Source organism: Cohaesibacter celericrescens (assembly GCF_002866925.1).
Taxonomy (GTDB): Bacteria; Pseudomonadota; Alphaproteobacteria; order Rhizobiales; family Cohaesibacteraceae; genus Cohaesibacter; species Cohaesibacter celericrescens.
The window spans coordinates 1-57,424 of record NZ_PKUQ01000001.1 but is presented as its reverse complement, the minus strand read 5'-3'; the positions used below and the strand labels follow the sequence as shown (position 1 = coordinate 57,424).

General features: G+C 50.8%; 54 protein-coding genes, 5 tRNA genes and 1 riboswitch (1 of these 60 cut by a window edge). Of the genes, 37 read left to right on the top strand and 22 right to left on the bottom strand.

The annotated features are described in order from the left end of the window. Both cysE and C0081_RS00285 read left to right on the top strand, forming a co-directional pair. Positions 1-516: the 3' portion of a serine O-acetyltransferase gene (gene cysE, locus C0081_RS00290; protein WP_101531809.1), read on the top strand. It extends 312 nt beyond the left edge of the window; the window shows 516 of its 828 coding nt (coding positions 313-828); the start codon falls outside the window, past its left edge; it ends in the stop codon at positions 514-516. 201 nt (positions 517-717) lie between these two features. After that, complete coding sequence (locus C0081_RS00285) at positions 718-933, top strand: DUF3126 family protein (RefSeq protein WP_101531808.1); 216 nt, start codon at positions 718-720, stop codon at positions 931-933. A gap of 113 nt (positions 934-1,046) precedes the next feature. Here C0081_RS00285 and C0081_RS00280 read toward each other — a convergent pair whose 3' ends face one another. Beyond that, complete coding sequence (locus C0081_RS00280) at positions 1,047-1,748, bottom strand: hypothetical protein (RefSeq protein ID WP_101531807.1); 702 nt, start codon at positions 1,746-1,748, stop codon at positions 1,047-1,049. 244 nt (positions 1,749-1,992) lie between these two features. Here C0081_RS00280 and C0081_RS00275 point away from each other — a divergent pair, with 244 nt between their 5' ends. Next, complete coding sequence (locus C0081_RS00275; RefSeq protein WP_101531806.1) at positions 1,993-2,322, top strand: DUF6949 family protein; 330 nt, start codon at positions 1,993-1,995, stop codon at positions 2,320-2,322. A gap of 137 nt (positions 2,323-2,459) precedes the next feature. Continuing rightward, entirely contained in the window at positions 2,460-2,987 is a 528-nt protein-coding gene (locus tag C0081_RS00270) for a gamma carbonic anhydrase family protein (RefSeq protein ID WP_101531805.1), read from the top strand. Positions 2,988-3,146: 159 nt separating this feature from the next. Here C0081_RS00270 and C0081_RS00265 read toward each other — a convergent pair whose 3' ends face one another. Next, on the bottom strand, positions 3,147-3,728 hold the full coding sequence (locus C0081_RS00265) for a transglutaminase-like cysteine peptidase (RefSeq protein WP_245417817.1): 582 nt from the start codon (positions 3,726-3,728) through the stop codon (positions 3,147-3,149). Between the two features lie 288 nt (positions 3,729-4,016). Here C0081_RS00265 and C0081_RS23635 point away from each other — a divergent pair, with 288 nt between their 5' ends. Beyond that, positions 4,017-4,151 carry a hypothetical protein gene (locus C0081_RS23635; RefSeq protein WP_280952852.1) on the top strand — a complete coding sequence of 45 codons (135 nt, stop codon included), beginning with the start codon at positions 4,017-4,019 and terminating at the stop codon, positions 4,149-4,151. Positions 4,152-4,321: 170 nt separating this feature from the next. On the opposite strand, the gene C0081_RS00260 is transcribed toward C0081_RS23635, so the two are convergent. Both C0081_RS00260 and C0081_RS00255 read right to left on the bottom strand, forming a co-directional pair. After that, the gene (locus C0081_RS00260; RefSeq protein WP_101531804.1) at positions 4,322-4,930 is read right to left on the bottom strand and encodes a PilZ domain-containing protein; all 609 of its coding nucleotides are present in this window, start codon (positions 4,928-4,930) and stop codon (positions 4,322-4,324) included. Positions 4,931-5,091: 161 nt separating this feature from the next. Next, a complete protein-coding gene (locus C0081_RS00255) occupies positions 5,092-5,751 on the bottom strand; it encodes a PAS domain-containing protein (RefSeq protein ID WP_210200350.1) in 660 nt (219 codons plus the stop codon). Between the two features lie 501 nt (positions 5,752-6,252). Here C0081_RS00255 and C0081_RS00250 point away from each other — a divergent pair. Together C0081_RS00250 and C0081_RS00245 are read left to right on the top strand one after the other, a co-directional pair. Beyond that, positions 6,253-7,056 (top strand): rhomboid family intramembrane serine protease, encoded by an 804-nt coding sequence (locus C0081_RS00250; RefSeq protein WP_101531802.1) that lies wholly within the window; start codon positions 6,253-6,255, stop codon positions 7,054-7,056. A 278-nt stretch (positions 7,057-7,334) separates the two neighbouring features. Next, positions 7,335-7,763, top strand: coding sequence for a CBS domain-containing protein (locus C0081_RS00245; RefSeq protein ID WP_101531801.1), 429 nt, complete (start codon positions 7,335-7,337; stop codon positions 7,761-7,763). A gap of 78 nt (positions 7,764-7,841) precedes the next feature. Here the strand turns inward: C0081_RS00245 and C0081_RS00240 are convergent, their stop codons facing one another. The 3 genes from C0081_RS00240 to folE form a co-directional block, all read right to left on the bottom strand. After that, the gene (locus C0081_RS00240) at positions 7,842-8,840 is read right to left on the bottom strand and encodes a patatin-like phospholipase family protein (protein WP_245417816.1); all 999 of its coding nucleotides are present in this window, start codon (positions 8,838-8,840) and stop codon (positions 7,842-7,844) included. Between the two features lie 136 nt (positions 8,841-8,976). Beyond that, positions 8,977-9,426, bottom strand: a complete 450-nt coding sequence (gene hisI / locus C0081_RS00235) for a phosphoribosyl-AMP cyclohydrolase (RefSeq protein WP_101531800.1) — start codon at positions 9,424-9,426, stop codon at positions 8,977-8,979. Between the two features lie 133 nt (positions 9,427-9,559). Beyond that, complete coding sequence (folE, locus tag C0081_RS00230; RefSeq protein ID WP_210200349.1) at positions 9,560-10,267, bottom strand: GTP cyclohydrolase I FolE; 708 nt, start codon at positions 10,265-10,267, stop codon at positions 9,560-9,562. A 304-nt stretch (positions 10,268-10,571) separates the two neighbouring features. On the opposite strand from folE, the gene C0081_RS00225 reads away from it, so the two are divergent. The 3 genes from C0081_RS00225 (at position 10,572) to thrS (ending at position 13,420) form a co-directional block, all read left to right on the top strand. Next, complete coding sequence (locus C0081_RS00225; RefSeq protein WP_101531799.1) at positions 10,572-11,018, top strand: iron-sulfur cluster assembly scaffold protein; 447 nt, start codon at positions 10,572-10,574, stop codon at positions 11,016-11,018. A gap of 24 nt (positions 11,019-11,042) precedes the next feature. Beyond that, complete coding sequence (gene yidD / locus C0081_RS00220; protein WP_101531798.1) at positions 11,043-11,351, top strand: membrane protein insertion efficiency factor YidD; 309 nt, start codon at positions 11,043-11,045, stop codon at positions 11,349-11,351. A gap of 113 nt (positions 11,352-11,464) precedes the next feature. Continuing rightward, complete coding sequence (gene thrS / locus C0081_RS00215; RefSeq protein WP_101531797.1) at positions 11,465-13,420, top strand: threonine--tRNA ligase; 1,956 nt, start codon at positions 11,465-11,467, stop codon at positions 13,418-13,420. Between the two features lie 131 nt (positions 13,421-13,551). On the opposite strand, the gene C0081_RS00210 is transcribed toward thrS, so the two are convergent. Then, positions 13,552-14,796 (bottom strand): hypothetical protein, encoded by a 1,245-nt coding sequence (locus C0081_RS00210; RefSeq protein WP_146006374.1) that lies wholly within the window; start codon positions 14,794-14,796, stop codon positions 13,552-13,554. A gap of 248 nt (positions 14,797-15,044) precedes the next feature. Here C0081_RS00210 and C0081_RS00205 point away from each other — a divergent pair, with 248 nt between their 5' ends. Continuing rightward, complete coding sequence (locus C0081_RS00205; RefSeq protein ID WP_101531795.1) at positions 15,045-15,614, top strand: nitroreductase family protein; 570 nt, start codon at positions 15,045-15,047, stop codon at positions 15,612-15,614. Then, positions 15,614-16,216, top strand: a complete 603-nt coding sequence (locus C0081_RS00200) for a flavin reductase family protein (protein WP_101531794.1) — start codon at positions 15,614-15,616, stop codon at positions 16,214-16,216. The genes C0081_RS00205 and C0081_RS00200 overlap by 1 nt, the downstream gene beginning before the upstream one ends. A gap of 134 nt (positions 16,217-16,350) precedes the next feature. Here C0081_RS00200 and C0081_RS00195 read toward each other — a convergent pair whose 3' ends face one another. Next, positions 16,351-17,223, bottom strand: coding sequence for an HpcH/HpaI aldolase/citrate lyase family protein (locus C0081_RS00195; protein ID WP_101531793.1), 873 nt, complete (start codon positions 17,221-17,223; stop codon positions 16,351-16,353). A gap of 50 nt (positions 17,224-17,273) precedes the next feature. After that, positions 17,274-17,732: a MaoC family dehydratase gene (locus C0081_RS00190; protein ID WP_101531792.1), complete on the bottom strand. Its 459-nt coding sequence runs from the start codon at positions 17,730-17,732 to the stop codon at positions 17,274-17,276. 192 nt (positions 17,733-17,924) lie between these two features. Here C0081_RS00190 and C0081_RS00185 point away from each other — a divergent pair, with 192 nt between their 5' ends. Beyond that, entirely contained in the window at positions 17,925-19,127 is a 1,203-nt protein-coding gene (locus C0081_RS00185) for a hypothetical protein (RefSeq protein ID WP_101531791.1), read from the top strand. A 215-nt stretch (positions 19,128-19,342) separates the two neighbouring features. Then, entirely contained in the window at positions 19,343-20,503 is a 1,161-nt protein-coding gene (locus C0081_RS00180) for a DUF2336 domain-containing protein (protein WP_101531790.1), read from the top strand. Between the two features lie 77 nt (positions 20,504-20,580). Here C0081_RS00180 and C0081_RS00175 read toward each other — a convergent pair whose 3' ends face one another. The 3 genes from C0081_RS00175 to C0081_RS00165 all read right to left on the bottom strand — a co-directional run bounded on the left by C0081_RS00175 (position 20,581) and on the right by C0081_RS00165 (position 22,598). Continuing rightward, the gene (locus C0081_RS00175; RefSeq protein WP_101531789.1) at positions 20,581-21,075 is read right to left on the bottom strand and encodes an Hpt domain-containing protein; all 495 of its coding nucleotides are present in this window, start codon (positions 21,073-21,075) and stop codon (positions 20,581-20,583) included. Positions 21,076-21,162: 87 nt separating this feature from the next. After that, positions 21,163-21,666, bottom strand: coding sequence for a response regulator transcription factor (locus tag C0081_RS00170; RefSeq protein ID WP_101532316.1), 504 nt, complete (start codon positions 21,664-21,666; stop codon positions 21,163-21,165). A gap of 158 nt (positions 21,667-21,824) precedes the next feature. Next, positions 21,825-22,598, bottom strand: a complete 774-nt coding sequence (locus tag C0081_RS00165) for an NAD kinase (RefSeq protein WP_101531788.1) — start codon at positions 22,596-22,598, stop codon at positions 21,825-21,827. A gap of 328 nt (positions 22,599-22,926) precedes the next feature. On the opposite strand from C0081_RS00165, the gene C0081_RS00160 reads away from it, so the two are divergent. From C0081_RS00160 to C0081_RS00110, 11 genes are all read left to right on the top strand, one after another. Continuing rightward, positions 22,927-23,496 carry an NUDIX domain-containing protein gene (locus C0081_RS00160; RefSeq protein WP_101531787.1) on the top strand — a complete coding sequence of 190 codons (570 nt, stop codon included), beginning with the start codon at positions 22,927-22,929 and terminating at the stop codon, positions 23,494-23,496. Between the two features lie 71 nt (positions 23,497-23,567). Beyond that, complete coding sequence (locus C0081_RS00155) at positions 23,568-24,146, top strand: DJ-1/PfpI family protein (RefSeq protein ID WP_101531786.1); 579 nt, start codon at positions 23,568-23,570, stop codon at positions 24,144-24,146. Between the two features lie 113 nt (positions 24,147-24,259). Further along, positions 24,260-24,634 (top strand): ribbon-helix-helix domain-containing protein, encoded by a 375-nt coding sequence (locus C0081_RS00150; protein ID WP_101531785.1) that lies wholly within the window; start codon positions 24,260-24,262, stop codon positions 24,632-24,634. Positions 24,635-24,888: 254 nt separating this feature from the next. Then, positions 24,889-26,331: an aldehyde dehydrogenase family protein gene (locus C0081_RS00145; RefSeq protein ID WP_101531784.1), complete on the top strand. Its 1,443-nt coding sequence runs from the start codon at positions 24,889-24,891 to the stop codon at positions 26,329-26,331. 108 nt (positions 26,332-26,439) lie between these two features. Continuing rightward, entirely contained in the window at positions 26,440-28,254 is a 1,815-nt protein-coding gene (locus tag C0081_RS00140; protein WP_101531783.1) for an aminopeptidase P family protein, read from the top strand. 291 nt (positions 28,255-28,545) lie between these two features. Next, a complete protein-coding gene (locus C0081_RS00135) occupies positions 28,546-30,135 on the top strand; it encodes an ABC transporter substrate-binding protein (protein WP_101531782.1) in 1,590 nt (529 codons plus the stop codon). Between the two features lie 222 nt (positions 30,136-30,357). Further along, positions 30,358-31,365, top strand: a complete 1,008-nt coding sequence (locus tag C0081_RS00130) for an ABC transporter permease subunit (RefSeq protein ID WP_101531781.1) — start codon at positions 30,358-30,360, stop codon at positions 31,363-31,365. Between the two features lie 13 nt (positions 31,366-31,378). Continuing rightward, entirely contained in the window at positions 31,379-32,278 is a 900-nt protein-coding gene (locus C0081_RS00125; protein ID WP_101531780.1) for an ABC transporter permease subunit, read from the top strand. Between the two features lie 13 nt (positions 32,279-32,291). Further along, positions 32,292-33,146 carry an ABC transporter ATP-binding protein gene (locus tag C0081_RS00120; protein WP_101531779.1) on the top strand — a complete coding sequence of 285 codons (855 nt, stop codon included), beginning with the start codon at positions 32,292-32,294 and terminating at the stop codon, positions 33,144-33,146. Then, positions 33,143-33,988 (top strand): dipeptide ABC transporter ATP-binding protein, encoded by an 846-nt coding sequence (locus tag C0081_RS00115; RefSeq protein ID WP_101531778.1) that lies wholly within the window; start codon positions 33,143-33,145, stop codon positions 33,986-33,988. The genes C0081_RS00120 and C0081_RS00115 overlap by 4 nt, the downstream gene beginning before the upstream one ends. A 208-nt stretch (positions 33,989-34,196) precedes the next feature. Next, positions 34,197-35,819, top strand: coding sequence for a GMC family oxidoreductase (locus tag C0081_RS00110; protein ID WP_101531777.1), 1,623 nt, complete (start codon positions 34,197-34,199; stop codon positions 35,817-35,819). 10 nt (positions 35,820-35,829) lie between these two features. On the opposite strand, the gene thiQ is transcribed toward C0081_RS00110, so the two are convergent. The 5 genes from thiQ to C0081_RS00085 all read right to left on the bottom strand — a co-directional run bounded on the left by thiQ (position 35,830) and on the right by C0081_RS00085 (position 42,933). Then, positions 35,830-36,522: a thiamine ABC transporter ATP-binding protein gene (thiQ, locus tag C0081_RS00105; protein ID WP_245417815.1), complete on the bottom strand. Its 693-nt coding sequence runs from the start codon at positions 36,520-36,522 to the stop codon at positions 35,830-35,832. Further along, complete coding sequence (locus C0081_RS00100) at positions 36,509-38,134, bottom strand: thiamine/thiamine pyrophosphate ABC transporter permease ThiP (RefSeq protein ID WP_101531776.1); 1,626 nt, start codon at positions 38,132-38,134, stop codon at positions 36,509-36,511. The genes thiQ and C0081_RS00100 overlap by 14 nt, the downstream gene beginning before the upstream one ends. Positions 38,135-38,171: 37 nt before the next feature. Continuing rightward, on the bottom strand, positions 38,172-39,194 hold the full coding sequence (gene thiB, locus C0081_RS00095; RefSeq protein ID WP_101531775.1) for a thiamine ABC transporter substrate binding subunit: 1,023 nt from the start codon (positions 39,192-39,194) through the stop codon (positions 38,172-38,174). A gap of 143 nt (positions 39,195-39,337) precedes the next feature. After that, positions 39,338-39,442: riboswitch (TPP riboswitch) on the bottom strand. A 115-nt stretch (positions 39,443-39,557) separates the two neighbouring features. Further along, positions 39,558-40,505 carry an alpha/beta fold hydrolase gene (locus C0081_RS00090; RefSeq protein ID WP_101531774.1) on the bottom strand — a complete coding sequence of 316 codons (948 nt, stop codon included), beginning with the start codon at positions 40,503-40,505 and terminating at the stop codon, positions 39,558-39,560. A gap of 163 nt (positions 40,506-40,668) precedes the next feature. Further along, the gene (locus tag C0081_RS00085; RefSeq protein WP_101531773.1) at positions 40,669-42,933 is read right to left on the bottom strand and encodes a transglycosylase SLT domain-containing protein; all 2,265 of its coding nucleotides are present in this window, start codon (positions 42,931-42,933) and stop codon (positions 40,669-40,671) included. A gap of 263 nt (positions 42,934-43,196) precedes the next feature. Between C0081_RS00085 and dapA the strand changes: the two genes are divergently transcribed. The 5 genes from dapA (at position 43,197) to C0081_RS00060 (ending at position 47,088) form a co-directional block, all read left to right on the top strand. Beyond that, positions 43,197-44,072: a 4-hydroxy-tetrahydrodipicolinate synthase gene (gene dapA, locus C0081_RS00080; protein WP_101531772.1), complete on the top strand. Its 876-nt coding sequence runs from the start codon at positions 43,197-43,199 to the stop codon at positions 44,070-44,072. A gap of 18 nt (positions 44,073-44,090) precedes the next feature. Then, a complete protein-coding gene (smpB, locus tag C0081_RS00075; protein WP_101531771.1) occupies positions 44,091-44,573 on the top strand; it encodes an SsrA-binding protein SmpB in 483 nt (160 codons plus the stop codon). A 466-nt stretch (positions 44,574-45,039) separates the two neighbouring features. Further along, positions 45,040-46,707, top strand: coding sequence for a Na/Pi cotransporter family protein (locus tag C0081_RS00070; protein ID WP_101531770.1), 1,668 nt, complete (start codon positions 45,040-45,042; stop codon positions 46,705-46,707). Positions 46,708-46,845: 138 nt separating this feature from the next. Continuing rightward, a tRNA-Met gene (locus tag C0081_RS00065) sits at positions 46,846-46,922 on the top strand. Positions 46,923-47,011: 89 nt separating this feature from the next. Then, positions 47,012-47,088, top strand: a tRNA-Met gene (locus C0081_RS00060). Positions 47,089-47,407: 319 nt separating this feature from the next. On the opposite strand, the gene C0081_RS00055 is transcribed toward C0081_RS00060, so the two are convergent. Continuing rightward, positions 47,408-47,791, bottom strand: a complete 384-nt coding sequence (locus C0081_RS00055) for a P1 family peptidase (protein ID WP_245417814.1) — start codon at positions 47,789-47,791, stop codon at positions 47,408-47,410. 493 nt (positions 47,792-48,284) lie between these two features. On the opposite strand from C0081_RS00055, the gene C0081_RS00050 reads away from it, so the two are divergent. Continuing rightward, entirely contained in the window at positions 48,285-48,752 is a 468-nt protein-coding gene (locus C0081_RS00050) for a hypothetical protein (protein ID WP_101531769.1), read from the top strand. A gap of 277 nt (positions 48,753-49,029) precedes the next feature. Then, the gene (locus C0081_RS00045; protein ID WP_101531768.1) at positions 49,030-51,474 is read left to right on the top strand and encodes a glycoside hydrolase family 94 protein; all 2,445 of its coding nucleotides are present in this window, start codon (positions 49,030-49,032) and stop codon (positions 51,472-51,474) included. A gap of 179 nt (positions 51,475-51,653) precedes the next feature. Here the strand turns inward: C0081_RS00045 and C0081_RS00040 are convergent, their stop codons facing one another. Next, a complete protein-coding gene (locus C0081_RS00040) occupies positions 51,654-52,334 on the bottom strand; it encodes a D-lyxose/D-mannose family sugar isomerase (protein ID WP_101531767.1) in 681 nt (226 codons plus the stop codon). Positions 52,335-52,522: 188 nt separating this feature from the next. Here C0081_RS00040 and C0081_RS00035 point away from each other — a divergent pair, with 188 nt between their 5' ends. After that, a complete protein-coding gene (locus tag C0081_RS00035; protein ID WP_245417813.1) occupies positions 52,523-53,593 on the top strand; it encodes a LacI family transcriptional regulator in 1,071 nt (356 codons plus the stop codon). Positions 53,594-53,713: 120 nt separating this feature from the next. Next, a complete protein-coding gene (locus C0081_RS00030) occupies positions 53,714-54,655 on the top strand; it encodes a carbohydrate kinase family protein (RefSeq protein ID WP_101531766.1) in 942 nt (313 codons plus the stop codon). Between the two features lie 39 nt (positions 54,656-54,694). Here the strand turns inward: C0081_RS00030 and C0081_RS00025 are convergent. Next, positions 54,695-54,770 (bottom strand) — tRNA-Thr (locus C0081_RS00025). A 589-nt stretch (positions 54,771-55,359) separates the two neighbouring features. Between C0081_RS00025 and C0081_RS00020 the strand changes: the two genes are divergently transcribed. Next, the gene (locus C0081_RS00020) at positions 55,360-55,755 is read left to right on the top strand and encodes a BA14K family protein (protein ID WP_101531765.1); all 396 of its coding nucleotides are present in this window, start codon (positions 55,360-55,362) and stop codon (positions 55,753-55,755) included. Positions 55,756-55,871: 116 nt separating this feature from the next. Here C0081_RS00020 and C0081_RS00015 read toward each other — a convergent pair whose 3' ends face one another. Next, positions 55,872-56,708 carry a TrmH family RNA methyltransferase gene (locus C0081_RS00015; RefSeq protein ID WP_101532313.1) on the bottom strand — a complete coding sequence of 279 codons (837 nt, stop codon included), beginning with the start codon at positions 56,706-56,708 and terminating at the stop codon, positions 55,872-55,874. 349 nt (positions 56,709-57,057) lie between these two features. On the opposite strand from C0081_RS00015, the gene C0081_RS00010 reads away from it, so the two are divergent. Then, positions 57,058-57,142, top strand: a tRNA-Tyr gene (locus C0081_RS00010). Positions 57,143-57,162: 20 nt separating this feature from the next. Next, positions 57,163-57,236, top strand: a tRNA-Gly gene (locus tag C0081_RS00005). Positions 57,237-57,424 lie beyond the last annotated feature (188 nt).

Below are 57,424 nucleotides of genomic sequence, written 5' to 3'. Positions count from 1 at the left end.
GCCTGCGATCGCTATATTGATCCATTGTTATATTTCAAAGGATTTCAGGCGATTCAGGTTCACAGGCTGGCCCACTGGCTCTGGAGCAATGGGCGTAAAGATTTTGCTTTGTATTTGCAAAGTGTCAGCTCTGCTGTGTTTCAGGTGGATATCCATCCGCGTGTCAAATTTGGCAAAGGCATTTTCTTTGATCATGCAACGGGCATTGTTGTCGGTGGCACCGCTGTCATCGAAGATGAAGTCTCCATTTTGCAGGGCGTGACGTTGGGCGGTACCGGCAAGGAAATCGATGATCGTCATCCCAAAATTCGCCAAGGTGTACTTATTGGTGCAGGGGCCAAGGTTTTGGGCAATATTGAAATCGGGCGCTGTTCGCGGGTTGCTGCCGGCTCAGTTGTGCTCAAAGCCGTTCCTCCTCACACCACAGTGGCAGGGGTGCCCGCCAAAATAGTTGGCAAAGCGGGCTGTGCCGAGCCTGCGCGCAGCATGGACCAAATGATCAGGGATACTGAATAAAAACCCGCCATTTTGGTTTTATGTTGCCCCTAACTGCGTGTTTGATCAGAAAAAACTGGAATGATGTGGATAGCGGGTTTACTCTCACTGTGTGCTGTGCGACTGAGCCGGAGTTATGTTTGGGTCTGCCTTCCCTCAGGTTGGTCCCTAGAATTTGGACATGTTTCTCGCCGACGAGAAATTTACTAGCAGGAGGCAATTTTGGATAAGACAGAGCTGGCAAAGCTTCAGAAATTTATGCGTGGTGCACTTCAGTCAACAAATCTGGAAGTACGGGCTCGCCCTCGCAAAACCGATTCTGCCGAAGTTTATGTGGAAGATGAGTTTGTCGGCGTTTTGTTTCGCGACGAAGAAGATGGCGAACTTTCCTACAATTTCTCTATGGCAATTCTGGATTACGATCTCGAAGACTCTTAAGCTCGATTGGCGTGTTTGTCAGGACATAGTTGCTCGATTAAGGACCACCCAGAGCCACGATGGATATTGGGATATAAGCTGCGATGCCCTATCAGGCAACGCGGCTTTTTGTTTCAACGGCGTTGGTAATCACTGAATTTGCTGCGCATGGTCGTGTCAAGCTTACGCCACTCTGCTAGCAGCTGTAGGCGAAACCTGTAATTCAGCTGTGCGCCATTATTGAGTATGATATCGCGCATGCAAAAGGTGGGTGTATTTTCAACCGGCTTGATACAACGTGCGACAAAGGGGGCGGTTTCATCTGGCTTGAAATAGATCACTTCGCCCGAAAAACCCGATTCTTTTGACATTCTAAATCCGATGAGGGCTGCCGGGCCTTCAATCGTATCCCCGACAAAGTGCTGACTATATACCGAGTATAGTCGCTCCGAGGTCGAAATTGGCTGTGGTGGTTGGCTCAAAGAGGCAAATATCAGTCGGGAATCCTTAGTAACATCATTGAATGCTACCTGTGTATCCAGACTGAACCCTTCTAGGGTGGGCCATAGTAGAATCAGGTCCAGCTTCTTGAGTTGTTGCAGGTTGCGCTGTTCAGGCCGACGAACCGTGTTTTCCGGCACCATGAATTGTGCCGTGCCAATGGTATAGAGGCGCAGGCTGGTTTCTACGCTGTAAGGGCTGTTGAGCAACTCTGGTCCGGAATGCTGCAAAATGCGGCTAATTACAAACAGCACTGTGATGGCGATAAGGCCTGCAATGAGGATAAAGAAAATCCATCTTTGTGGGGATCCTTGTTCTCCAATTTGCTGCTGCATGAAATCTTACCTTTGATGGGCGCAATGAAGCGACTCTCTTGTTTTGTTGCCAACCATAAGCAATTGGCACAGACACATCAATTTGGCATCCATATGGCGACTGTCTGGCTGTGGGCCGATCATGACGATGATCGGCCGTGTGAGCAAGGCATCGGCACGGTGTTTGCACCGCAAACGGGGAAGCGTTGCAGCTGTGCCAGCCTGAAACAGAATGGCACATGCATTACAGGGAAAGTGTCCTCTGATGGGAATGGAAATGTTTGCGTTGGTCTATGTCACATGTGTCGGGTTTGTCTGTGCTGGCATTTTGGCCAGTCTCTATCAAATAGTCTCTCACCGTCCCGCGGGCTTTCGGATGGTCATGCATACCTTGCCCGGCGCTATGATTTCTGTGGTCCTGTGTATGTTCGCCGGGCCATTTATCATTATGCGCAATGCTTTGCGTGGGTGGCGGATTGAAGACCGGCATATTGCGTGGGTTTTCGGTTCTTCTGCGATTGCCGGGGTCTGGAGTGCTTGTTCGGGCGTGTTGTTGCTCAATATGTTTGTGGGCGCGATGTCGGCTGTGACCTGACTGCGGTCCAAATCGATACAAACGGATGGATTGCGCGAGGCCTGTTTTGGCCTTGTAATAATGGCCGGATTTTTGATTCTGATTGCGATCCGTATCGCAAAGCAGCAATCAGCATTGCTTATAGAAAGGCGAATGAGATGCCGCTTTATCAATTGGGGGCCTTTCAACCGGAGTTGCCGGATGAAGGGGATTATTGGATTGCACCAAACGTCAGTGTAATCGGTCGGGTGATTATGAAGCGTGATGCCAGTTTGTGGTTTGGAGCCGTGTTGCGTGGTGACAATGAAGCGCTGACCATCGGCGAACGCAGCAATGTGCAGGATGGCAGTACATTGCATTCGGATATGGGGTATCCACTCGACATTGGTGCTGATTGTACGATTGGGCACAATGTGATTTTGCATGGATGCACCATTGGCGATAATTCTTTGGTTGGTATGGGCGCCGTTGTGTTGAACGGCGCAAGAATAGGTCGCAACTGTCTGATTGGTGCCAAGGCCCTCATTCCGGAAGGCAAAGTTATACCGGACAATTCGTTGGTCATGGGCATGCCGGGTAAAGTGGTGCGTGTGCTGGATGAGGAAGCGGCGAGCAGGCTGACTGCATCAGCGGCTGGCTATGTTGCCAACTGGCGGCGATTTGCCAAAGAGCTTAAGCCACTCTGATCCTGAGTGTTGAAGCGAGATAAAAAAAAAGCGGGCCAGCTGTGGGGACAGCTGACCCGAAAGAACCTGATCGGTTGTGGACGGGATGGGGATTTGATCAGGCCTTTATTCAGTTAACAGTGGATGGATCGTGGCTTGGAACGCCACAACTTTCGGGGGTCATCTAGGGTCGTCAATTGAAGTCCATGTGGCAGGATGCAAGGCTGCCTGCCGTTTAATATAGTGGTAGGGTGTTTGATCCCATGGCAGGATGCGTGGATCCTGATTGTCCAGAATGAGATCGCCGCGGTCGGTTCGAACGGTTAGAACTGCATGGCCGTTGCCATTTTGCTCGCGAACCACAGTGATGAGCAAAGCTGTTTCTGGCCATCCAACATTAATAAGCATGCGGCGCTTCAGCAGCGCAAAGTCTTCGCAGTCGCCTGCTGATGCAGGATATGTCCAGAGCTCTTCTGTCCTGTATTGTTCTTTGTCAGTGATCGGGCGAATGGACTGGTTGACATGTCCATTGATGTTGATCAGCTGTGTCCAATTGGACTTGGACAATTTTACTGCACGATCAACGCTGAAACTTGTTTTGCATTCCGTCGGATTGTTACGGCAAAAATTAACGTGTCCGATCGGAGCAGATGTCTTGCCCGTGATTGTCATAAAAGGCGAGTAGCGAGCAGCTTGTGTTTCAATGGATAAGGCCATCAGTGCCAGACTGAAAAAGGCAAATCCCCAAATGCGGTTTCTCATGTATATCTCCCGTCGTTGTGGAGATATTTATAGAATACGCTATTTTATTTACTTGAAATATTGGCTGCTGTATTTGAGGTAAAGTTAAGTAAAAAATGGATATATGTTTATTACATCTGTATGTTACTTTGATTATATTTAGTTTTTATTTTTATTATAATTTTGTTTTACTTTAAGTACATTTAGAAATAAATCTTCTCATAATTCAAGTAAAATTGGAATTAGTTTGAATTGATAAGTTTTTACAATGTCTTATGATTGTTGTGGTGGCGCAGATGGATGCAGGACTTGGCTGATTTTCAAGGCGCGCTTGTGATTTGGGTGCAAGTAATTACTGCACTCGATGCGCTGCGTCGGGAAAAGGCTCCCGCTTATTTTCCTCTGCCTATGGGGTTTGGGCAGGCGTGGGTTGAGAAAAAATAAAATAATTTTTTAGAAAAACCGTGTGTAGAAAAATCCAAAGTCGTTGAGCTTACGCTCCGTTATCGAGGAAACCTGCGATGATAGAGGGGAAAGGACACAAGACAGCACTCAGCGACCGATAAAGGAGAGATCGGAGAGGCTGTGCGGCTTGGTTTGATGTGTGGAAATTCTTATTTCAGGTTCTCATCTAGCGCTTGGCTATCCTGCAGGGAAGCGAACTCAACAGCCAAACCATCATCAAGATGTCGCACGATGCGCGCACGTATTTTTCCGATGTTGATTGATTTTCCGACCGCAGGGCGGGCTTTTGTCTTGATTGCAGCGCCAGAAAGAGACAAATCCATCACTCGACAAATATGCTCGCTTCCATCTTCCATTATAAGTTTGGTGATGGGATTTTTGGGCTGGCGACGTTCATGACGTCTGTCTTCTGGCAAGGACAGGATGTGTCTATTGGCAAGCCATGTCAGTTGAGAGGCCAGTTTGTCGCGTTTGCGTGCTGTTGCGTCGACGGAAATGGCGAAGCCGCCTTCAATCTTGCGGGCAATCTTTCCCTCGATGCGTCCAATATGGTCGATATAGGCTATGATCCGTTCACCGATTTCGCCACGGATCGGTGCGATCATTGCAACGCCACCCGGTGACATATTGATCACCTGACAGGGATATTCCGTCTTGTTTTCCAGCATGAAGCGACCAAGCAAATTGACCTTCACTCTTTGGTGACGGCGGCGCTCGGTGATGCGTGGAAAAACGGATTTTTGGAGTAGTGCCGACATAAGGGACTGCTTTCCCGCCAAAAATGGACAAAATGGACGTAGCTGACGCCATCCTATTCCCTCTATGGTTAACAAAGCCTTTTATGTGGCGCCGACGTGCCTATTGTTTGTGTCTTTCAATGTCGGTTGCTTTAGGTTGTGGAAAATCGGTTGTCTTACCCTTAATCCCGACGTCCCCCTTCAATGACAGTCAAGTGGCCGATCTGCTTTTCTATTTGGAATGCTGCATTGTCGACGGAGGGAGACACGGCTGCTGTCGATGGTGCCAATCCAAAACCGGGTTGCGCTTTTGTGCCGCTTTTTGCGGTCCGCATAAAGGCAGGGCGTTCGTCTGGCCAAATCAGGCGCATGGATGTGACGCTGAGTTCTGTTAGTGGCCAAATGCCGACCCAATAGGGCATGTCGGCCGGGCTGGCGGCGCCTAGGATGCGGCTTTTGGGTTGTCCATAATGACGAAGAGGCAACAGAACGGCCTCGAAATCAAGCTCTTGGTCTCGCTCGGTTTTTCCTTTGAAGCCTATAACCGCAGCGGCTTCATCTTCCGCTACTGCAGCCAGCAGCAGTTTGATGCTAGAGGTGTCTTCTTGGCTCCATATATCCAGAAAGCTTCTGCCTTTGAGTTCGCGACAAAATGAACCGCATAGCCGGGTCCCTGCCAGTCGGAAGTTAAGTGCATTCTGATTTCCGTATTCGAGAATGAAAGTGTCGCCCAAAATTTGATGGATCTCGGCTGGATCTATGTCGCTGCGTTCTGGCGCAGTGCGACCGCCTCTTAGACCATCCCAATATGTGAATAATTCGCGGGTCACTTGATGTTTCATAATCATTCTCTATCTGGGGCACTTCTGAACCGGTGGTGTTTCATGCTGGCACAGACTGGGCATTAACGTTTGTCTTGTTCCTTTACAAAGCAGGGGGCGTGCCAACTGTCGTCTTTCTGCGCGATATGAGGTTTTGCACACCGTCATTAAGGTTAATTTATGCTTGTTCTTGCAGGTGTGTAATTGGAAGGGTAAACATGTCCTTAACAGTTACCACGCCGTCAAGTTGGACTCCTGAAATGGCTTGATGGCGCGGCTCTTCAAACTTTCCTGACTTTGTTCAGGAGGCATCAGCCATCCGAATTGATCTTTTAGAGATCGGCGGGTGGCTTTTTTTTGCCCTTTTCTCTGGTGTTAATATTTTCGCACTAGAACTGCGGGCAGGATATTCACTCTCCCTGTGGCATAGGGGGGGGCCTGTTGGTCTTTTGCGGGCTTGATGTCTATGCCAATAATCCCCAAATGGGCAGGGAACCCATTGACCAAACCTGAGGATCGCCCATGGCACTGAAACCTCGTGGATCCTGGCAAATGCCGTCTGGTATGCCACCACCAAGAGAACCGGCGTTTAATTTGCCGACCCCTATTATGGTTTTGGGTGGCATTATGATCGCCCTTCAGTTTTTGCAGGAGTTTGTTCTGTCGGCGGCTCAAAAGCAGGAATTGTTGCTTACATTTTCTTTCTTGCCGATACGCTATGGCACGGCGGCGCAAGGATTTGATTTCCCCGGTGGTCTGCTGGGAGACGTCTGGACCTTTGTGACCTATGCTTTTCTGCATGGAAGCTGGATGCATGTGATTCTGAATCTGGTTTGGATGGCGATCTTCGCAACCGTCATTCTGCGCCGGATCGGGACCAAGAATTTTGCCATTTTCTTTGTGGTTACAGCAGCGGCTGGTGCTGGTGTGCATTTGTTGTTGCACTTTGATAGCCCCACGCCACTCGTTGGGGTGTCGGCCGTTCTCTCTGGGGCTATGGCTGCTACTGCACGCTTTGCTTTCAGTGGCGGGTTGGGGGGCTTTAGCGCCTTACAAAGCAGCCATTACGGTCGGTGCTTGACGCTTGTTGAATTGCGTTACAATCAGCAGGCTATGATTTTTTTAGGCATCTGGTTGGTGCTCAATCTGGTGTTTGGCTTGACTGGCGGCGGTACTATCGCTTGGGAAGCGCATTTGGGTGGCTTTGTCGCAGGGCTGCTTGTGTTTCCCTATCTTGATCCATTGACAAAGCCTCCGCGCAGGCCGAAGCCGCCCAAAAAAGAGCCTCCAAAGAAAAAGCCAGAGCATTTGCGCGTGATCAAGTGAGTGCCAAGGTTTTAAAATTGATGATTTTGTAAGGGGCGGAGATCGTTTTGATCTTCGCCTCTTTTATAATTCTTTGCGATGATTGGGGAGAAAGGTGCGCGTTGGCTAAGGAGTTTTTTGGGAATAAGCTGCGTTATGCCTAAGTTTCTATTCTGGAGCTTGCCTTCCGCTTCATTTCGTCGCAGACTTTCTGCAAACGAGGAAGTGGCTTTCGGTTTAACTACCGCTAGGTATAGACAAATCGGAACTGAGACAATCGATCAGCAGGGGAGATATCAATGACTATTGCTACGATTCTGGATAAGAAGGGTCGCGACGTTTTTACCATGGAGCCGTCGAGCTCCCTTTCTGAGGTTGTGAAAACCTTGCGTGATAAAAAGATCGGTGTGGTCTTGCTGGCTGAAGGTGATCGTTTGTTGGGCATTCTGTCTGAACGCGATATTGTGCGTGCCTTGAGCGAAAATGGAGCTTCTGCCCTGTCGGAGATTGCAAGCAGCCATATGACATCCAGTGTTATGACCTGTGTCGAAGGGGACACGGTCGTGTCAGTGATGTCTCGTATGACGTCTGGCCGTTTTCGCCATATGCCTGTTATGGATGGGACGCGACTTGTTGGTTTGGTGTCGATTGGCGATGTGGTTAAGCTTCGTATAGAGGAAACCGAAAAGGAAGCCGCCGATATGCGTGCCTATATTGCCGCTGGTTAAGACATCGTCATTGTTGCTCAGTTTCAATCAATTGGCGGGACCCTGTCCCGCCTTCTTTTGTTTGGGGTCGTGAGTTATTCAGATTTGGAGGTCTCCAGATAAGTCGCTCAATTCTCGAATGACTTTTTGGGTTGCCACATAGCCTGCTTCAATTGCCTCATCCGCGCGATGAAAATCAAACATGCCAATGCTGTTCAGACGTGGATTGATGGTGATGTCTGGCGGGTCGCCTGCAAGCCGTGAGCGGGTGATGCGGTCTTGGATGATAGTATAGGCGTCAAACATGATCGACGATATGCCCGGCGTGTTGGGTTCGTTGCCAAAAATTAGGTTTTTGATGTTGCCAAATGTGCTAACGGACTGACCTGCTTGCTCATTCTCCGGATTTGGACGAATGCGGTCATCGTCGTCGTGAGCATGGGGGATGATCGCGCCGCGTCCAAAAGTATCTGAGCTGAGATTAACAGCAATCACTATGCGGGCTCCCATGGCCCGTGCCAATGATACCGGCACAGGATTAACCAGGGCTCCGTCGACCAGATAGCGGCCATTGACATTGACCGGATTGAAAATTCCGGGCAGGGCGTAGGATGCCTGCATTGCTGTCACCAAATGGCCCTTGCGCAACCAGATTTCATGGCCGGTCGACAGTTCTGTTCCCACCGCCATAAACGGCCGATCCAGATCTTCAATTTGAATATTATTGAGATAGCGCTTCAACAGTTTGGTCAGGCGTGTGCCGTTGATGAGGCTCTTGCCGGAAAAGCTTACGTCAAGCAAACCCAGCAATCGGCCACGGGTCAAACTGCGGGCAAACTCTTCCAGTTTATCCAGTTGTCCGGCGAGATAACAGCCTCCTACCACTGCGCCAATCGATGTTCCGGCGACAATGTCGGGGCGAATGCCAGCTTCTTCCAGTGCGTGCAAAACACCAATATGCGACCAGCCTTTGGCTGCGCCACCTCCCAGCACAAGGCCAATGGGTGAATGGTGGCCAATCTGCAGCGGCGTTTGCTGCTGGTCTGGTTCGTCCGTGCCTGCGTTACGGGCAAGCATGTCCAGCATGTTGGCGAGCATATCTCAATCCTCCTCTTGCTATAATGTAAGAGGTCGAGACTGAAAACCATTAAATTCGGCACACGTCGGGTTCAAATTGACTTGATGCCGCATTAAATCTTATGGGTGCCGTTGATTGCTCTGGAGTTGGAGATCGTTATTTATAGACTTCTGACGGATCGAACAGCGGTTTGTCTTCTTTGAAGCTGAGCACTGCTTTGCCATCGTCAAGCGAGGCTGCGCGATAAAAGCAGGATTTGTAGCCCTGATGGCAATTGGCAGCAGCTCCACGGGTGCGGACCTTAAGCCAGATGGCATCCTGATCGCAATCGGTGCGCAGTTCAATCACGTCCTGCACATTGCCGCTTGTTTCTCCTTTGAGCCACAGCGCCTGTCTGGAGCGGCTCCAATAATGGGCCTGTCCGCTTTCCAGTGTCAGTTGCAGGCTTTGGGCATTCATGTAGGCAAACATGACCACATCGCCGCTGTCAGCATCTGTCGTGATGCAGGCGATTAGACCATCACGGTCAAATTTGGGCAGGAATTTTACACCCAGTTCGATGCTGTTTTTATCTTGCCCGTCTTGGGCTTGGAACGGTGTGCACATGATGAGGCCTCTATGGAGGAATGTCTTGGTATGTGAATAGCGCCGATAAGGGCAAAAGAAAAGGGGCCATAGGCCCCTGTTTCAGTCCATCCGGTTGAGCTGTCAAAAACATCCGAATAATTGAGAATGGTGGTTAGCGTTCTCCGACCAACGTCATAAAGCGATTCTGCTTTTCTATGTCGTTTTCAAAAACACCCGTGAAGCTGCTGGTCACGGTGGAGACGCCTTTTTTCTGAACGCCGCGCATTGACATACACATATGTTCAGCTTCAATCAGCAAGGCAACGCCGCGTGGAGCAAGGGTTGTCTCAATCGCGTCCATGATTTGAGACGTAAGCGTTTCCTGAGTCTGCAGGCGGCGTGCAAATGTATCAATCACGCGGGCAAGTTTGGACAGCCCTACAACACCGTTTCTTGGATAATAGGCGATGTGCGCCTTGCCGAAAAACGGCACCATATGGTGTTCGCACGCTGAGTAAAATTCCACATCGCGCAACAGGACCATATCCTTGTAGCCGTTCACCTCTTCGAAGGTGCGGGCAAGTGGCGCGGAAGGATCCTCGCGGTAGCCGTGGTAAAGGTCTTCATAGGCCCTGACTACACGTTTGGGCGTATCAAGCAATCCTTCACGATCGGGGTTGTCGCCGATCCATTTGATAAGGGTTCTGACAGCGGCTTCTGCTTCATCCCGACTTGGGCGTTCACACAAGGCCCACTCGTCTTTGTTCTCAACCGCAGGGAAAGGATGCAGATTTTCGGGGGTTTTGTTGTTATTCAAGATGGTTCCTTGCCCCTCGTGGGAGAGCGTCGTGCTGGTCTTGGTATCGACTAACATATCCATTTGAGATCCGCTGACCTTTCTTTGATAGGCTTGATCGCAGCAGACCACCTCATCTGATCAATTCCTATCGATAGAATAGGATCGATTTGGGTTGCGCCATCATGCACGTTTTTGAACTTTTGTCAGCAGATAAATCATCGCACTTACCTGCGTTCTTCTCGCATAAAGAGATCGCTTCCATGTAAATGTTATCTGCTTTGAGACAATTATTCGGGACTTCCTTGTTTCTCATCCTATATAGGCGTTATAGGATGGCAAACCAGCTTTGGATTGCTGTTGATCGTGCTAATTGGGAAAAAATGTCATGTTGGACGCAATCTACAACAAAAAGATTTTAGAATTTGCGGGCAATATTCCGCGCCTTGAGCGTCTTGTTGATCCTCAGGCTTCAGCCAAAGCCCACAGTAAGTTGTGTGGCTCAACCATTGAGGTGGATCTGGTGATGGCGGATGGCAAGGTCACTGATTATGGCCATATGCTCAATGCTTGCGCGCTGGGGCAGGCGGCGTCCTCTGTGGTGGCACGTCTCATTATTGGTGCTGACGGGGATGAGTTGCGTCAGCTGCGCGATCAAATGCAGGCGATGTTAACCGGCGACGGGCCGCCGCCTGAGGGTAAATGGAGTGATTTGAAATATCTCGAACCTGTGCGGGACTATCCCGCCCGTCATGAATCCACCCTTTTGGTCTTCAAAGCTGTGGTTGATGCAGTCGAGCAAATCGAAGCGGCTGGCACTGGTGCCAATGGTTGAGATACTCTCTTGGCGGAGTGGAAAATGAAATATCTGGGCATCGGGCTGATCAAGTTATATCAGATTTTTCTGTCGCCATTTATGGGGCGTCAATGCCGTTACCAACCCACCTGCTCGCACTATACCGAAGGTTCAATTCGTCGTTATGGTTTTTGGATTGGCAGCTGGATAGGGATCGCGCGCATTTGTCGCTGTCATCCATGGGGCTATAGTGGCTTTGATCCTGTACCTGAACGGTTGCCTCAGGACGCTTGCTGGTATAAACCATGGCGTTATGGCCTGTGGGGTGGCGACCACATTGATCCAGCGACCCAGCTGGAGTCAGAAGATTGATGGTTTTACCATTCCCTGCGGGTTCTTTGACTGATCGCTTTTAAGACTAACATTGAGGGTATCCACCCTACAGCTTACCTGCGTTGTATGCAGGAGTTGAGCAGGAGACTATTATGGTCAATCTAACTTTCCCCGACGGATCTGTACGCGAATATGATGCTGGTACCACCGGTATGGATGTTGCTGCGGGCATTTCCAAATCTTTGGCTAAAAAATCTGTCGCCATGAAACTGAATGGCGAATTGATGGATCTATGCGATCCGATCAATTCAGATGCAGCCATCGAGATCGTTACCCGCACCGATGAAGCAGCCCTTGAGCTGATCCGCCACGATGCAGCCCATGTGATGGCCGAGGCCGTGCAGGAGTTGTTCCCCGGCACTCAGGTCACCATCGGGCCCGTCATCAAAGACGGTTTCTACTATGATTTTGCGCGCAACGAGCCGTTTACGCTAGAAGATCTCGAACAAATCGAAATGAAGATGTCCGAGATCATTGGCCGCAACAAACCTTTCACCAAAGAGGTTTGGAGCCGTGAAGTTGCCAAGAAGTATTTTTCCGACAGGGGCGAAGGCTACAAGGTCGAATTGGTCGATGCCATTCCTGAAGATCAGGATCTGAAGATCTATCGCCAAGGTGATTGGCTCGATATGTGCCGTGGGCCACACATGACTTCGACCGGTCAGATCGGGTCCGCTTTCAAATTGATGAAAGTGGCGGGCGCTTATTGGCGCGGCGATTCCAACAATGCAATGCTGAGCCGTATTTATGGTACGGCATGGGCGTCAGACAAAGATCTCAAACAACATTTGCATCGTCTGGAAGAAGCTGAAAAACGTGACCATCGCAAGCTGGGCCGTGAGATGGATTTATTCCATTTCCAAGAGGAAGCACCCGGATCTGTTTTCTGGCACGAAAAAGGCTGGACACTTTTCCAGACCTTGATTGCCTACATGCGTCGCCGTCAAAAAAGCTGGGGCTATAAAGAAGTCAACAGCCCCGACATGATGGAAAAATCGCTTTGGGAGCAATCTGGTCACTGGGAAAAATTCGGTGAGAATATGTTCACCACCCAAACTCCCGATGAGCGTGTTTTTTGCTGCAAACCAATGAACTGCCCCGGCCATGTTCAGATTTTCAAGAATGGTCTGAAATCCTATCGTGACCTGCCTTTGAAAATTGCTGAATTTGGTAAGGTGCATCGCTATGAGCCCTCCGGCGCTTTGCATGGCATGATGCGTGTGCGGCACTTTACGCAGGATGATGCGCATATCTTCTCGGCCGAAGATCAGATCACAGAAGTCTGTGTCGATATGAATGAAGAGATCATGTCGATCTATCATGATTTCGGCTTTGAAGACATCCGTGTGAAATTTTCTGACCGTCCCGAAAAACGCGTCGGGTCTGATGCTGTTTGGGATGCGGCAGAGGATGCCTTGAAAACGGCAGTGAATGCGGCTGGACAAGACTGGACACTGAATCCGGGTGAAGGGGCCTTCTATGGTCCAAAACTCGAATATGTGTTGCGCGATGCCATCGGTCGTGATTGGCAATGTGGTACGGTTCAGGTTGATCTCAACTTGCCGGGCCGTCTGGGTGCCTTCTATATCGACACCGCGGGCGACAAAGTCTCTCCTGTGATGATTCACCGTGCACTGTTCGGCTCGCTTGAGCGCTTCTGTGGCATTTTGATCGAGCATTATGCGGGTCACTTCCCACTATGGCTGGCGCCGTTGCAAGTGGTTGTGGCAACCATCACATCCGAGGCTGATGACTATGCTTACAAGGTAAGGGATAAGCTGACGGCTGCGGGTCTGAATGTTGAGTTGGATTTGCGCAACGAGAAGATCAATTACAAGGTGCGTGAACATTCTCTTGCCAAGGTGCCTGCTTTGTTGGTCTGTGGCCACAGAGAGGCTGAGGAAGAGTCTGTTTCGATCCGGCGTCTTGGCTCCAAACAGCAGACTTCGATGTCTCTGGATGATGCAATCGCGTCTCTGGTGGAAGAAGCCATTGCTCCTGATCTGCGACGTGATCGGGATGGTGTCGCTGCGGACGCTGCGGAGTAACTCACAGATTGATTCAAGTGAAATGGCAAAAGGCGACACTTTAAGTGTCGCCTTTTTTGTGAGTCCAATCAGACTCTTGGTTCGCTTGCTTGAGAGTATGATTCTGGTGGCCCAGATGCAGAGTTCATGTGCTACTGCACTTTGGCAAGGACTTCGATATCGCGATCAAGTCCTGAATCAACCGAGAAATCTCTGTTGTAGACTTCGTCATTCTGCTTGGCGATGGCTGTATAGTCACCTGCGGTCAAGGCAAGGGTGGGGAAGGCGCCAATAGCGCGTTTGACCACGTCTCCGCCAGGGGTCAAGACGGTCCAAACGGTGTTGGCCAGCGCTTCTCCTCCGGGTTCCGATACCAGGCGTAAGGTTACCTTTGCTGCACTGTGAATCATTGTCACATTGATCAGCTTGCCCGACAGTATTTCGATATCGCCACGCACCTTGGCGTTTGATGCGCCATAGCTGGAAACTACGTGGTAGGTTCCTTCGGTAAGCTTGACGACATGCTCGGGTTTTACATTCTGTACCAATAATTTTTGCGTGTCGCCATCAGTTGTGTCGCGGTTGTAAATGTCAAAGGTTAGGATGCTGGCATCAAGCGGGACGTCTCCTGTCGCGACAGCATTGAGGCGCACGGCACCGGCCTGAAGATTGAAACTCTCAGAGTAATTGCCCGCTTTTTCCAAAACGATGCGCTTGGTTAGATTGGCGTAACCATACCCTGCATAAACGACGTAGCTACCCGGGTCCAATTCCAAATCGATGGATCCGCCATCAACATTGTGGAGCAAGGGTAGGCGGCTGTTCTTGTCTCTTTTTTCTTCAAAAACGCGCCAGTTCACGCCGCGTTGCAAGACCTGCCCATCGCTTGACAACAGAGCTTCTAGCTTCAATTTGGCGATGCCGCCGGGTTGAATTTTGGGTGGTGCTGGCTCTTGTGTTTCGGCTTGTTCAACGGTGGGGGATTCCGTTGTGCGTGCCGGTTCGCCTTGAGACGATTGACCTGTTGTTGTATTTGGTGCGATCTGACCGGGGCCTGCTGGCTGTGTTGCCGCAGCCGGGTTGGTTCTTACGGGGTTGTTGCGCGGTATCGGGACGGTCTGGGGCAGTTTGAGATAAACGCGAGGAGCGGGCGCGCCCTGAGTGCTTTTTTGCAGGACGTCACCAAGGCTCATAGGTGTGTTTTCCGACTGCGCCAAAGCTGAGCCGGACGTCAGCATCGCGGCGATCATCAAAACAATCAGACAAACAATAGCGAAGGGCAGATGACTTGATTGTGTGAATGGATCTCGGCGTGTCACTGGTTGTTCCTTGTGTTTCTCATTGGCGACAGGCTGGTCTCGTCGTGCGACGGGTTGGCGCGCGTATGTGAGACTCATCTTCGCGGCTGTTTCTGTGTAGCATTTGCGTGTTGGTTAGCAAATCGAAAAACCATGGTCATTTCTGGGCAAGTGGTCAATTGATTGTCTGTTTTTCTCGTAGTTTGCTTTGAAGGCAAATTCGCCTATATGTACGATTGTAGCCACGTCCCGGAAAGGGACCCGTTTTCGGTGTCGCGGTTTCTGACTTTATTGTTGCTGGAGAGGCCAGTCTCTGGTTTTGAAACCTGAATTATTTGGAGCTCTTCATGTCCGACATCCTTGACTATTTACTGACCCGACGCAGCGTACAGGCCGCCTTTTTGCAGGCCCCTGGACCGAGCGAGGATCAGATAAAGCAGATGCTTACGGCCGCCGCCCGCGTGCCGGATCATAAAAAACTCGAGCCTTGGCGATTTATTCGGTTCGATCAAGAGGCGAGCAAGGCCTTCGGGAAAATATTGGCGGAGCGTGTTGGTGAATTGGGCGTCGATGTTTCCGAGGCCCGCTTGGAAGTCGAACGGCAGCGTCTGTTGCGCGCGCCTTTTGTGGTTGCCGTTGTGTCTAGCCCGAATAGAGCTGCGCCTGTGCCTGAATGGGAGCAGGTGATGTCAGTGGGGGCGGTGTGTATGAATTTGGTTCATGCTGCCCATGCCTGCGGGTTTGCTGCGCAATGGTTGACGGAATGGTATGCCTTTGATGTCGAAATTCTCAAACGACTTGGCTTGACAGATGGGGAGCGGGTCGCTGGATTTATCCATGTTGGTACGCCCTCCGTAGACCCAACAGATAGGCCGCGTCCGGACCTTTCTGATATTGTTTCCTATTGGGAGGTATGATGTTTTACGATACTCGCATCAACGATCATGGATTGCGCCATGATCCTTTTAAGGTTTTGATCGCGCCGCGGCCTATTGGCTGGATCAGTAGTAAAAGCGCATCGGGCGTGTCCAATCTAGCACCCTACAGCTTTTTCAATGCGGTCGCTGCTGACCCTGGATTGGTGATGTTTTCCAGTGATGGCCATAAGGACAGCGTGTCCAATATCGAAGCAACAGGCGTGTTTGCTTGCTCGCTTGTCAATTACGATCTTCGTGACGCTATGAACAAAAGTTCGATGCCTGTGGGGCCCGATGTCAACGAGTTTGAGCTTGCCGGTATAACCGAAGCGCCTTGCAAGTTGATCGACGCCTCCTATGTTGCGGAAAGCCCTGCGGCCTTGGAATGTCGTTTGCTAGAGATTATTCCGCTCAATAAGTATGAGGGCATCAACAGCAATAACGAGATGGTTCTGGCTGAAGTAATCGGTATTCACATTCAGGATTCGTTCGTCAATGATGGCATGCTTGATGCCGTGCAGCTGAACCAGCTCGGTCGGTTAGGCTATATGGACTATGCTGCGATCAATGAGGTGTTCACCCTCAACAGGCCTGAGAGCTGATATATTTTTGACCGAGTTTTTATAGTGAAGTTAAGAAACTGAATCATCATTCTTACATGGTGATTCAGTTTCTTTTTATTTTGATTCAAGTGGTTCGCTTCTTGATTCCGTAAGTCCGTATAACTGATTGAAATTTATTTATTTTTCCATCTGGTTAAAGTGATTTCTGCTCGTCTTAGATGTGGCCGATCTAGCATCTCTCCATCCAATCCAACCACACCCGCATCGCCCGCTTGCTTAAACGCTTCAACTATTTTGCGCGCGCGCTCTACTGTCTCTGGGTCTGGGGTGAAGACGTCATTGATCACCGGTATCTGTGCCGGATGGATGGCCATTTTTCCTGTGAAGCCGTCTCGACGGGCGTTGGTTGCTTCATGGCGCAAACCGTCCAGATCACGATAATTGGTATAGACGGCGTCCACCGGCTGTATCCCAGCTGCCGTTGCGCCAATCAAACACAAGTCTCGCACCAGCCGGTAGGGTGAGGTGAGATTGCCTTGCTCGTCCTTGTTGGACTCCGCGCCCAGATCCGCTGACAGGTCTTCGGCGCCCCACGTCATCGCAACCAAGCGGGGGCTGGTGTCGGCATAAGTGCCCAGATTGAAAATCGATGCGGCGGTTTCTGTTGCGACAATGATAATGTCTATTTGTCCTTGAGGCAGTCCAGAAACGGCTTCGCAGGCTTGAAGCTTGACGTCGAGCGCGGTGACATTGTGGCCCGAAATGCTTTTGGGCAACATGATGCCATCTGGTCCTGCCGGAATGACGGCGTGTAGGTCGTCGTCGGTCAGCTCTGTGTCCAGTGCATTGACCCGCACATAAAGACGTGGCCTGTCTTGGGTTGAAGCGTGTGCCCGCAGGAAGTTGGCGGTGGTCTCTCTGGCTGATTGTTTGTTTGATTGAGCAACCGAATCCTCCAGGTCAATCAAGACAACATCAGCTCCGGATGTGATCGCCTTGTCGAGCTTTTTGATACTGTCTCCTGGGACGAACAAATAGGAACGCATCTCTTTCTCTTTTCTTTCTTGATAATCGAGGTCGGCAATTGCTTCAGTCGTTATGTTGCAGATTTCTTTTTCATAAAGGCCTGACGGGTGCATTGGGCAACCAGTTTGTTATCCTGATTATAGGCCCGATGTTCAAACGATACGATACCAGCTGTGGGTCTCGATTTGGATTCACGCTTCTCCTTGATTTCAGTTTCGACATGGATGGTGTCGCCTTGGAACAAGGGGTGAGGAAACACAACATCGGTCATTCCCAGATTGGCAATCGTCGTCCCTACTGTGGTTTCATTGACCGAGATACCGATCATCAGGCCGAGTGTGAAGAGGCTGTTCATCAAGGGTTGCCCCCATTCGGTTTCGGTCTCGCAAAAATGACGATCAATGTGCAACGGCTGCGGGTTAAGCGTCATGTTGGAGAAGAGCATATTGTCCATCTCTGTGACGGTGCGACGGAGCTGATGGGGGATGATTGTACCCACCTCGAATTCTTCAAAATACAATCCAGTCATATGATCCTCCTTGCTGGTTTTTGCAGTTTACGTAAAAGGGTTAAGTGGCGCTACCCCCTCCTTTCGTTAAGGTTTCGTTAACCAAGAGCGGGCAATCTGGTTAACAAATACTAACCGATGTGAGTCTGTCGTGCCTGTGGGTGTGCGTTAATGGTCTCACAATCATCCTGTTAGATTGATCTGGAGAAGATCTTGGCCAGTTCTGTTTCGCTTCAATTGCCCCAGAGATTTCAGACTGCCTTTGAAGAGGCAAGTCGGACAACGGGCACTGACTTTGATTTTCTTTTGCACACCGCAAAAAGAGAAAGTGACTTTAATGCGAGCGTGAAGGCCCCTACGTCATCGGCAACTGGCTTGTTTCAATTCGTTGAACAAACATGGTTGGAAACGATGAAAGAAGCTGGGCCTGAGCTTGGGTATAGCAATGAAGCCTCTAAAATTACGCAGGTCGGTAATAAATATTATGTCCAAGATGCCCAAGATCGACAACAAATATTGGACATGCGCAAAGACCCCAAAACCTCGGCATTATTGGCGGGTGCCCTTGCGAGCAAAAATGAGACACTGTTGGAGCAGCGGCTGGACCGTTCTCCTTCGTCAGGTGAGTTGTATGCGGCGCATTTTCTTGGTGCGCAGGGAAGTGGCCGCCTTATAGAGTTGGCTGAGAACAAACCCGATCTTGACGCCTACAAGGTTTTTCCGCAGCAAGCGCAGGCTAACCGTTCGATTTTCTTTGAAAAATCCGGAGAGGCCAAGAGTGTTGAAGATGTTTATGACAATTTAGTTGGGACGGTTCCTGAGGAGAAGAAGTCCCTTTCCCGCTTCTTTAATCTTGGCGAGTGGTTCAAGCCAAAAGCGTCGATGCAGGAAAATCGCTTTTCCCGTATTGATGCTCAAGCATCTGTAACGGGATTACCTCAAGCGGCACCCGGTAAAGAAACCGCAACTTCGGTTGATGCTTTCTTTGCTGAGCCAGATAATGCCTCTCAAAAGATACAGGCCAGCCGTTTTGGACTTGGCTATACAGCGACAGACGCAGTGGACCGGACGGTTCGATCGTCTCGATTGGTCACGGGAGAAGATGGTCAGTCGGCAATCGCGGCTGCCCATGCTATTGCGCATAGCAGTCGGGTCTTTAACACGACTCTAGAAGCGCAGGCGACACAAGAGGCGCAGGATACGTCCATTACTTTGCCTCGGCGTAAGCCCGTGACGGCTGACGTCTATGTGGACAGTCTTCAAGGTGTTTTACCAAGATCAAAGCCCTCCGCTTCCCGCGACAGTCAAGAGCAGGTGGGCAATGCTGATGCTGCAACGCCGGCGCGTCGTTTTGGTGCATTGGACCTGACGGCGTTTCTCGATGGCGATGTCTTTGGGTCAACGAAAAAAGCCTGAAGGTTATCCTGCCTCTGAGGCTAAATCCACAACTTGGCTTCGGTTGGCTGTGCTCTTTCTTTGTGCCTATTGGTTCCATCTGGGATCCAATAGGCATTTTACATTTATGGTGAACCGATCGTTAAGAGTTGCTAGGTCAGAATGGGGCCGAGTGGGGCACTGTGGTGTCTTTCGTTTGTATTTGCGTTTCGGCCTTTGGCCAAGGACTTGTCGGCATGATCGTAACGAAGTTTCTCTCATGGATAGAGACCGCCCCTGTTGAGCGTCGTGCAGAAGCGACCAGTGCATTGGCGCGGGCTTACCTTCATTCCCCTCTTGGGGAGATGGAGCGAGATGCTGCCGAGACGGCGCTAACGGTCCTGCTTGATGATCCTTCTCCCATTGTACGTGAAGCGCTTGCTTATGCTCTTGCTGCTTCACCGCATGCGCCAAGACAGGTTATTCTGACGCTGGTTCAAGATGTTGAAGCTGTTGCTATTCCGGTAGTCGCCTCCTCACCCGTTTTGCTGGATTCGGAGTTGGTGGATCTGATCGCTGGAAACAGCATTGCCATTCAGACTGCTATCGCATCCCGCCCTTCGATCAGTGCGTCGCTTTCTGCGGCAATGAGTGAAGTGGCCGGCTCTGAAGCTTGCCGTCATATGCTGCAAAATCCTGGTGCACAAATAGCAATTTTTAGCCTGCGTCGCCTCGCTGAACGGTTTGGCAAAGAGCCTGAAATGCGCAATGCCATGCTTGCGTTGTCTGGCCTCCCTGTGGACATTCGACAAACATTGATTGTGCAGTTGGGGGATGCTCTAGAGCAGCTGGCATTGGTGCAATCCTTTGTGAGCAGCGATCGCAGGACTTCATTGGTCAAAGATGCTTGTGACAAGGCAACTGTGGATCTTGCTTTCTGTTGTGCTCACGGCGATGAATTGATTGCTCTGGTTGAGCATTTGCGTCTTTCAGGGCAATTGACGGCCGATATTCTGATCCGTGGGCTTTGCATGGGCAATGTTGAATTGTTTGTCACCGCAATGGTTAGTTTGACAAGCCTAAGTGATAAACGCGTGCGTGCCTGTGTTACGGACGCGAGCGAAGGCATGGTCAACGCCTTGTGCAGAAAAGCGGGCCTTTCCGAGCGGTTGGCTCCGGCTATTCTGTCTGCGTTGTTGTCTTATCAGGATTTATCGACCGATCTTCATCCATCGGCCTCAAGAGCTCGCTTTGCCCGATTGATGGTGGATCGGATTCTGAGCGATTACAATGGCGTCGCCGACGATGAAATGGATGATCTGCACGCGCTATTAAGGCGCTTTGCAACGCAAATCGCGCGGGATGAAGCGCGAGAGATGTGTTCAAAACTACAGTTACAGCAAATAGACGCAGCTTAAAGAGCGATGCCTTCTTGTTTTAGTGTCGACCGAGCGCCTTGAGGTTGTCAGGGGGAGACAGACCGCGCGGACTTTTCTTATTCTTGTTTCTCGCCGACTTTCTCGATGATTTCAGCCGAGATGCCGCTCAATTCTTTTGCAAGGGTTTTGCCAAGCACATTGTCTTCTTCGCGTGCACCTTCGTTGACAATGGCGGCGATCGCTTGCACGTGTTTTTGCAAAATATCCTTGGGCAAAGCGGCTCGATTTGGCACTTGCTCGATAAGATCGCAGAGCGTACCTGCAATCGCTCCCGCAATTGGATATTTCATAGTATGGGCCTGTCCTCTGATATCGTGGGCGACGAGGAAAAGTCGTTTGAGGGTTTCTTCGCTCAGACCTTGCTCACTCAGATTGTCCCAAGCCATTTGCAGCTTGCCGACTTCCTCTTTCATCCAGCCGTCAAAATTGACAGACAGCCGTTGCAATGCTTGTTCTGCCTTGGCAACAGGATCAAAGTCGCTACTGCCGGGCAACACTTTGACTTTTCTGCGCAAGTCGACTGTTGGCTTTACGATCTCATAGTCGGCCATGTGTTGATCCTCTGCTTGCTTCTCTTGATCTAGCCCTGTGAACTAAAATCACGAGATGCTTTCAGTTTGCCTTATTGCCAGACGGTTTTAATCGTCTGAAGAATCCGTTGCTCTTCTCTCGGCCCCTTTATACAACGGATTTGCAAACCGTCGGCGATCCGGGCCGTAAAATGCAGCTGCTTTTATAAAAGGGCGCTGGTTGATTACACTGGATGCCACTCGGGCATAGAGTGCTTTGGCGGAAATGGGCTTACAAAGAAATTCCGTTACACCCACATCGCGGGCTTCCAATACTCTTTTCTTTTCCGAATGGCCCGTCAACATAATGATTGGAACGGTCGGATTTATCGAAGTTTTCGCACTACGCATCGCACGCGTTAGTTCGATGCCGCTAAAAATAGGCATGAACCAATCGGTGATGACGATGTCGGGAGCCGTGGTCTGGAAAAGTTCCAAGCCTGCTGCGCCATCTTCTGCCTCTGCGACTTCCCTTGCTCCAAAACCATTGATCAAAGTTCGAATAACACGGCGCATATGTGTATTGTCTTCTATGATTAGGAAACGCAGTTGTGAGAGGTCGACGTTGATCACTTCATTTAGTCCCAAACAAGGCTTTCTCGCTTTGTGGTCTCATGCGAGATCAAAAGCATGCGATACAAAGGACTATGATAGATGAAGGTCAGTTAAGGAAGGCTTTCATATAAGTGATTACATAAAACGCGTTGTGATTTGAATAATTGTAGTTTTCGTCAATATCGAAATTGTTCAGTCAAAATGCGTTCCGCCCAACCGTGTTCGGGATCGAACATGATAATGCAAGAGTTTTCGGTATCCTCGCGGATTTCAACTTCCAAGACAGATCTTATTTCTGTGTGGTCCGCGACTGCACTGAGTGGGCGCTTGTTTGGTTCTTTGACAACCAGTTTAACCTTGGCTGAGTTGGCAAGCAATGCACCGCGCCAGTGGCGTGGTCGAAACGGGCTGATGGGCGTTAGAGCCAGCAGAGGCGAATCAATCGGTAGGATTGGGCCGTGAGCAGAGAGATTATAGGCGGTGCTGCCCGTGGGCGTTGCCACTAGAGCTCCGTCACAGATCAATTCTTCCATCCGTACCTTGTCGTCAATTTGAATCTCCAATTTGGCCGCTTGTGCGGTCTGTCTGAAGACGGATATCTCGTTGATCGCGAGGGCTTCATGTATTTTTCCGTCAGATGTGGTGGCGGACATATGCAGGGGCCGGATCTCGGATAATTCTGCGTTTTCCAGGCGTTCAATCAACCCATCTTCGCCATATTCATTCATGAGGAAGCCGATCGACCCGCAATTCATACCGTATATGGGGATCGTGCTGTTCATGTGGCGATGCAGGGTTTGCAACATGAGGCCATCGCCCCCCAGAGCGACGATCACGTCGGCCTCATCAGGAGGTACTGACCCAAAGCGATGAGCCAGTTTTTGCCGGACTAACACGGTCTCTTCCGTTGTGCTTGAAATGAAGGCGATATTCTCGAATGGCCGTGACATTTGTATTGTCCGTCTTATTTGGAACTCGCCACTTTTTGTGGCCCGGGTTGTGAAGTAGCACGGATAAGTGGATATTCCAATGAGGAGGGTCAAGTTAGGCTGGATGCAAAGGTTTCTGCTAAGGCGCGCTAACCCTTGTCAGACAGAACGATGTCCGGGGTTGCCGTTTATGCTATTTCGGCGATCTATGGGGTGTCATTTATTCTGGGGAGCTGTTGTTTGGGATTGCATTGGGCGGTACTCAAGATAAGTGCTACAGCGCTTAGGTGCTGTAATTATATATTCGGCCGATTAAACTGCTTTTTTTGATTCATTTCCCGAGGATGCCATGTCTGTTTCTTATGAATTATTGTCGAGCGAGACTGTTTTTGAAGGTAAGGGTACACTTGATATCGTCTCCGTTAAAACCAAGCATAACGATGGACGCGAACATGTGACGGAGGAGCCGATTTGGTCTGATGGGGATTCCATCGCTGTCTTGCCCGTCGACTATGATGCAGGCACGGTATTGCTTGTCCGGCAACTGCGGCCCGCAGTGTTCCTTCGGAACAAAAGCATCATTGTTGAAGCGTGCGCTGGTGGCATCGAGGCGGAAGATGCGTCAATCGAGAGCGCCTGTCATCGTGAGGCAATGGAGGAAATGGGCGTTATACTGTCGGAATTGACCTCTGTTTCCACTCTCTTTGTTTGTCCTGCCCGTTTGACGGAGAAGGCGCATTTGTTCTTGGCGCGCTATGTCGCGGGGCAATATCGACCGGATCTGCGACAGCAGGATGAAGACGAAGATATTGAAGTGGTTGAAGTTACCATTGCCGAATTGAAAGACTGGTACCAAAGAGGCGCTATCCAGTGCCCGCGCCTCATGATCCTTGCGCAATCCCTGTTGCTGCGGCTGTAGTATAGGGATAATACCTAGATAGAGGTCTGACGTGTCATGCTTTGCTCCTATGTTTAATGGGAGGATTCAACATGTCGAAGAAGATTTTGCTACTGACCGGTGACTTCGGTGAAGATTACGAGATCATGGTGCCGTTTCAGGCTCTGCTGGCCGTTGGTCATGATGTGATCGCCGTTTGCCCTGACAAAAAAGCTGGCGAGACTGTCGCCACAGCCATTCATGACTTTGAGGGCGACCAAACCTACAGCGAAAAGCCTGGCCATAACTTTGCGCTGAACGGCACATTCAATGACATCAAGGCCGAGGACTTTGATGCATTGGTGATTGCAGGTGGACGTGCACCTGAATATTTGCGTTTGAACGCAAGCGTCTTGGCATTGGTTCAGCATTTTTTTGCTACAAACAAGCCAGTCGCCTCCATTTGCCATGGTGCGCAATTGCTGGCAGGCGCACGGGTGCTTGAAGGGCGCACCTGCAGTGCTTATCCTGCGTGTAAACCCGAGGTGGAGCTGGCTGGTGGAATCTATGCTGACATCGCCATTGACGGGGCTGTGACGGATGGCAATTTGGTTTCTGCTCCTGCATGGCCCGCACATCCAGCTTGGATTGCACAATTTTTGGCTGTTCTGGGCACCAAGATAGAAACATGATGGGATGGGGGCATCCTGTTCCATAAGGGCGTATGAAGATGTGCTGGTCAGGCGGGCTAATCGTTTGGCTCAGGATGAATGGTCTCATTCATAATAAAAGAGGGGAGGAAGTCATGTGTCGTTTGTTTATCGGGTCAAGTGCATCCATGTGGGAGTGCGAGACCCGTTCTTTGCGCATTGACCGAATGGTGACATCCATTCGGCTGGAATCTTTTTTCTGGCACGTTTTGGAGGATGTTGCTCTGCGTGATGGATTGAGCGTCACTCAATTGATCACAACCCTTTATTATGAAGCCATTGAGGCCGAACATAATCTGGGCAACTTCACCAGTTTTTTGCGGGTTTGTTGTGGTCGATTTTTGAGTTTGCAATTGTCAGGTGATGTGCCGCAGGACAAGGGTGTTTCAATTAAGTCTCTGGATGCAGAACGTATTTTGGAAAAAGAACGCGGGGGCTGGGCACAACAACATTTGCAATTGGTGAAATAATGGTTGGTGCAGGGGCGGCATAACGACGATCCTGTGGTCAAGATGAGCAAAGCGCATGAGGGTATGCAAGATACTCTCATGCGCTTTTTTTGTTTGTCTGCATAATACGCTGTCCCCACACCGTTCTTGCTGGGGAGGGCGGCAGGTTGCTTGCGAACTGAAGATTAAAGCTGCATCGGCGCAATCCTTCTTGTTTCGCCTGTAAAATCTGTTAGCATAATATATTGTATCCAAAAAAATATCGGGAGAGTGCCGTGGCGGATAAAGTTTATGAGAATCTCATCGGGGGGCGCTGGGTCGGTGGCTCCGATTTTAACGAAAATCGCAACCCGTCCAATGTTGAAGACCTGATCGGGCTGTATGCGCGGGCCAGCACTGACGATGTGGGCCAAGCGGTTGTCGCAGCAAAAGAAGCCTTGAAAAGTTGGTCGATGATATCGCCGCAAGTGCGAGCGGATTTGCTTGAGCGGGTTGGTAATATCATTATGACCCGCAAGGAAGAGCTTGGGCTGTTGCTTGCCCGCGAAGAGGGGAAAACCATCGCTGAAGGTATCGGCGAAACCGTGCGCGCAGCGCAAGTGTTTAAATTCTTCTCTGGAGAAGCCTTGCGAAACGCCGGTGATGTTTTGGCCTCTGTGCGCCCAGATGTTGATGTTGATGTGACCCGCGAGCCTGTAGGGGTGGTCGGTTTGATCACGCCTTGGAATTTCCCCATTGCTATTCCTGCGTGGAAAATCGCTCCCGCGCTTTGTTATGGCAATACGGTTGTGTTCAAGCCAGCTGATTTGACCCCAGGGTGCGGCCATGCCCTGGCCGAGATCCTTGCCGAAGCGGGGTGTCCTGCCGGTGTGTTCAATCTTGTCATGGGCCGCGGCTCTGTGGTGGGCAACGCGATGTTGGCACATCCTGACATCAACGCGATTTCCTTCACTGGCTCGGTGCCTGTTGGCCGTGGCATTGCTGTGGAAGCGGCAAAGGGGCTTAAAAAGGTCCAGTTGGAAATGGGCGGTAAAAATCCCATGGTGGTCATGGATGACGCTGACCTGGATATTGCTGTCGGTGCTTGTCTCAATGGTGCGTTCTTCTCTACCGGTCAGCGCTGCACGGCGTCGTCGCGGTTGATCGTTCAGAGCGGCATTCATGATGCCTTTGTCGAGAAGCTTCAAGCCGCCATGTCTGGCCTTGTGGTTGGCGATGCCTGCGACCTTGCCACCCAGATCGGGCCCGTTGTTTCAGCCGCTCAAATGGCGAGCAATCTGGATTATGTGGCTCTGGCTGCGCATGAAGGGGCAGAGGTGTTCGGTGGCGAACAAGTCAATGGCAAAACGGAAGGCTTTTATCAACGTCCGGCATTGTTCGTGAATGCACATAATCAAATGCGTGTTTGCCGTGAAGAGATCTTCGGGCCATGCGCCAGTGTTATCAAGGTCTCGGATTTTGACGAAGCGTTGACGCTGTCCAATGATACCGAATTCGGCCTGTCTGCCGGCATTTGTACCGCTAGTCTCAAATATGCGCGGGAGTTCAAACGTCGTTCCGAGGTGGGCATGGTTATGGTCAATTTGCCAACGGCTGGTGTCGATTATCATGTACCATTCGGTGGTCGCAAAGGCTCGTCTTATGGATCGCGAGAACAGGGCCGTTATGCGGCAGAATTTTATACAACTGTGAAAACTGCTTATAGTTTTGCCGGTTGAAAGTGATATTAATTGATCCATACGCCTCCTTTTCATGCAAAGGAGGCGTATGGATTTTGCAATCACTGTCGGCCCATCGCTGTGGATTGCGTAACTAGGGAGACTTTGATGGCAAAGGCGATCGGTGATGTTTCAACTATTATTCAACGGCTGGCTGGTTTGCGCTCGTCGTTGGTGGAGCATGGGCTGGATGCCTATATTGTGCCGCGTTTCGATGCGCATCAGGGCGAATATTGCGCCCCTCATGATGAACGCCTTGCGTGGCTAACCGGATTTACGGGATCTGCCGGTCTGGCGTTGATTACACAGGACGAAGCGATTTTATTCGTCGATGGCCGCTATAGCGTACAGGTGCGCGAACAGACTCCGGCAGAGATATTTTCCTATGAGCATCTATTTGACGGGCCATTGGAATGTTGGCTGCAGGCCCATGCTCGGTCGGGATGGCGGGTTGGCTTTGATGCCATGCTGCTGCCGACCAGCTGGGTGAAGCGGTTTGAGGGAGGTGCTGAAGCGGCACAGGCCCAACTATGCCCGATTGAGGAAAATCTCATCGATGGTCTCTGGCGGGACCAGCCTCCCAAACCGGCATCGGAGATAACCCGCATGTCTGCACAATATGCCGGCGTGCCTTTTATCCAGAAGCGTCAGCAGATTGCGGAGACTTTAAAGGCCAAAGGCTGTGACTGGCTGGTGGAAACCCAACCCGACGGGCTAGCGTGGCTGTTTAATGTGCGGGCGACAGATGTGCCATTCAATCCTGTGCCGCATTCATTTGCAGTGATCAGCAAGGAAGGGCAGATCTTCTGGTTTGTCTCGTCAGAGAAGTTCCCTCATGGCAGCGATGGTTTTGGACTGGACGATGTTCATATTCTTCCGCCTGAGGATTTTCTGACTAAACTTGGGCAATTGGTCAAGCCGTCACAGCGGGTGTTGATTGACCCCGATTTTGCTCCCTATGCGGCGAACCAGATGGTTACCAATGCTGGTGGTGTCGTTTTGCTGGAGCGTGGGCCGATTGCGCTGGCAAAATCCATCAAAAACCGGATTGAGCTGGAAGGTATGGCTAATGCTTGCAAGGCGGATTCCGTTGCATGGATTAACACACTCTATTGGTTGGATACGGACGTGGAAAACCGAGATCGAGCAGGCGACCCCATTTCGGAAATGGACGTGGTTCAGCGCATTCTGTCTGAGCGAAAACAAATTGAAGGGTTTCGCGAGCTCAGCTTTGCGACCATTGCTGCATCTGACAGCAACGGGGCCATGTGTCACTATAGTGTGACAGAGGAAAGCAATGCTCCGCTCAAGCGCAGTTCAGTGTTTTTGCTGGATTCGGGGGGGCAGTATGAATGCGGTACGACGGACGCGACACGCACAGTCTGTTTTGCCCCTGTCTCGGATGAGGTACGCAAAGCCTATACCCTCGTGCTGAAAGGGCATATTCGGCTGGCGATGCTGACATTCCCAGATGGCACACAAGGCCATCACATCGATGCCATTGCCAGACAGCCTCTGTGGCAGCATGGCATGGATTATGACCACGGCACGGGGCATGGCGTTGGGCATGTGCTGTGTGTGCATGAGGGCCCGCAGCGTATTGCCAAGCCATTCAGCCCCTATGACCTGCAGCCGGGCATGATTGTGAGCAATGAGCCGGGATATTATGAAGCAAACCGCTTTGGGATTCGTATCGAAAATCTTGTTAAGATCAAGCGCTGTGACAATGGCTTTATGGGCTTTGAAGATCTGACGTTGGTTCCCATTCAGCGCAGTATGATTGATGTGTCTTTGCTTGACGCTTTGGAGCGTCAATGGTTCGATGATTATCATGCTCGGGTCTGGGCAGAAATGTCTCCCTATTTTGACGGTGAGCGGCTCATGTGGCTCGAGAAGAACACTCTTGCGTTGGCCCCGAGTTGAGCCGGTGCTTTTGTAGATATTTGCGCCGAAATCGAAAGATACCTAAATATTTTTCGTAAACGAAACAAAGTTGAACAATTTATCCTAAATTGGGTGCATTATTTTGAATAAGAGATTGCTTTTCATTCAGGATTGTATTCGACTTTGACGGTGCTAATTTGCGGTGTCGGGGGAGTGTATGCTCGACGCCCCAAAAGGTGAGATGGTTAGAATCTATCAGTCAAAGAGACATGATGGCGGCGATCTTATTTGCAACAAGACAACGATAATGATTTGAGAGGGATTTAAACAATGAAGTTGCTTTCCAAAACACTGGCTGCAACCGCTTTGGCTGTTGTGCTTTCAGCCACCGCGCAGGCCAAGACTTTGGTATACTGCTCAGAGGGTAGCCCAGAAGGTTTCACTCCAGCGCTTTACACCTCTGGTACAACTTTCGATGCGTCTTCCAAAAACATCTTTAACCGACTTGTTGAGTTTGAGCGCGGTGGAACCAATATTATTCCTGCTCTGGCTGAAAGCTATGACGTTTCTGAAGATGGCTTGGAATACACCTTCCATTTGCGTAAGGGCGTTAAATTCCACACCACCAAAGACTTCACGCCTAGCCGTGATTTCAATGCGGATGATGTGATTTTCTCTTTCATGCGCCAAAAAGATGCCGAGCATCCTTACAATAAGGTTTCTGGCGGCACTTACGAATATTTCGGTGGTATGTCCATGGACAGCCTGATCACCGAAATCGTCAAAGTTGACGACTACACCGTAAAATTCGTGCTCAGCAAAGTGGAAGCTCCTTTCATTGCCAACATGGCTATGGATTTTGCATCTGTTCATTCTGCTGAATATGCGGACCAGATCGCCAAAACCGGCAATTTGGAAATGTTCGACCAGAACCCAGTGGGTACCGGTCCTTTCCAGTTGGTTGCCTATCAAAAAGATGCTGTTATCCGCTATAAAGCCAATCCTGACTATTGGGCTGGTAAAGCGCCCATCGACGACTTGATCTTCTCGATCACCCCTGACGCTTCTGTTCGTTATCAGAAGATGAAAGCCGGTGAATGTCATGTCATGCCTTATCCTAACCCTGCTGATATCACAGCGATGGAAGGCGACGAGTCGATCAGCTTGATGCATCAGGAAGGTCTGAACGTTGGATATCTGGCTTACAACAACCAGAAAGAAAAGTTCCAGGACGTTCGTGTGCGCAAAGCGCTGAACATGGCTATCAACAAACAAGCCATTCTTGATGCTGTGTTCCAGGGTGCTGGTGCGGCTGCCAAGAACCCGATTCCACCCACCATGTGGTCATACAACGATAAAGTTGTTGACGATCCATATGATCCAGAAGCTGCGAAGAAACTGCTTTCGGAAGCTGGCAAAGAAGGCATGAAAACCAACATCTGGGCGATGCCTGTTCAGCGTCCTTATAACCCGAATGCTCGCAGAATGGCTGAGTTGATCCAGGCTGACTGGAAAGCAATTGGGGTTGATGCTGAGATTGTGTCCTTCGAATGGGGTGAATATCTCAAGCGTTCATCCGCTGGTGAACATGACACAGTGCTGTTGGGTTGGACCGGTGATAATGGTGATCCAGACAACTTTATGTATGTTCTGCTCGGCTGTGATGCGGTTGAGTCCGGTGCAAACCGTGCAAAATGGTGCAACAAAGAGTTTGATGAGCTTCTGCTGAAAGCCAAAGCGACCTCCAACATGGAAGAGCGCACCAAAGCTTATGAAGAAGCACAGGTTGTCTTCAAACGTGAAGCCCCATGGGCAACCATCGCTCACTCTGTTGTGTTTGAACCAGTGAGCACCAAAGTTGTTGATTATAGAATCGACCCATTCGGTGGTCACATCTTCTACGGTGTCGACATCAAATAAGCATTCTTGCTATTGGGTGAGGCGGGATTTTCCCGCCTCAGTCTTTTTTTGCCCCAGCCTATGGATTGTGGTCATCACATCCGCTAAAAAGCCCATTATAACTTGCCGCTCTAGAAACTATGACCGACTGGATTGGTCTTGCAATAACAAAGTGAGAGGCATTGGCTGCTGAACTGACAGGAAAGAGTAATTGGCTCTTCCTCAAACGGACTGGCAACATCTATGTTAGGTTTTCTCCTGCGCCGTGTCGGGATGCTCATCCCGACCTTTATTGGCGTGACTATCGTTGCATTCTTCTTTATACGGCTGTTGCCGGGTGACCCGATCCTGTTGCTTGCCGGCGAGCGCGGTATTACACCGGAACGCTATGCGGAGCTGCAAAAATCCTTTGGTTTTGACCAACCGGCGATCATGCAGTATTTCGACTATGTCGTAGGCCTGTTTCAAGGTGATTTTGGCATGTCGATGGTGACCCGTCGGCCGGTTTGGGATGAGTTTTTTGCTCTGTTCCCAGCGACCCTCGAGTTGTCGTTCGTCGCCATTATTATCGCTGTGTCTTTTGGTATTCCAGCTGGCGTGATTGCTGCAGTGAAGCGTGGTTCGGCGTTTGACCATACTGTGATGACCACAGCTTTGATTGGTTACTCAATGCCGATTTTCTGGTGGGCGTTGTTGGCGATTATTGTCTTTTCTGGCTGGTTGGAATGGACCCCGGTTTCAGGTCGCATTTCGGTGATGTTCTACTTTGAGCCGGTCACCGGTTTTATGCTGATTGACTCGTGGTTGTCGGGCCAAGAAGGCGCCTTTCGCTCGGCTGCCTCGCATTTGGTTCTGCCGTCCTTTGTATTGGCAACGATCCCGTTGGCTGTTATTGCCCGTCAGACACGCTCTGCAATGCTGGAAGTGTTGGGCGAGGATTATGTGCGCACCGCGCGTGCCAAGGGCTTGAGTAAATTCCGCGTGGTTGGACTGCATGCTTTGCGCAACGCGCTGATACCCGTGATTACGACCATTGGCCTTCAAGTTGGCGTGTTGTTGGCCGGTGCCATTCTGACCGAGACGATCTTTTCTTGGCCGGGTATTGGTAAATGGATGGTCGATAGCATTTCGAGGCGAGATTATCAGGTCGTTCAAGGTGGCTTGTTGATGATTGCCGTGCTGGTCATGACGGTCAATCTTCTTGTTGACCTGCTTTATGGCTTGATCAATCCACGCATTCGTCATCACTAGGTGTGAGAAAATTATGACTGACACTATTGAAACCGTCTCTCGCCAGTCTACCAAGGCTGTGTTGAAAGAATTCTGGTACTATTTCAGCGAAAACAAAGGTGCCGTTATCGGGCTTTGTGTATTTATAACGCTGGTTCTTATCGCGTTTCTTGCGCCTTATCTGGTGCCGCATGACCCTAATCACCAATATCGTGATGCGTTTCTTGTCCCTCCCTTCTGGCAGGAAGGAGGGCAGATGCAATATTTGTTGGGGACTGATGCGGTTGGGCGGGATATCCTGTCTCGCTTGATTTTGGGTTCCCGCTTCTCTCTGTTTGTTGGTGTTGTGGTTGTATTCATTGCGCTGACAGGCGGAATTTTCCTTGGCTTGATCGCGGGTTTTTATGGTGGTCGGGTTGATACAATCATCATGCGCATCATGGATATCATTCTGGCTTTCCCCAGCCTGCTTTTGGCGTTGGTGATGGTGGCTGTGCTTGGCCCCGGGTTGCTGAATGCCATGATTGCTATTGCAGTGGTATTCCAGCCTCACTTCGTGCGATTGACCCGTGCTGCTGTGATGGCCGAAAGAGAGCGTGAATATGTGGTTGCCGCGCGGGTCGCCGGTGCCAGTTCGATGCGTTTGATGTTCAGGACTATTTTGCCAAACTGTACAGCTCCGCTGATCGTTCAGGGGACACTGTCGTTTTCAAATGCTATTCTTGATATTGCTGCTCTCGGCTTCTTGGGCCTTGGCGCACAGCCGCCAACCCCGGAATGGGGGACTATGCTGGCAGAAGCACGTGAGTTTATCTTGCGGGCTTGGTGGGTTGTGACATTCCCGGGTGTGGCCATTCTTGTAACGGTTTTGGCTATCAATCTTATCGGTGACGGTCTGCGCGATGCGTTTGATCCGAAACTGAAGCGTTCATAAGGGGATTTGCACCATGCCATTGTTGGAAATCCGCAATCTGACTGTAGAATTCGATACCGCTACGGGTCCGTTTCGAGCGCTCAAGGGTGTTGATTATGATGTCGAGAAGGGCGAAGTCCTTGCTGTCGTGGGTGAGTCCGGTTCCGGTAAGTCCGTGGCTATGCTGGCGACGATGGGGTTGTTGCCAGACTCAGCGACAGTCAAAGCCGATTTGATGGAATTTGATGGTCGGGACTTGCAAAGTCTAACACCAATAGAAAGACGTCAGGTGATCGGCAAAGACATTTCTATGATCTTTCAGGAGCCGATTGCCAGTCTCAACCCGTGTTTTACTGTCGGGTTTCAGATCAACGAAGTTTTGAAGACGCATCTGGGCCTGACTGGCAAAGCTGCACATCATCGCGTTATTGAGCTGTTCGATTCTGTTGGTATTCCTGATGCGGAAAAGCGCATCAAGAGTTTTCCGCACCAAATGTCTGGCGGTCAGTGTCAACGTGTGATGATTGCCATGGCAATCGCCTGCCAGCCCAAGCTGCTGATTGCTGATGAGCCGACCACAGCGCTTGATGTGACCATTCAAAAGCAAATTCTGGATTTGTTGGTTGATATTCAGTCCAAAAACGACATGGGACTGATCATGATTACCCATGACATGGGGGTCGTAGCCGAAACTGCAGATCGGGTGGTGGTGCAATATAACGGCGAGCAAATGGAAGAAGCATCCGTGCTTGAACTGTTTGAGAATCCCAGACACCCCTATACCAAGGCTTTGCTCTCTGCTTTGCCTGAAAGGGCCGAAGGCGACCGCCTGCCAACTGTCAGTGATTTTGCCAGTGGCTTTAGCAAAGAGGATACTCTTGCATCATGAATGATCAGACTTCCCCTATTTTGCATGTGCGGGATATCACCCGTGACTATGTCTCCAATGGCGGCTTTTTTGGCGGCGCGGAAATAGTGCGCGCGCTCAAAGGGATCGATTTTGAGTTGTTCAAGGGCGAGACCTTGGCGCTTGTGGGTGAATCCGGTTGTGGTAAATCGACATTGGCACGCATCCTGACACTGATCGATGCGCAGACGTCGGGCACTCTTAATATTCAGGGCACCGACATCAATATCGATAAACTGAAGGTGACCGCTGAAATGCGGCGGACCATTCAGATCGTGTTTCAAAATCCCTATGGCTCGCTTAATCCGCGCCAGAAGGTCGGAGCTGTTCTGGAAGAGCCGTTGATTATCAATAACCCAGAAATGTCGGCGGCAGAACGTCGTGAATTGGCGATGGAAATGTTGATCAAGGTTGGGCTTGAGCCGGTGCATTTTGGTCGATACCCGCATATGTTCTCAGGCGGTCAGCGTCAGCGTATTGCTATTGGGCGTGCATTGATGTTGCGTCCAAAAATTTTGGTCTTGGATGAGCCTGTGTCTGCTTTGGATTTGTCCATTCAGGCTCAAATTCTCAACCTTCTCAAAGATTTGCAGGATGAGTTCAATCTCTCATATCTATTCATCTCTCATGATCTTAGTGTGGTGAAATATCTCGCAGATCGTGTGATGGTGATGTATTTCGGGGAGATTGTTGAGCATGGTACCCGTGAGGAGGTCTTTAACAATCCTCAGCATGACTATACCAAGACGTTGCTGTCTGCCACTCCGCAAACCAGCGTTGAACGAATTCGGGAGCGCATCAAGCGCAAGGCTGCATCGGCCTAGGACTGTATTGATTTTGAAAAAATTTGAACCCGTCGTGAGATCTCGCGGCGGGTTTTTTTGCATAATCGGCTTTTGCGTTAGTGGGAAAATGCACAATGGAGCCTGATTACTGGCCATAGCGATGGCGGATAAGCTTGGCTATAAATAAGGTGACAGATCATCGCGACCGTCAAGGTTGCGTGCCAAGTATCGTTTGGGAGGATGAGCTATGGTGAACAGCGCAACACGTCTAGATTTGGGTATTTATGATTATGTCATTGTTGGTGCTGGGTCAGCTGGTTGTGTCCTTGCCAATCGATTGAGCGCCGATCCGCGCAACAAGGTTCTGTTGCTGGAGGCGGGTGGCTCGGACGCCTATCACTGGGTGCGCATTCCTGTTGGTTATCTCTATTGCATCGGGAACCCTCGCACTGATTGGTGTTTCGAGACAGAAGCAAGCGATGGCCTGAATGGTCGCGCGTTGATTTATCCGCGCGGTAAGCTGTTGGGGGGCTGTTCATCAATCAACGGGATGATCTATATGCGCGGCCAATCGGCCGACTATGACGGCTGGCGGCAGATGGGCAATGATGGCTGGGGTTGGGAAGAGGTTTTGCCCTATTTTCGTAAGTCGGAGGATCACCACAGTCGCAATGACAGTCTGCATAATCAGGGGGGAGCGTTGCGGGTGGAGCGGCAGCGGTTGCATTGGGATATTCTGGATTCTGTGCAAGCTGCTGCCGAAGAGATAGGCATCGTCCGCACCGACGATTTTAACGACGGGGTTTGCGACGGCTCTTCATATTTCGAGGTGAATCAGCGTGGTGGTTTGCGCTGGAGTGCGGCCAATGCCTTTTTGCACCCAGTCAAAGCGCGTGGCAATCTGTCTATTGTCAAGCAAGCCCATGTGGAGCGGCTGACCTTTGATGGAAAACGCATCAATGGACTTGAGTTGAGCGTTGCGGGTAAGGCGTCCAGCGTCAAAGCAGGCAAAGAAGTGATCCTTGCCGCAGGGGCAATCGGGTCACCACAAATCCTGCAACTGTCCGGCATTGGTCCGGCTGGGTTGCTGGGACATCACGGCATTGATGTGGTGGCAGGCATGGACGGGGTTGGTACCAATTTGATGGACCATCTCCAACTGCGCACGATCTATAAGATACATGGGGCTGACACCCTGAATGAGCGGCAAAAAACCCTATGGGGCAAAGCCAAGATTGCTCTGGAATATGCGCTCAAACGGTCCGGCCCGATGGCAATGGCACCCAGCCAGTTGGGCATTTTTACGCGATCCAACGATCGGCATGCGACACCGAATATCGAATATCATGTGCAGCCTTTGTCGCTGGAAAAATTCGGAGACCCTTTGCATCCGTTTCCGGCGATTACCGTGTCCGTTTGCAATTTACGGCCGGAAAGTTGCGGCAGCGTGGGCATTCGCTCGGCCAATCCTTATGACAAGCCTGTCATTGCACCCAACTATCTCAGTGCGGAGGCGGATAAACTGGTGGCGATTGAGTCGTTGCGCCATGCCCGTCAGTTGATGCAAACCAAAGTAATGGCGCAATTCTCTCCTGAGGAAATCAAGCCCGGTTTGGCGTTCGATACAGATGACGCACTGATTCAGGCGGCGGGAGATGTCGGGACGACTATCTTTCATCCCTGTGGCACGGCAAAAATGGGCGATGATCCGCTATCCGTGGTCGACAAACGGCTGCGGGTGTATGGGTTTGAAGGATTGCGTGTTGTTGACGCCTCCATTATGCCGACCATCACGTCTGGCAATACCCATGCGCCTGTTGTGATGATTGCAGAGAAGGCATCAGACATGATTTTGCAGGACAATGCTTGAGAGGGGGGGGCTAACCCAAATAGGATCGCAAGGAGGCTGAAGGGGTGGCAAACACCTCTTCCGTTGGTCCTGATTGTGTGATGCGCCCATTGTGAACCAGAGCTGTCTGATCCGCGGCTATCTGCGCATCTTCAGGGTGGTGGGTCACCATTATGACGGTTTGGCCGCTCCTCGTGGCCAAGTTACTGACCAACTTCAGCATGTCTTTGCGTAGAGCCGGCCCCAGTGCGGCAAAGGGCTCATCCAGCAACAGAACAGGTTTCTGGCGCAACATGGCGCGGGCCAGACTGGCACGTTGCCTTTGACCTCCGGATAGAGCCCGTGGCAAGCGATCCGCCATGCTGTCCAATCCCACTTGCTCAAGGGCCTCTTGCACGGCCAGTTTATCCGTCTGGCTTAGCTTGAGCGTCGGGTTGATGCCTAGTGCTACATTTTGCCCAATGGTCATGTGCGCAAACAGATTGTGATCCTGAAACAGCATTGAGACGGGGCGTTCAGCGGGTTTTTGCCCAGCCATATCAACCCCGTTGATAAACAGCTGGTTGGAGGCGTGGGGCAGGAATCCTGCGATGGCATTGAGGATGGTGCTTTTGCCCGCTCCGGATGGACCGATCAGGGCACAAAAATGCCCTTTCTCAACGGTGAGGTCGATGGTCATCTGCCAATCATCAAGCGCTATATGAAGGTGGTCAAGTTTGATCACGGCCGCCCAGTCCTTTGTCGAAAAGAATAAAAAATGCAAAAGCCAACGCGGTCAACAAAAGGCCGGTGCCATAGGCCTGGTCCATGCGATAGGCACCCATTTGCTGATATAGATAGAGGGGCAGGGTCGGCTCGGATGGCGAACCGAACAGGGCGATAACACCCAGATCCCCCATGGAGAGTGCTGCCGTGATGCCAAGGCAGAGGCCGACCGGTCTGCGCATAAGGGGCCAATGGATCAATCGGATTGCTGAGGGGCCCTCAAGACCCAAATGCTGGATTTGCCTGCCGTAGTTGTTTTTGATTTGTGCCATTGCAGGGGTCAATATAATCAGAGCAAAAGGCACCGCCTGAAGGCCATTGAGCAGGCTGGTCAATGGCAGGGCCAAATCGTCAATCGCGACATGGTTATGCAGCAAAACGAACAGACCTGCGCCCAATGCAATGGGAGGCGCGACCATAATGGCAAAGCCGGGCAATTCGACCAGTCTCTTTGCTTTTCCTCTGACGTGGATGGAGAGTTGAGCCAATGGCAGGCTGATCACCAACATCACCAAGCAAGCCCCAAGGGAAACGGTGATTGAACGCAGGATGGCGGGGGCAATGTCGCCCATATTGATGCCATGTTGGAGCAGGCCATAGATGCCGCGCGTAAAAGCCGCCAGCAGCGGAAAACCAAGAAAAGCCAGCGCCATAGTAATGGTCAGCCCGTCGCTCAGGCGCGCAGTACGGTCGGAGCGATCGCTGCGCACAATGGTGCCACCCAGACTTTGGCCCGTGTCGTGATCTTTGGAGATGAGGCGGAAAATCACAGCCAGTCCGGCGCAAAGCACAATTTGAATGCAGGCCAGCAATGCGGCGCGATCCAGATCGAAGTCATAGCGAATGGCTTGATAGATGGCGAGCTCGATGGTCGTGGATTTTGGGCCGCCACCAAGGGCCAAGACCACGGTGAAACTGGTGGCGCACAACAAAAATACGAGCGCGAAAATGCCTGGCAACCGCTCTTTAAGCATTGGCCATTCGACATGGCGGGCGATGGAGCGACTATCCATGCCCAATTGCGCTACCAGTCGCCATTGTTCAGCGGGAATGGAAAACCAACCTTGCAGCAAAATTCGGGTTGCGAGGGGGAGATTGAAAAAGACATGCGCCAACAAGATGCCGCCCAGACCAAAAATGGAAAAGTCACCCAGTCCCATGGATGTCACGCCAGTGTGGATTGGCCCGCTTTTACCCCAGACGGCAAGCAGACCCAAGATGGCAACGATTACCGGCAGAATGAAAGGCGCACCAAACAGGGATAAAATGGCAGTTCGCCCACGGAATTGTCGGGTGGCAAAAGCGCGGGCCAGCGGGATCGCCAGTGCTGTCGATAGAACCGCTGACAATGTGGCCTGCATCAGGGTGAACTGGATCGCACGAATTATATAAACATTGGACAGAAGGCTGGATAGAATCCAGCCTTCTTTTGAATTGAGCCCGTCCAAGCTATCTGCGGTCACAGACCAAAGTGCGGTTAAACTTGCCGCAACAAGGATGAGGGGTATAAAGAAGGCCAGCAGGGCAGGGATGCCGCGCCCAAAGGCTGGAATTTTTGCTTCTTTATACACCGGATGTCCTTTTATCGCTGTGGCCTGCGTGTTGCTGTTATTTGCTTAGGGCCGCGAGCCATTCGTTGAGTGCTTCCTTGCGCGTGGCCGGGACTTCATCGGGTGCGATCAGGCGCGTTTGTTCGGGCTTGACCAGCCCCTTGAAAGCCTCTGGCAGCTCACTGAAGGGCAAGGCTACCGGATACATCCAATTGGTTGTCGGGATGATCTTTTGCGCCTCTGGGCCCACCAGATAGCTCAAGAACTGATTGGCCAGCTCTTTGTGCTTGCTGGATTTGGTGATGGCCGCCAACTCAAGCTGCATATAATGGCCGTCGGAAAATTCAGCGGCCTTGTAGTTGGTCTTTTCTTCGGCGGCAATGTGATAGGCCGGAGAGGTGGTGTAGCTGAGCACCATCTGTGCCTGATCTTCAAGGAACATGCCGTAAGCTTCAGACCAGCCCTTGGTGACGGTCACAATGCGCGGGGCCAGTTTTTCCCAAACGTCTGCGGCTTTGTCACCATAAACATCTTTGACCCAAAGCAGAAGGCCGAGACCGGGAGTCGAAGAGCGGGGGTCCTGAATAAGGATTTTGAGATCGTCCGGTGCGTTGAGCAATGCATCAAAGCTTGTGGGTGGGTTTTTGACTTTGTCGCTGTCATAGACAAAGGCAAAATGGCCCCAGTCAAAGGGAACATAGGTGCTGCTGTCCCAATCAATCGGCAGGGTCAAGGCATCGGTTTTGATGGCATGGGCTTGAAACAGGCCGCTTTTATCTGCATCGGCAATGAGATTGGAATCAAGGCCCACCAGAATGTCGGCCTTGGAATTTTTGCCTTCCAGACGCAAACGATTGAAGGTTTCGGTCGCGTCGCCCGGTGCTACAAACTCGACTGTGCAGCTGCAATTGGCCTCAAAACCTTTTTTGATGGCAGGACCTGGTCCCCAATCGGTGTTGAAAGAATCATAAGTATAGACCGTCAGCGTCGGTTTGTCGGCTGCACTTGCAGAGTGTGGTGCAACCAGCGCGGTGGTGAGGGACAGGCCTGCGGCCATTAGGGAAAGGGTCAAAGCCTTCATAATCTTCGCTCCAAATTCAAGCGCTTATCGAATCTGAACAGACCCACACGCTCGATTGATTGTGGTGATGCGCTATCGGATTGTATGACAACCGACAGGAACGCATAAGCTTTTGACCGGACAGGGTAGAGGGGAGGGAGGCTCCGTCGGAGCATCGTCTCTTCCTACGCCGGTATGATCCGGATCAGGTTCTGCGGGTTTGCTATGGTGCATCTCAGCTCGACAAACGAGCACCCCGGGACAAATTTCAGTTTATAGGCATCCGTGTGATAATTCAATTGAAGATGCGCGGTACGGGCACATATCTAACGGGCGATTGCTTTGGGTTTAGTCCCGATGAGCGGTTTTGTCTGACGAGGCCTGTCATTCAATATAGGTGATCTCATCTTCATTGAGCAACGCAGGGGTTGCGATGGGCACATGCGCCGCGCGTTTTGCATCTGTTTCTCGCAGAAAAGCAAGGACCCGATCATTGACTTCCTCTATCAGAAACAAGGGCGCGTGGCCTTGTCCCTCGACTTCATAGCTTTGGCAATCTGGATGCCGTTCGACCATTTCATCAGCAATATGCTTGGGAAGGATATCTGAGTTTTCGCCGCGCAGTACAAGAACAGGACAGTGGGACATGGCAAGGAATTGTGGCCAAGCGGTAGGCATTGGTTGGCTTAAATCAACAGCTTCTAGACCGATGGCAATCGCCTTATCATAGTCCTTCTGCGGCTTGCCCTTCACATCTCGAAAAGACATGTGGGCGAACTGCTCCCAATTTTCGTCTGAAAGGGAGGTGAAATGGCCAAAATTAGCCATTTTCATGAATGCTACGGCGTCTTCCCAGCTATCCACTGGTTTGGCCTTGGTCAGATAGGTTTTGATCCGTGCAATACCCATAGAATCGATAACAGGACCAATGTCGTTGAACACTGCCCCTGCGATAACATTGGGCCGCATTGCGGCAATGGCCATTGTCAGCAGTCCACCGCGTGATGTGCCGATGAAAATGGCTTCACCTACCCCTGCGGCTGATAAAACTTGCAGTGCATCGTTGGCTTCGGTTGCGACGTTGTAATTCTCCGGATTTTTGTCATAGTCAGATGGACCACGGCCGCGGCTGTTTAGGATGATAACAAAGCGCGGATTGTCAGGGTCGCCAGCCATTCGTTCCGCGAGCGGGTAAAAATCTCGACTGGTTCGCGTCAGCCCCGGCAAACAGAGAACCGGTGTGCCCTTGGCAACGCGATCCCCAAAGACTTCCCCTCGTAGGGTCAGTCCGTCGGAGGCAGTGATTTCAAACCGTTTGACCGTGCTGTTCATAATCGCGTCTTACCTGCTGGCGTCTTTGGACTTTGCGTTGGGGCTATATGTTGGCCCCAACTCAAGTTTGGTGAAGGTTGTCGTATTTATTTTAGCTACTGCCAAGTTACCGAAACTATAGTCTTTTGGTCAGATATGTAACCTTCATCTGGAATAGTAAGGCTTAAGGTTTGCCCCGTTTGAGGTCTTTGCTGATATCCAGCTTTTTGCCATGGATACGCGCTTCATAGACCTGCAAGTTTTCTATCAGTTTCATGACATAATCGCGCGTCTCGGTGAAGGGGATACGCTCGACCCAATCAATTGCGTTAACGCGACTGCTCCTCGGATCTCCAAATCGTTCAATCCACTGCGGTGGGCGACCCGGTCCTGCATTGTAAGCGGCAAATGTCAGGATGTAGGAGCCGTTGAATTTCTCCAGATTTTGCTTGAGGAATGCGCTACCCAGACGGACGGCATAAGCTGGATCGCTTGTCAGCTTGGCTTTGGAGTAGCGCAAGCCAAGTTTTTTTGCCGTGGTCTTGGCTGTTGCGGGTAGCATTTGCATCAACCCGCGCGCGTTGGCAGAGCTGACAGCCTGAATATTGAAGACGCTTTCCTGCTTGGTCAGGGCATAGATGACGGCAATGTCAACGCCATTGGTTTTGACGGACCGCGGAATGACATTCAGCGGGAATGCCATTTTGTCTGCTGGTAGGCCGCGCATTTGAGCCAACTGGCCGATTTGCACCGCTTCTTGATGCAGAGACAGGCTTTGCGCCAATTCATGTGCAAGAGCAACCTCAGACGGATTTTGCAGGGTGCGGCCAAGGTGGCGCAGGATTGGGGATGATCTTTTGCTATGACCGACAGCCTTTAATCGTTTGATAGCCTGTACAAGTTCACGGCCATTGAATTGTTTCTGGAGTGCAGCGTTGGCGGCTGGCGGGTGATGCAGAACAAGGCTGGTTTGCCCCAATTCTTCCAGCGCCAGCTGGCCGTAATAGACGGTCGGATTGGCAGCGGCTTGGTAAAATTTGGCTGCAACAGAGCGATCGCCCGCCGCTTCCCATGCGCGCCCTTGCCAATATAGGCCTCGCGCTTTGTCCCGGTCACGGCTGGCTTTTTTCCAGCTTTTTTCAAAATGCACCGCAGCTGTTTTGTGATCTTTCAGATACCGCAGCGCAAAAAATCCGGCATGGAACTCGGCTTCAGAATAGTCTTTAGACGATTGCGCCGTGTGTGTAGCAGCTATCTTATAGGCACGGCGCGCATCTCCGTTGTTGAGCATAATACGTGACATCAATCGACGTTCTACCCACCATTCGCGGTGATTAATCAAGCGTTCAACATCTCGCGGTGCTTTAATCAATAAATCTGCGGCCTGCGTGACACGACCTTTTCGGCGCAAATACTGGACACGCGAGAATATGTAGCCGGGGTCTTTTCGTAAGGAAGAAGGCACAGAGTCCAGTTTTGATCCTGCAGTTTTCTGGCCACGGATTACTGACACGCGGGCGTCTACCAATTTATATTGGGCGGAAGAAAGATATTTTTTGAGTCGCAGAGCCGCAGTGGCTCTTTCTCGATAAAGCAAATAGCTGGCGCGGCGGAAGTGATCTGCATTGGTCAACACCGAGCGCAAATTAGAAAGAATGCGGCTTTCCAATTTGGCGTTTAGCCCTTCGTCGCGCCAAATCGGGCGAATGATTTTGGTGGCTTGATTTTTATTGCCTGCTTTGAGATGCGAAATTGCGACTTCGATGGCGGCTGTTGTTGAATTTGGTACGGTGTTGCCAAAGGCTTTTGCCAAGGCACGGCCAGATGGTGTTTCGCGTACAACCGCTTCTTCGACGCGTCGTGCAATTAAGCTGCGGCTTGGCCACTGGGGTTTGCGGTCATAAAATGCCTTGATTTCTGCGGCAGGAAGATCGTGATAACCGCCAATCGCTAAAATATATGTCAGTATCACCCGATCCAGAGACTGTTTCATGCCTTTGTGAATTGCGAGGGCGGTTTTCTGCTTGTTTTGGGACAACGCATCTAGTGCTTGTTTTAGAGAGCCGCTTCGCGCTTCAATGCCATTCTCAGCGCGGCTAACGGCAGGCAAAATGGCCTGAACGGTAGGGGCCGCATTTTGGGATGGTGGCTGGGCAGAGGAGGGCACTGCTGTGCTCAAGGGGGGCAAACCAGGTTTGGTTTTGGGCAATGCCGATAAACTGATGGGCAAAACCGCTAAAGCTTGTGAACCCGCACTGGCTGCCGGTTGGGGGGCTTGTGGCAAAAGCTGCACAGGGGCAGGTGTCAAGGACGTCGGCGCAACAGGAGCTGCTGCTGGTCTTGATTGCGGAATGGGAATGGTCAGCGGCAGTGATTGCGCGACAGTTTGGCCTGTCAAGGCGATCAAAAATAGGGTGGTTACCGCAACTCTATTGATGGATTTGAACATATCAGCTTGAATTTTTCCGCATTTACCGGTTTATCTTCAAATAGGATTTCAATCTTGCAGAATTATGATGAACAAATCCCTTCGGGGGACGAGACAATTCAAAATATTGCATTGATGGTACATTTGTGGTGATATGCGGCTAGTTGATCGGCAATTTGCTGGAAAAAGATGGTTATTCGGTAAATTGCCGGAAGCTTACGTCAAAACACCGAAAATTCAGGCGAGATTTTTGTAATTTACGCCTTAAGTGAGGAAATATGGATATGTTCAGAGGATCTTGCACCGCTCTTATTACGCCGTTCCGCGAGGGTGCTGTGGATTACAAGGCCTTTGAGTCTTTTGTCGATTGGCAAATCAACGAAGGCACACATGGCCTGGTTCCAGTTGGAACCACCGGCGAATCCCCAACCTTGAGCCATGATGAGCACAAGAAGGTTGTTGAAGCTTGTGTTGCCGTTGCTGACAAACGGGTTCCTGTTTTGGCGGGGGCTGGATCCAATTCGACGTCTGAAGCGATCGATCTGGCCAAACATGCTGAAACAGCAGGCGCCGATGGTGCACTGGTTGTAACCCCCTATTACAACAAACCCGGCCAAGAAGGGCTTTACCAACACTATAAAGCCATCGCATCGGCTGTCTCCATCCCGATCATTATCTATAATATCCCGCCACGGTCTGTGATCGACATGAGCGTTGAAACGATGACACGCTTGTTTGAAGACTGTGAGAATATTATTGGTGTGAAGGATGCCACTGCGGATCTGACGCGAGTCACACGCCAGCGTCTTGCCATGGGTAAGGAGTTTCTCCAGATGTCCGGGGAAGATGGCACCGCGCTTGGTTACAATGCGCATGGTGGTCATGGTTGCATTTCCGTCACCTCCAATGTCGCTCCTAAACTATGCAGCCAGTTCCAAGAGGCTTGCATGAACGGTGAATGGGACAGGGCATTAGAGCTGCACGATATTCTTTCTCCACTGCACCGCGCTCTATTCTTGGAGCCAAATCCGACAGGCGCGAAATATGCACTTTCTGTGCTCGGAAAAATCGAAAATCAGATCCGGTTGCCCCTGACAGCAGCAACAGATCCTGTGAAAGCGCAAATTGAGGCCGCGATGAAGGTTGCAGGTCTGATCTAAACGGCTTATCTGTTTGTTATGGCACAGAAGAAAAAGAAAAATGATCCGAACAATCGTGTTGTCGCCGAGAACCGCAAGGCTCGGCACAACTATGAGATTGGCGAAGTGATTGAAGCGGGCTTGCAATTGACAGGCACCGAGGTGAAATCTTTGCGCGTTGGGCATGCCAATATTGCCGAATCTTATGCTTCGGAAGATAACGGTGAGATTGTTCTGATCAATTCCAATATACCGGAATATGATCAGGCCAATCGGTTCAACCACGAACCACGTAGAGCGCGTAAGTTGTTGCTCCATAAGCGCGAAATCGCGAAATTACTACAGGCTGTGCAGCGCGAAGGCATGACGATTGTGCCTTTGAAGCTCTATTTCAACGACAAGGGTAGAGCCAAGCTGGCGATCACTGTCGGGCGCGGTAAAAAAGACTATGACAAGCGTCAAGATTCCAAGAAACGCGATTGGCAACGCGACAAAGCTCGTTTGATGCGCGAAAAGGGCTAAGCTCTGGATCGTTGCCAGAGCAGCCTGCCTAGATCGCGCTATTGGTTCCCACCATGTCCGCACCAAACAAGGGCCTCTTCCCGTCATAATGCCAGTGTCAGATCACACGCTGGATACAGTGCATCCTGTTGTGTGGTCGCTCGTTTGTGTTCGGTAAATCGGTCTGGATTTGCAATAAACGCACATTGTGCATCTTTTGTTGATTGAAAAGTGCACACTGTGCGTATATGTATGGATATACGAAGCCGTTACTTTTATTTATGTGCGGCTACGGGCGTCATTTTTTAATCCCTGCATCATGTCAATCCGTATGAAAATTGACATTCCTATTCATGTCGATGGTGCGTATCTGTTCAATCTGTCGACTTTGATGGACGAATCTGGGGTTGGTGACGATGTTAACCCCAGCAATTGACCGTATGTTAGATATAGAAATTCAAGGTTCAGCTTCTTCAGGATATTTCCAATGAGTGCAACATATTCTTTGATCCAAATTCTGGGGGCGGTCGCTCTTTTGCTTTGGGGGCTCTATATGGTCCGAACGGGCATCATAAGAGGTTTTGGCTCTCAACTGCGTGATGTGATCAGTCTTGGAGTGGCCAACCGTGGGCGGGCTATGTTGGCAGGCATGGGTGTGACCATGATTGTGCAGAGCAGTACAGCCACGGCTATGATTGTTGCGTCTTTTGCCAACAGCGGATTTATGGAGATTGCACCAGCGCTAGCCGTGATGCTCGGGGCGGATATTGCCACGACACTGGTGGCGCAGTTGCTTTCCCTTGACCTCTCTCTTCTTGCTCCTCTTTTGATTCTGGGTGGAGTGATTTTGCACAAGGCTTATAGCCAAACAGTGCGGCGGCAGATTGGACGGTCTGCCATCGGGCTGGGTTTGATGCTGATTGCCTTGCGCACGATCGTTCAGACATCAGATCCCTTGCGCGATTCCGATGTCTTGTTGATGCTGTTTTCTTCGCTCTCAAATGATCCGCTGATCGCGCTGCTTCTGGCCGCGCTTCTGACATGGCTTGCCCATTCTTCGCTTGCTGTTGTTTTGCTGATTATGTCGTTTGCCTCAACCGGTGCCATGTCTGTGCCATTGGCTCTTATCATGGTTCTCGGCGCTAATTTGGGCGGAGTGCTTCCACCGATTATGGCCACCGCCAATGAGGGAATTAATGCGCGTCGTGTGACCTTTGGCAATGCAGCATTCAAGATTATCGGGGTGCTGGTCTGTCTGCCACTTGTCGCCTATCTGCCTCCGTTGCTATCCCAGTTGGAAGCCGCCCCTGCGCGACAAATTGTCAATTTCCATACGATTTTTAACATCGGGATTGCCGTAGTCTTCATTTTCTTCGTACCGACGGCAGAGAAGATTTTGAAATGGGCCTTGCGAGAAAAGGAAGCGGCAAACGATGCGGGGCATCCTCAGCTGTTGGATCGCACTGCGATTGAGACACCTGCTGTTGCGCTGAGTTGTGCGATGCGTGAAGCGCTCCGCATGGCTGAGTATGTTGAGACAATGATCACAGGCCTCAAGCTTTCTCTTGAAGACTTCAGTGCTGAACGGACGGCCGAACTTGTTGAAATGGACCATTTGGTTGATGCCTCTTACGAGGATATCAAACTGTATTTGACCAAGGTTGGCAGGCAGGAAGTGGATGACATGGAAAGCCACCGGATCGTCGAGATTTTATCCTTTACGACCAACATGGAGCTTATTGGTGATATTGCCGAGAATCTGCTCGATATTGCCGCCCAAAAAGCAAATGGCCAATTGCGATTTTCAGAGGAAGGGTTGGAGGATATTCAGGAGCTGCAACGCAAAGTACAAACCAGCCTTAGGCTTGCCATGACGGTCTTTATGAATCGGGACAAAGCCATTGCCCGCCAACTCATTGGTGAAAAGCTTGCGGTCAACGCACTTGAGCGGCAAGGCGTGGAGCGTCATTTCGAACGCCTGAGACAGGGGCGTCGCGAGAGCATTGAAACCAGCACACTGCATATTGATATTTTGCGCGGGTTGCGTCGGGTGCATTCCCATTTGGCGGCCGTTGCTTATCCGATTCTGGATGAGGCGGGGGAGTTGCGCAAAACCAGACTTAAGAAAACAAAACACGCGACACAGCATATTTGATTTCAGATTGTGGCGTATTTGTTGCAATTGTCCTCTTGATAATTTGGCGAAAAACAGCCCTTTTCTGAAAAGAGGGGAAAACAAAATTTTGATCTGGCAATATTTGGCCACACGACTATAAAGGGCACACTTCAATGACGCGGGGTGGAGCAGCCCGGTAGCTCGTCAGGCTCATAACCTGAAGGTCGTAGGTTCGAATCCTACCCCCGCAACCAATTTCAACACACTGTTGATCTTGAATTGGTCCCACCTTGGGACTATATAGTCGTTGTAGATTGCATTTATATGAATGCAGTTTTGTTGTCGCGGGGTGGAGCAGCCCGGTAGCTCGTCAGGCTCATAACCTGAAGGTCGTAGGTTCGAATCCTACCCCCGCAACCAACACTCCTCTTTATTCGTCTGAATGAAGGGTTGAGCCGAATTTAAAAAATTCCGAGACAATCCGAGACGCTGAATTTTGATTGGCTTTCTTTCGCCTCTTGGTAATAGGTCAACCTTCTCAATCCATTGCCTATTCTTGCTGGGTCTATTCTCGCTGGCGGCTTTTTCCGCGGGCTTTGGTGTTTTGCGCGCAGTTTGAGACTCTATCCCGCGATAGACAATAATAATGAATTCCTCAAGCCGACCGGACCGGTGCTGCTTGCAGGAGCATTCGGGTTGATAACGCTGATTATCGTTAAACCATCAAGACCGAGGCGGTTCAGCCATTCACTTCATCCACGGCCTCTACTGTTGCCATATATACCGGATCAAGAAGGTTCTTATTCAGCGTGGTCATGTGACGCCATGGGCCAGAGAGTTGTGGCAAGTCCATTTCGTTGGCAGTTGAGAAGGCGAAGAAAATGTCGCCCTTCCCGTTGCTGCCCGGTGAGCCTGATTTGCTGATGCCGATGGAGGCGTGGCGAGCGAGTCGTTCCAGTTGGCCCGGGGATAGAGGGATATCCGTTGTCAGGATAACAATGATGGAACCCTGTTTGGACTTGAGATTGGCAACGAGGTCTTCCTGCAGCAGCTTTCCAACGGGGGTGCCTGTGATCGTTAGCCATGGTCTCAAGCCATGATTGGCTTGCACCAGTGCACCCACGGTGAAGTCTTGACCATAGATGCTCGGTTGCCGAGCGGATGGTCCGGTCCCCCCTTATATTCATAGCAAATCATGCCACCGCCACTGTTGCCATCGCGCACCCAATGGGCACCTGTCATCTCGCTGTTGCCATAGGCATAGGGCGAGCAATATTCGGCTTTGGGTTTGTCTTGGCGCTAGTGGTTGATGCGGTCGCTAATTCAGTGCCCGATGGAGGGAAAGTACGACTTAAAGAATGGAAGCAGGCAACGCGCGGTTTGCAGATATTTTGACAAGTGAGTCATGAGACCTCGTTGCAGATGTTTTTGTCATAAACCTTCGATACTGGTGGCCATAAAAGAAAACCTGTTGGTGTGCGAAGGTTTGGGCAGAATGTCTACATATGAATGCCATATTAACGTCCAATTAATGACCTATTCACGCCATGTGTGTTGCATAAGCACACCCATGAGGCTCGTGATTTGTGGGCCTTTAGAATTGAGCAGGAGTTCCTATGTTTCGTAAAATTCTCGCAGTCGCATCACTTTCCCTTCTTCTTGCAGCTTGCGGAGAAGAGGACAAAAAAGATGTCAAAACTGAAACAGCACCAACGGTCTCGCAAACCGATACGGTAAAGGCTGAGGCCGAAGCCGCCGCGAAGGCAAAAATGGAAGCCGCAGAGAAAGCCAAGGCGGAAGAAGACGCACGCCTCAAGCTTGAAGCGGAAGAAAAAGCCCGCGCTGAGATGGAAGCCGCGAAAAAGATGGCGGAAGACAAAGCTGCTGCTGCTGCCAAGATGGCTGACGATGCTGCAGCAAAGGTTGCTGAAGAAGCAACAGAAGCAAGCAAAGTGGTTGAAGACACAGCGGTCAAGGCAGCTGATGAAGTGACGAAGGTCTTGAAGGCAACCGAGGATGCCGCAACAAAAAAGGCTGAGGAAGCTGGAAATGCTGTTGAAGAATTGCTGAAAAAAGCCGAGTGATCCGTAACCGGTTTTGAAATGATTTGGCTGGTTTGTCTGGCGAAAAAATAAGATTGAGTGCCACCCGCGTCGATGGATGCGGGTGGCGTTTTTGCGTTAAATGGTTTCGGGGGCATTCATTATATGATTTTACCAAAGAAACCTGAAACGTTTCACTTTGCGGATTTGTGCGGATATGCTAGAAAATTGTCGCCGGAAGATTGAGGCCTGGCGGGGGAATGTCCAACAGCTTTGAGGGCTGCTTCTCAGACAGGCACGTAAGAAACAGGATCACACCATGAAATACGGGTATTTCGACGATCAGGCTCGTGAATATGTCATCACACGTCCCGACACGCCCCTTCCTTGGATCAACTATATCGGCTGTCAGAGCTATTTTGGTATATTGTCTGCGACCGGCGGAGGCTATTCTTATTATAAAGATGCCCGCCTGCGGCGCTTGACGCGCGGGCGCTATAACAATGTTCCTGCTGATTTTGGCGGTCGCTATGTTTATGTACGTGATAACGCATCTGGTGACTATTGGTCCCCGTCATGGATGCCGACCCAGACCACGCTTGAGGATTATTCCTGTCGCCACGGCATGGGCTACTCGACGATTTCGTCAAAACGTGCTGGCATTCGTACCTCCACTCGCTATTTTGTGCCACTGGATGAGACACTCGAAATTTGGCAGGTGACGGTCACCAACGAACGCCTCGAAGTAGCGGATATTTCGCTGTTTTCCTCGGTCGAATTTTGCCTTTGGGATGCACAGGATGACGCGACAAACTTTCAGCGCAACCTGTCTACCGGACAGGTCGAAGTGGATGACGGGGTCATTTATCACAAGACCGAATATCGCGAACGCCGCAACCATTTTGCCTATTTTTCTTGCTCTGAAGAGCTGGATGGCTTTGACACCCAGCGCGAGGACTTTCTTGGCGCATGGCGTGGCTGGGATAAGCCTGTTGCTGTTGAGGAGGGGAGGTCACGCAATTCGATCGCGCATGGCTGGTCTCCAATCGGTTCCCAGCATGTGAAATTACGCCTTGAGCCAGGCGAAAGTCGGCAGATTGTTTATGTGTTGGGCTATCATGAGAATGACAAGGACGATAAATTTGATCCGCCAAACTCCCAGACGCTGAAAAAAAAGACGGTTTCTCCGATCATCGCCAAATATCGCGATATTGCCAATGTGGAAAGCGCGTTTGATGCGCTACGGGCCCATTGGGATCAACTGCTTGGTGTTTATCAGGTGACTTCGCCGGATCAACATGCTGACCGGATGGTCAATATCTGGAATGCCTATCAGTGTATGGCGACGTTCAATATGTCTCGCTCGGCGTCTTCGTTCGAGTCCGGTATCGGACGCGGGTTGGGTTTCCGTGATTCGAATCAGGATCTACTGGGCTTTGTCCATATGGTGCCATCGCGGGCTCGGGAGCGCATTCTTGATATTGCTGCGACACAGCTTTCATCTGGCGGGGCCTATCACCAATATCAGCCGCTGACAAAAAAGGGCAACAATGACATTGGCGGGGACTTTAACGATGATCCGCATTGGTTGATCGTGGGTGTAGCGGCCTATCTGAAAGAAACCGGTGATTTTTCTATTCTGGATGAGCCGGTTATGTTTGACTGTGTGCCGGGCACGGAAGAGCCTTTGTATGAACATCTTAAACGGTCGATTCAATATGCGCAGGATCGGATTGGGCCGCATGGTCTGCCTCTGATTGGGCGGGCTGACTGGAACGATTGCCTCAATCTCAATTGTTTCTCGGATACACCGGGCGAAAGCTTCCAGACATCGACCAGCAAAGATGGCAAAGTGGCCGAGTCTGTGTTTATCGCTGGTCTGATGGTGCTATCAGCGCGTGAATTGTCTGATATCGCTGCTGTATCAGGCAAGGCTGAGGATGCGTCCTATTATGCCAAGCTGTCGGCTGATATGAGCGCGACAATTTGTGAGCATGGATGGGATGGCGATTGGTTCTTGCGGGCCTATGACGACAATGGCAACAAGATCGGCTCCAAGGAAAATGATGAAGGCAAGATCTACATTGAGTCACAAGGATTCTGCGCCTTGGCTGGTGTGGGATTAGAAGACGGAAAAGCCCGCAAAGCACTGGATTCGGTTGCCAAGCATTTGGCGACACCGCACGGCATCGTTTTGCAACAGCCTGCTTATTCTCGCTACTATATCGAATATGGCGAGATCTCGACCTATCCTCCGGGATATAAGGAAAATGCAGGCATCTTCTGTCACAACAATCCGTGGGTGATTATCGGTGAGGTGATGCAGGGTAACGGTGACGCGGCCTTTGATTACTACAGCCGCATTTGCCCATCGGCTCGTGAAGGGATTTCTGATGTGCATCGATTGGAGCCCTATGTTTATGCGCAAATGATCGCCGGACGGGATGCGCCAAGCCACGGTGAGGCCAAGAACTCTTGGCTGACTGGTACAGCTGCGTGGAACTATTATGCCATCACCCAGTGGATTTATGGCATTCGGCCTGAATATTCCGGCCTGCGGGTTGCGCCTGTGGTGCCTGAGCGCTGGACCGATTTCAAGGTAAACCGCGTGTTCCGTGGTGTGAGCTACGATATTTCCGTCACGCGCAAGGGGGCGGGCAACGCTGTGACCTTGACCGTGGATGGAACGGTTATTGAAGGCGACATTGTGCCACCACCGGTCAATGGTGTTCAGTCGGTCAAAGTCGAAGCTGTCCTTGGCTGAATAATTGATCTGGTTTGAATTAAACCCCCGCAGTCGGAGACATCCGGCTGCGGGGATTGTTGTCAAAGCGTACCGGAATTATTATGGGCTGGCCGCCGCCCATGACCGATGATGAGATCGATTGCCACATTCGTAAGGTGGTGGCTGTATTTCTTGATGGTGTCAGAGGGACGTGATGCCTATTTCAGAAATTTGTCATAGTCTGATACCAGCAAATGCAGCGGCGCTTCGTCTTCTTCAATATTGGAGAAGCGGCCGATCTTCATTTCGAACCAGTTGTCTTTGCGATCGTCATTGACGGTGGAGACTTCGCCGATCAAGACATCAGCGCCTTCACCCCAGAATGCATGCCAAACGCCTGGCATCAAAGTGACGCTTTCGCCCGGATCGAGCTTGAGCAATCCGCCTGCAGGTAGGGTGACCATGCGCCCGTCGACGGGAACCGTAACGTCTTTGGTACGGTCGATCTTGCCTTCTTCATCAGGGGCAAACAGCTCCAGTACCAGCTTGCCGCCGCCGCGGTTGATAATGTCTTCTGCTTTGAGATAGTGCCTGTGCATGGGGGAAAGCTGATCCTTGCGGCTGATCATGATCTTTTCCGCATAGAGCATGCCTGTACCTTTGGACAGATCGGCGGCGATGCCGTTGCGCACGGTGAATAGAAACAGGCCCATCTCGTCGAACTTTTCCTGACCATAGTCCGTGATGTCCCATCCCATGCCGCGCTCGATGAAGATCGAGTGATCTGTTGCCTGTAACTCTTCAGGGGAGAGGTAGGCAAAAGGGGGCATGATGTAACCGAAAGAGCGGATAAATGCGTCGCTTTGTTTCAGGATTTCATTCACATGGGAACGTTTCATGGGATCGGCCTTGGGCTGTTAATGAGAAAGCACTGCTTTGCGTTGGATGTCGCAACGAGCTGAATGAGAGTATAACTCAAGATTTTTAGAATTTAAAACGTTATAAATATTAGGAGGGGGATAAGTTTCTAACTGTTTGTAAATCTGCAAATAATAGCTTATTTTTTGATTATATGCGCAAGGGTGACGTGATAAAACTGTCTCTATTCGAGGACACCGGCGCTTGGGACTATCAGGAACAGGATCCTATGGCAGAAGGCTACAACAGGCCAACGCAGAAAACCATCGCTGAATTAACGGGGTTGGCGGTGACGACTGTTTCGCGTGCTTTGCAAGGCGATCCCAAAATAGCTGTTAAAACGCGCGAGACTGTCGCGCAAGTGGCTGACGATATCGGTTATGTGCCGGATCGTGCAGCGCAGCGACTGCGAACGGGCAAAACCCGTGTCATCAGTTTGATCCTCAATCCTCATGATGAACTGCTTGGTTTTGGTAATAGTATGATTTCCGGTTTGTCGGAATCCATCGAGGGCTCTGATTACCATTTGACGATCACGCCCAGTTTTTCCGATATTGACGACGTTGGCGCAATCAAACGGTTGGTGCGCAATGGATTGGCTGACGGGCTTGTATTGACCCGGACCCGCAATTTTGATGATCGCATTCGATTCTTGCTGGAAGCAAAATTTCCCTTCATTTGTCACGGACGGACAGATTTTAGTCGAGACCATAATTTTGTTGATTTCGACAATGAGGCATTTGCTTACATCGCTGCCAAACGGTTGGCGCAAAAAGGCTGCAAGAAGCTTGCGATCATTTTACCCAAGGATATCTTCACTTTTCACCAGCATATGCAATATGGCTTTATGAAAGCGGTGCGCGAGACCGGACTTGCGTATGTCATACCCAAAGATGTGACGCTGGATTCGTCTCCTGATGAGATCAAGGCATGGGTTGCTGGTTTGTATGAGAATGGACAAGAGGAGCATGTTGACGGGTTCGTCTGTCCGGGTGAAGCGTCTTATCTGGCGCTTCTTTCTGCTTTAAGGGGGCAGGGCCTTTCGCGCGGTCAGGATTATGACGTCGTTGTCAAAGCAAACAGTGCAATTCTTGAACAGATAGATCCAGAGCTGGATCGCGTTTTTGAGGATATTCGAGACGCCGGAAAGCTTTTGGGGCAGAATTTACTGTCCGTTTTAAAAGGTGAAGGAGGGGCTGTGAGACAGATCGTGCAGTCGCCGCTTACCAAATTTGAATAGGGTCTCAACGGTGCCGGAGTCTTGTCTGGTGCTGTCGCGGCCAATTGAGGGTGGGTCTTAGGTGCCTGCGTGGCTCTAGGCCTAAGCATCTGCCTGTGTGATGCATTGGAGGACTCTATCATGAGCAATCAAGCCAAGATTTTATGCAGCGGAGAAGCGCTGATTGATATGATTCCCGTTGAAAGTCAGACGGGAAGTCTCGCCTATCAACCATGTTCTGGAGGTGCAGTGTTCAATACGGCCATCGCATTGGGGCGCTTGGGTGTTGCAACCGAGTTTCTGACCGGTCTGTCGTCTGACTTGTTTGGCGAGCAAATAAAGGCGTCTCTGGCTGAGAGTGGCGTAGCTACCAGTCTGTGCAAGCAAAGCCAGTTGCCGACAACACTGGCTTTTGTCAAATTGGATAATGGCCACGCCACCTATCATTTCTATGATGAGAATTCGGCGGGCCGTATGTTGTCTATTGACGATGTGGGGCCTGTGCCTGCCTCTATTGATGCGCTTTTCTTTGGCGGCATTAGTTTGGCAGTCGAACCGTGCGCGCGAACCTATGAGGCGATTGCTGTGCGGGAGTCGAACAATCATGTGATCATGATGGATCCTAATGTTCGGCCCGGTTTTATTCAGGACGCATCGGTGTATCGCGCGCGAATCATGAATATGCTTTCCCATTGTGACATTGTGAAAGTTTCCGATGAAGATCTGGCTTGGCTGATGCCTTCCATTGAAGGGCTTGGTGCACAGGTTGATGAACTGCGCAAAGCTGGTCCGTCGATCATTTTGGTAACCAAGGGTGCAGATGGCGCGACCGCTTATCTGATGGATAATCGGGAAGTTTCTGTTGCTTCCGAGAAGGTTGAAGTGGCCGATACCGTCGGCGCTGGCGATACCTTCAATGCGGGCATTCTGACAAAGCTTGCAGAGCTGGATATGCTGGACAAGACTGCTCTTAAAACTATTTCGGAAGAGCATATCGCCGCAGCGATGGCGTTCGCCGCCAAGGTGGCTGCAGTGACGGTGTCTCGCAAAGGTGCAAATCCGCCGTGGCGTAAGGAGCTTTAAGCTCCTTCGTCAAATATTGACGCGATGTAAGGGAAGAAGTGGTGCCGGCAACAAGATTCGAACTCGTGACCCCCTGATTACAAATCAGGTGCTCTACCAACTGAGCTATGCCGGCGCTGTGAGTGCCTTGATAAAAATGATCGGGGTCTATGTCAATAGAACTCTTAAAGTTTTCCCGATATAACCGAAGCTGTTGTTTTTTCTCAGTGAGCGAGGGTTCGATAACGACGCTTTTCTGCCGGAAAATTTGAGTGGCATATTTGTCTGATGGTGCTACGCTTCAGGTATGGATCTATTTGCACTCTCATTTTATGCATGCATTTGCGGGTTGTTGGGGTTGATTGCGCCAAAATTTACGTCTGCGTTGGTGCGCATTGGTTTTGGTGTGTTTGTTGGACTTTCGGCCGCCAGCCTACTGCCATTCATAAAGGCGTTGATTTAACGCGCGTGCTTGGTTGTTGTTGCTTGCCTTTGCGTCACCTCTGGCGGTTCTTCCATCCAATTCTCCCTTCTTTTTTAGTTGTGGAGTTTTTTTCTGCTTATGCACAATTCAAATTATGCACAATTCAAAGGTGTTTACTGAGCGATTCCACTTTGTCGCGAGATTCAAAGAATGCCCTTTTACGGAAGGTTAACAAGCTGATAATCTCGAACTTCTGCGTTTTCGGTGCATTGCGCTTTGTCATACTGGATTGGAGTTTGAGATGAAGAAGTTTGCTTTTCTTTTGGTTCTGGCATTCGTTTCGGGGCTTTTTGCTTTTGTGTTGCCTCAGGAAGTGAGTGCGCATCCTCAGCATCATGCAATCAAATTCAGGGCGGTGATGTTTGGCACGCCTGAAATGGGTCGTATTTTCGTACAATCCAAATATGTCCATGGCGGCAAAGCCTTCGTCTATCCCAGCAAGATTACCGTGGGTAAGAAAAGATCCTTTAGCAAAAAAGTAGTCTACAAGCCTGTTCGCGCTTGGCAGCGTCGTGCGGTGGCTCATAGGGCATGGACGCCTGAATGGTTTGCCTATTGTGCCCGCAAATACAAAAGCTTCAATGCGCATACCGGTAAATACCGCACTTATTCTGGTCGAAGCCGTATGTGCCGGTGAGGGCACCTTTGTCTCGGTTCTTCGCTCGACAAAACAAAAAAGCCTGAGCAATTTGCTCAGGCTTTTTGACTTTTAAGTATTTCGATCGCTAGACCAGAAGTAGCAAATAGATTGGTCTACACCAGCTTGCCTTGGCGTTTGAGTTCCACCGCATAGAGCGTCATGGCGACGGCGTTGGAGACGTTCAGGCTTTTGATCGGACCGGGCATGTCGAGGCGGGCCAATGCGGTGCATTTTTCGCGGGTGAGTCGACGCAGGCCCTTACCTTCTGATCCGAAGACCAACGCGAGAGGGCGATTGTTGTCTTGCGCTGCGATGATGGTTTCGAATGGTTCGCTTTCTTCAGAATCAAAACCAACGACGTCAAAACCGTGATCGGCCAAATCGTCCAAAGCGCGGGCCAGATTGGGCACTGTGACCATCGCGATCTGATCAAGACCACCGGAAGCCGTCTTGGCAAGCACACCTGATTCTTCTGGGCTATGCCGGCCAGTCATGACGATGCCTTCCGCGCCCAGCGCAACGCCAGAGCGGATGATGGCCCCGACATTGTGTGGGTCGGTGATTTGGTCAAGCACGATCACCAGCTTTGCATCGAATGCATCTGAGATATCCAGTGCTGGAAGGTTTTTAACAACCAGCAGGGCACCCTGATGCACAGCGTCACGTGCCAGTGCATCGATATCTTTGGGGGTGGCTGTCTCTACAATGCCGTCCAGACGAGCGGTGTCTCCGCCGATTTTGGTGATTTCTTCAATCAAACGGGCCTGTGCATTGGTTGTTGCATGCAGGCGAATAAGCTCGCGGCGCGGATTGGCGATAGCGCTGGCCACGGCATGAATGCCGAAAAGGCGCACCGTATCATCCGGTGCTTTGCGACCGACTCGCGTGCTGGTCTCGGCGGCGTTGGCCTGCCGGGCCTTTTTCACTCTTTGGGATTTGTTTTTGCTCATGAGGCGATTTAGAGCCAAATGGGGGGGGAGGGCAAGCAAAAGGATGGAATTTTGCCAATAATTCTGGGGTATGCGGTTGGGAAGCGATTTGCACAGCGGCCGCCACTGGCTTGATTTGCATGAACCGAGCAGTGGGTGCGGCGAGGCTGTGGGCTTTCAACAATGAGTAGTATCTGTTGTTTTGGACAAATATCCCCAATCAAATCGACGATTTCGGCGATACCCACAAAAATGATAATTGTTCTGTTGACTTCCTAACTGAAGATTTGCATAAAGCCGCTCACGAACTGACCGCAACTTAGCGGGCTTTTCGAGACAACCTGTTCGCAGGGACAGGAAGACGAAGCTTGGAGGAGTGTCCGAGTGGTTAAAGGAGACGGACTGTAAATCCGTTCGCTTAGCGTACGCTGGTTCGAATCCAGCCTCCTCCACCATCTTCGTCTTATGGTCTCGCGCGGGTGTAGCTCAATGGTAGAGCGACAGCCTTCCAAGCTGACGACGAGGGTTCGATTCCCTTCACCCGCTCCATCATTTCGTTTCATCCAAATGCATTCAGGTTGGTCCGAAGCCGCTCAGGTTCGGTCTTTTTGTGTTGAACCGGGTTTGTGGCTTCTTGAATAAAGAGTTGCTGCCTTTTAGCGCTAAAGTGTGCCAGCGACGGTTGGCCCCCCTGATGACGAGAGCTGTTTCCATGGCTAAGGAAAAGTTTGAACGTA

Excerpts from the sequence above, each read along its gene's own strand:
- C0081_RS00020 (WP_101531765.1), top strand. The coding sequence starts at position 55,360 with ATGAAGAAGTTTGCTTTTCTTTTGGTTCTGGCATTCGTTTCGGGGCTT.
- C0081_RS00225 (WP_101531799.1), top strand. The coding sequence starts at position 10,572 with ATGTTGGACGCAATCTACAACAAAAAGATTTTAGAATTTGCGGGCAAT.
- C0081_RS00270 (WP_101531805.1), top strand. The coding sequence starts at position 2,460 with ATGCCGCTTTATCAATTGGGGGCCTTTCAACCGGAGTTGCCGGATGAA.
- C0081_RS00210 (WP_146006374.1), bottom strand. The coding sequence starts at position 14,796 with ATGAGTCTCACATACGCGCGCCAACCCGTCGCACGACGAGACCAGCCT.
- C0081_RS00015 (WP_101532313.1), bottom strand. The coding sequence starts at position 56,708 with ATGAGCAAAAACAAATCCCAAAGAGTGAAAAAGGCCCGGCAGGCCAAC.
- C0081_RS00195 (WP_101531793.1), bottom strand. The coding sequence starts at position 17,223 with ATGCGTTCCTATTTGTTCGTCCCAGGAGACAGTATCAAAAAGCTCGAC.
- C0081_RS00130 (WP_101531781.1), top strand. The coding sequence starts at position 30,358 with ATGTTAGGTTTTCTCCTGCGCCGTGTCGGGATGCTCATCCCGACCTTT.
- C0081_RS00265 (WP_245417817.1), bottom strand. The coding sequence starts at position 3,728 with ATGAGAAACCGCATTTGGGGATTTGCCTTTTTCAGTCTGGCACTGATG.
- C0081_RS00045 (WP_101531768.1), top strand. The coding sequence starts at position 49,030 with ATGAAATACGGGTATTTCGACGATCAGGCTCGTGAATATGTCATCACA.
- C0081_RS00240 (WP_245417816.1), bottom strand. The coding sequence starts at position 8,840 with ATGCTCGCCAACATGCTGGACATGCTTGCCCGTAACGCAGGCACGGAC.
- yidD (WP_101531798.1), top strand. The coding sequence starts at position 11,043 with ATGAAATATCTGGGCATCGGGCTGATCAAGTTATATCAGATTTTTCTG.
- C0081_RS00155 (WP_101531786.1), top strand. The coding sequence starts at position 23,568 with ATGTCGAAGAAGATTTTGCTACTGACCGGTGACTTCGGTGAAGATTAC.
- C0081_RS00135 (WP_101531782.1), top strand. The coding sequence starts at position 28,546 with ATGAAGTTGCTTTCCAAAACACTGGCTGCAACCGCTTTGGCTGTTGTG.
- C0081_RS00085 (WP_101531773.1), bottom strand. The coding sequence starts at position 42,933 with ATGTTCAAATCCATCAATAGAGTTGCGGTAACCACCCTATTTTTGATC.
- hisI (WP_101531800.1), bottom strand. The coding sequence starts at position 9,426 with ATGTGCACACCGTTCCAAGCCCAAGACGGGCAAGATAAAAACAGCATC.
- C0081_RS00070 (WP_101531770.1), top strand. The coding sequence starts at position 45,040 with ATGAGTGCAACATATTCTTTGATCCAAATTCTGGGGGCGGTCGCTCTT.
- thiB (WP_101531775.1), bottom strand. The coding sequence starts at position 39,194 with ATGAAGGCTTTGACCCTTTCCCTAATGGCCGCAGGCCTGTCCCTCACC.
- C0081_RS00180 (WP_101531790.1), top strand. The coding sequence starts at position 19,343 with ATGATCGTAACGAAGTTTCTCTCATGGATAGAGACCGCCCCTGTTGAG.
- C0081_RS00160 (WP_101531787.1), top strand. The coding sequence starts at position 22,927 with ATGTCTGTTTCTTATGAATTATTGTCGAGCGAGACTGTTTTTGAAGGT.
- folE (WP_210200349.1), bottom strand. The coding sequence starts at position 10,267 with ATGGATATGTTAGTCGATACCAAGACCAGCACGACGCTCTCCCACGAG.
- C0081_RS00090 (WP_101531774.1), bottom strand. The coding sequence starts at position 40,505 with ATGAACAGCACGGTCAAACGGTTTGAAATCACTGCCTCCGACGGACTG.
- dapA (WP_101531772.1), top strand. The coding sequence starts at position 43,197 with ATGTTCAGAGGATCTTGCACCGCTCTTATTACGCCGTTCCGCGAGGGT.
- C0081_RS00190 (WP_101531792.1), bottom strand. The coding sequence starts at position 17,732 with ATGACTGGATTGTATTTTGAAGAATTCGAGGTGGGTACAATCATCCCC.
- C0081_RS00125 (WP_101531780.1), top strand. The coding sequence starts at position 31,379 with ATGACTGACACTATTGAAACCGTCTCTCGCCAGTCTACCAAGGCTGTG.
- C0081_RS00200 (WP_101531794.1), top strand. The coding sequence starts at position 15,614 with ATGTTTTACGATACTCGCATCAACGATCATGGATTGCGCCATGATCCT.
- C0081_RS00245 (WP_101531801.1), top strand. The coding sequence starts at position 7,335 with ATGACTATTGCTACGATTCTGGATAAGAAGGGTCGCGACGTTTTTACC.
- C0081_RS00260 (WP_101531804.1), bottom strand. The coding sequence starts at position 4,930 with ATGTCGGCACTACTCCAAAAATCCGTTTTTCCACGCATCACCGAGCGC.
- C0081_RS00205 (WP_101531795.1), top strand. The coding sequence starts at position 15,045 with ATGTCCGACATCCTTGACTATTTACTGACCCGACGCAGCGTACAGGCC.
- C0081_RS00030 (WP_101531766.1), top strand. The coding sequence starts at position 53,714 with ATGAGCAATCAAGCCAAGATTTTATGCAGCGGAGAAGCGCTGATTGAT.
- smpB (WP_101531771.1), top strand. The coding sequence starts at position 44,091 with ATGGCACAGAAGAAAAAGAAAAATGATCCGAACAATCGTGTTGTCGCC.
- C0081_RS00175 (WP_101531789.1), bottom strand. The coding sequence starts at position 21,075 with ATGGCCGACTATGAGATCGTAAAGCCAACAGTCGACTTGCGCAGAAAA.
- C0081_RS00280 (WP_101531807.1), bottom strand. The coding sequence starts at position 1,748 with ATGCAGCAGCAAATTGGAGAACAAGGATCCCCACAAAGATGGATTTTC.
- C0081_RS00255 (WP_210200350.1), bottom strand. The coding sequence starts at position 5,751 with ATGAAACATCAAGTGACCCGCGAATTATTCACATATTGGGATGGTCTA.
- thrS (WP_101531797.1), top strand. The coding sequence starts at position 11,465 with ATGGTCAATCTAACTTTCCCCGACGGATCTGTACGCGAATATGATGCT.
- C0081_RS00120 (WP_101531779.1), top strand. The coding sequence starts at position 32,292 with ATGCCATTGTTGGAAATCCGCAATCTGACTGTAGAATTCGATACCGCT.
- C0081_RS00050 (WP_101531769.1), top strand. The coding sequence starts at position 48,285 with ATGTTTCGTAAAATTCTCGCAGTCGCATCACTTTCCCTTCTTCTTGCA.
- C0081_RS00275 (WP_101531806.1), top strand. The coding sequence starts at position 1,993 with ATGGGAATGGAAATGTTTGCGTTGGTCTATGTCACATGTGTCGGGTTT.
- C0081_RS00165 (WP_101531788.1), bottom strand. The coding sequence starts at position 22,598 with ATGTCACGGCCATTCGAGAATATCGCCTTCATTTCAAGCACAACGGAA.
- C0081_RS00110 (WP_101531777.1), top strand. The coding sequence starts at position 34,197 with ATGGTGAACAGCGCAACACGTCTAGATTTGGGTATTTATGATTATGTC.
- C0081_RS00250 (WP_101531802.1), top strand. The coding sequence starts at position 6,253 with ATGGCACTGAAACCTCGTGGATCCTGGCAAATGCCGTCTGGTATGCCA.
- C0081_RS00115 (WP_101531778.1), top strand. The coding sequence starts at position 33,143 with ATGAATGATCAGACTTCCCCTATTTTGCATGTGCGGGATATCACCCGT.
- C0081_RS00040 (WP_101531767.1), bottom strand. The coding sequence starts at position 52,334 with ATGAAACGTTCCCATGTGAATGAAATCCTGAAACAAAGCGACGCATTT.
- C0081_RS00150 (WP_101531785.1), top strand. The coding sequence starts at position 24,260 with ATGTGTCGTTTGTTTATCGGGTCAAGTGCATCCATGTGGGAGTGCGAG.
- C0081_RS00140 (WP_101531783.1), top strand. The coding sequence starts at position 26,440 with ATGGCAAAGGCGATCGGTGATGTTTCAACTATTATTCAACGGCTGGCT.